Annotated in this window: 45 protein-coding genes and 1 riboswitch; of the genes, 21 read left to right on the top strand and 24 right to left on the bottom strand. The window is 67.9% G+C overall.

Annotated elements, in window-relative coordinates; genetic code table 11:
- Nucleotides 1-51: 51 nt before the first annotated feature.
- From ACOQFS_RS07375 to ACOQFS_RS07355, 5 genes are all read right to left on the bottom strand, one after another.
- The gene (locus tag ACOQFS_RS07375; protein ID WP_421562252.1) at nt 52-1,257 is read right to left on the bottom strand and encodes an ABC transporter substrate-binding protein; all 1,206 of its coding nucleotides are present in this window, start codon (nt 1,255-1,257) and stop codon (nt 52-54) included.
- Nucleotides 1,258-1,389: 132 nt separating this feature from the next.
- Nucleotides 1,390-1,974 (bottom strand): amino acid synthesis family protein, encoded by a 585-nt coding sequence (locus ACOQFS_RS07370; RefSeq protein ID WP_421562251.1) that lies wholly within the window; start codon nt 1,972-1,974, stop codon nt 1,390-1,392.
- 59 nt (nt 1,975-2,033) lie between these two features.
- Nucleotides 2,034-2,675: an amino acid synthesis family protein gene (locus ACOQFS_RS07365; protein WP_421562250.1), complete on the bottom strand. Its 642-nt coding sequence runs from the start codon at nt 2,673-2,675 to the stop codon at nt 2,034-2,036.
- A 19-nt stretch (nt 2,676-2,694) separates the two neighbouring features.
- Nucleotides 2,695-3,651 carry a UPF0280 family protein gene (locus ACOQFS_RS07360; RefSeq protein ID WP_421562249.1) on the bottom strand — a complete coding sequence of 319 codons (957 nt, stop codon included), beginning with the start codon at nt 3,649-3,651 and terminating at the stop codon, nt 2,695-2,697.
- 13 nt (nt 3,652-3,664) lie between these two features.
- Nucleotides 3,665-5,302, bottom strand: a complete 1,638-nt coding sequence (locus ACOQFS_RS07355; RefSeq protein ID WP_421562248.1) for a 6-hydroxynicotinate reductase — start codon at nt 5,300-5,302, stop codon at nt 3,665-3,667.
- 406 nt (nt 5,303-5,708) lie between these two features.
- Here ACOQFS_RS07355 and ACOQFS_RS07350 point away from each other — a divergent pair, with 406 nt between their 5' ends.
- From ACOQFS_RS07350 to ACOQFS_RS07340, 3 genes are all read left to right on the top strand, one after another.
- A complete protein-coding gene (locus ACOQFS_RS07350) occupies nt 5,709-6,485 on the top strand; it encodes a ferredoxin--NADP reductase (RefSeq protein ID WP_421562247.1) in 777 nt (258 codons plus the stop codon).
- 48 nt (nt 6,486-6,533) lie between these two features.
- A complete protein-coding gene (locus tag ACOQFS_RS07345; protein WP_421562246.1) occupies nt 6,534-7,250 on the top strand; it encodes a TetR/AcrR family transcriptional regulator in 717 nt (238 codons plus the stop codon).
- 68 nt (nt 7,251-7,318) lie between these two features.
- Entirely contained in the window at nt 7,319-8,509 is a 1,191-nt protein-coding gene (locus ACOQFS_RS07340) for an amidohydrolase family protein (RefSeq protein WP_421562245.1), read from the top strand.
- A gap of 27 nt (nt 8,510-8,536) precedes the next feature.
- Here ACOQFS_RS07340 and ACOQFS_RS07335 read toward each other — a convergent pair whose 3' ends face one another.
- Both ACOQFS_RS07335 and ACOQFS_RS07330 read right to left on the bottom strand, forming a co-directional pair.
- Entirely contained in the window at nt 8,537-9,349 is an 813-nt protein-coding gene (locus ACOQFS_RS07335; RefSeq protein WP_421562244.1) for a glycine zipper 2TM domain-containing protein, read from the bottom strand.
- 137 nt (nt 9,350-9,486) lie between these two features.
- Complete coding sequence (locus tag ACOQFS_RS07330; protein ID WP_421562243.1) at nt 9,487-10,443, bottom strand: YihY/virulence factor BrkB family protein; 957 nt, start codon at nt 10,441-10,443, stop codon at nt 9,487-9,489.
- Between the two features lie 225 nt (nt 10,444-10,668).
- Here ACOQFS_RS07330 and ACOQFS_RS07325 point away from each other — a divergent pair, with 225 nt between their 5' ends.
- From ACOQFS_RS07325 to ACOQFS_RS07315, 3 genes are all read left to right on the top strand, one after another.
- Nucleotides 10,669-11,499 carry an IclR family transcriptional regulator gene (locus ACOQFS_RS07325; protein ID WP_421562242.1) on the top strand — a complete coding sequence of 277 codons (831 nt, stop codon included), beginning with the start codon at nt 10,669-10,671 and terminating at the stop codon, nt 11,497-11,499.
- 106 nt (nt 11,500-11,605) lie between these two features.
- Nucleotides 11,606-12,379, top strand: a complete 774-nt coding sequence (locus ACOQFS_RS07320) for an SDR family oxidoreductase (RefSeq protein ID WP_421562241.1) — start codon at nt 11,606-11,608, stop codon at nt 12,377-12,379.
- A 149-nt stretch (nt 12,380-12,528) separates the two neighbouring features.
- The gene (locus ACOQFS_RS07315) at nt 12,529-14,205 is read left to right on the top strand and encodes a long-chain fatty acid--CoA ligase (RefSeq protein ID WP_421562240.1); all 1,677 of its coding nucleotides are present in this window, start codon (nt 12,529-12,531) and stop codon (nt 14,203-14,205) included.
- 212 nt (nt 14,206-14,417) lie between these two features.
- Here ACOQFS_RS07315 and ACOQFS_RS07310 read toward each other — a convergent pair whose 3' ends face one another.
- The 5 genes from ACOQFS_RS07310 to ACOQFS_RS07290 form a co-directional block, all read right to left on the bottom strand.
- On the bottom strand, nt 14,418-15,590 hold the full coding sequence (locus ACOQFS_RS07310; protein WP_421562254.1) for an ABC transporter substrate-binding protein: 1,173 nt from the start codon (nt 15,588-15,590) through the stop codon (nt 14,418-14,420).
- Nucleotides 15,591-15,717: 127 nt separating this feature from the next.
- Nucleotides 15,718-16,425, bottom strand: coding sequence for an ABC transporter ATP-binding protein (locus ACOQFS_RS07305; RefSeq protein ID WP_421562239.1), 708 nt, complete (start codon nt 16,423-16,425; stop codon nt 15,718-15,720).
- A complete protein-coding gene (locus ACOQFS_RS07300; protein ID WP_421562238.1) occupies nt 16,412-17,176 on the bottom strand; it encodes an ABC transporter ATP-binding protein in 765 nt (254 codons plus the stop codon). Before ACOQFS_RS07300 ends, ACOQFS_RS07305 begins: the two co-directional genes overlap by 14 nt.
- The gene (locus tag ACOQFS_RS07295; protein ID WP_421562237.1) at nt 17,169-18,218 is read right to left on the bottom strand and encodes a branched-chain amino acid ABC transporter permease; all 1,050 of its coding nucleotides are present in this window, start codon (nt 18,216-18,218) and stop codon (nt 17,169-17,171) included. The genes ACOQFS_RS07300 and ACOQFS_RS07295 overlap by 8 nt, the downstream gene beginning before the upstream one ends.
- 2 nt (nt 18,219-18,220) lie before the next feature.
- Nucleotides 18,221-19,084: a branched-chain amino acid ABC transporter permease gene (locus ACOQFS_RS07290; RefSeq protein ID WP_421562236.1), complete on the bottom strand. Its 864-nt coding sequence runs from the start codon at nt 19,082-19,084 to the stop codon at nt 18,221-18,223.
- Between the two features lie 471 nt (nt 19,085-19,555).
- Between ACOQFS_RS07290 and ACOQFS_RS07285 the strand changes: the two genes are divergently transcribed.
- Nucleotides 19,556-20,719 carry a serine hydrolase domain-containing protein gene (locus ACOQFS_RS07285; RefSeq protein WP_421562235.1) on the top strand — a complete coding sequence of 388 codons (1,164 nt, stop codon included), beginning with the start codon at nt 19,556-19,558 and terminating at the stop codon, nt 20,717-20,719.
- A 168-nt stretch (nt 20,720-20,887) separates the two neighbouring features.
- Nucleotides 20,888-21,448 (top strand): shikimate kinase, encoded by a 561-nt coding sequence (locus tag ACOQFS_RS07280; protein ID WP_421562234.1) that lies wholly within the window; start codon nt 20,888-20,890, stop codon nt 21,446-21,448.
- Nucleotides 21,449-21,490: 42 nt separating this feature from the next.
- Here ACOQFS_RS07280 and ACOQFS_RS07275 read toward each other — a convergent pair whose 3' ends face one another.
- The gene (locus tag ACOQFS_RS07275; RefSeq protein ID WP_421562233.1) at nt 21,491-22,678 is read right to left on the bottom strand and encodes an AAA family ATPase; all 1,188 of its coding nucleotides are present in this window, start codon (nt 22,676-22,678) and stop codon (nt 21,491-21,493) included.
- A 182-nt stretch (nt 22,679-22,860) separates the two neighbouring features.
- On the opposite strand from ACOQFS_RS07275, the gene ACOQFS_RS07270 reads away from it, so the two are divergent.
- Nucleotides 22,861-23,343, top strand: a complete 483-nt coding sequence (locus ACOQFS_RS07270; protein ID WP_421562232.1) for a VOC family protein — start codon at nt 22,861-22,863, stop codon at nt 23,341-23,343.
- Between the two features lie 33 nt (nt 23,344-23,376).
- On the opposite strand, the gene ACOQFS_RS07265 is transcribed toward ACOQFS_RS07270, so the two are convergent.
- Together ACOQFS_RS07265 and ACOQFS_RS07260 are read right to left on the bottom strand one after the other, a co-directional pair.
- Nucleotides 23,377-23,778: a hypothetical protein gene (locus ACOQFS_RS07265; RefSeq protein WP_421562231.1), complete on the bottom strand. Its 402-nt coding sequence runs from the start codon at nt 23,776-23,778 to the stop codon at nt 23,377-23,379.
- A gap of 50 nt (nt 23,779-23,828) precedes the next feature.
- Nucleotides 23,829-24,758 (bottom strand): LysR family transcriptional regulator, encoded by a 930-nt coding sequence (locus ACOQFS_RS07260; RefSeq protein ID WP_421562253.1) that lies wholly within the window; start codon nt 24,756-24,758, stop codon nt 23,829-23,831.
- Between the two features lie 173 nt (nt 24,759-24,931).
- Between ACOQFS_RS07260 and ACOQFS_RS07255 the strand changes: the two genes are divergently transcribed.
- Complete coding sequence (locus ACOQFS_RS07255) at nt 24,932-25,345, top strand: RidA family protein (RefSeq protein ID WP_421562230.1); 414 nt, start codon at nt 24,932-24,934, stop codon at nt 25,343-25,345.
- 101 nt (nt 25,346-25,446) lie between these two features.
- On the opposite strand, the gene ACOQFS_RS07250 is transcribed toward ACOQFS_RS07255, so the two are convergent.
- Together ACOQFS_RS07250 and metH are read right to left on the bottom strand one after the other, a co-directional pair.
- Entirely contained in the window at nt 25,447-28,992 is a 3,546-nt protein-coding gene (locus tag ACOQFS_RS07250) for a putative Ig domain-containing protein (RefSeq protein ID WP_421562229.1), read from the bottom strand.
- 327 nt (nt 28,993-29,319) lie between these two features.
- Nucleotides 29,320-32,088 carry a methionine synthase gene (gene metH / locus ACOQFS_RS07245; RefSeq protein ID WP_421562228.1) on the bottom strand — a complete coding sequence of 923 codons (2,769 nt, stop codon included), beginning with the start codon at nt 32,086-32,088 and terminating at the stop codon, nt 29,320-29,322.
- A riboswitch (S-adenosyl-L-homocysteine riboswitch) is annotated at nt 32,088-32,193 on the bottom strand. (Overlaps the previous gene by 1 nt.)
- Nucleotides 32,194-32,374: 181 nt before the next feature.
- Between metH and ACOQFS_RS07240 the strand changes: the two genes are divergently transcribed.
- Nucleotides 32,375-32,761: a hypothetical protein gene (locus ACOQFS_RS07240; RefSeq protein ID WP_421562227.1), complete on the top strand. Its 387-nt coding sequence runs from the start codon at nt 32,375-32,377 to the stop codon at nt 32,759-32,761.
- A 56-nt stretch (nt 32,762-32,817) separates the two neighbouring features.
- Here ACOQFS_RS07240 and ACOQFS_RS07235 read toward each other — a convergent pair whose 3' ends face one another.
- Entirely contained in the window at nt 32,818-33,273 is a 456-nt protein-coding gene (locus ACOQFS_RS07235) for a PACE efflux transporter (RefSeq protein WP_421562226.1), read from the bottom strand.
- 77 nt (nt 33,274-33,350) lie between these two features.
- Between ACOQFS_RS07235 and ACOQFS_RS07230 the strand changes: the two genes are divergently transcribed.
- The 4 genes from ACOQFS_RS07230 to ACOQFS_RS07215 all read left to right on the top strand — a co-directional run bounded on the left by ACOQFS_RS07230 (nt 33,351) and on the right by ACOQFS_RS07215 (nt 38,805).
- Nucleotides 33,351-34,295 (top strand): LysR family transcriptional regulator, encoded by a 945-nt coding sequence (locus tag ACOQFS_RS07230; RefSeq protein WP_421562225.1) that lies wholly within the window; start codon nt 33,351-33,353, stop codon nt 34,293-34,295.
- 249 nt (nt 34,296-34,544) lie between these two features.
- Nucleotides 34,545-35,390, top strand: coding sequence for a PPK2 family polyphosphate kinase (locus tag ACOQFS_RS07225; RefSeq protein WP_421562224.1), 846 nt, complete (start codon nt 34,545-34,547; stop codon nt 35,388-35,390).
- A gap of 217 nt (nt 35,391-35,607) precedes the next feature.
- On the top strand, nt 35,608-36,927 hold the full coding sequence (locus tag ACOQFS_RS07220; protein WP_421562223.1) for a Glu/Leu/Phe/Val family dehydrogenase: 1,320 nt from the start codon (nt 35,608-35,610) through the stop codon (nt 36,925-36,927).
- Between the two features lie 228 nt (nt 36,928-37,155).
- Nucleotides 37,156-38,805 carry a class I adenylate-forming enzyme family protein gene (locus ACOQFS_RS07215; protein WP_421562222.1) on the top strand — a complete coding sequence of 550 codons (1,650 nt, stop codon included), beginning with the start codon at nt 37,156-37,158 and terminating at the stop codon, nt 38,803-38,805.
- 55 nt (nt 38,806-38,860) lie between these two features.
- Here the strand turns inward: ACOQFS_RS07215 and ACOQFS_RS07210 are convergent, their stop codons facing one another.
- The 6 genes from ACOQFS_RS07210 to ACOQFS_RS07185 all read right to left on the bottom strand — a co-directional run bounded on the left by ACOQFS_RS07210 (nt 38,861) and on the right by ACOQFS_RS07185 (nt 45,208).
- Nucleotides 38,861-40,012 (bottom strand): hypothetical protein, encoded by a 1,152-nt coding sequence (locus ACOQFS_RS07210; protein WP_421562221.1) that lies wholly within the window; start codon nt 40,010-40,012, stop codon nt 38,861-38,863.
- Nucleotides 40,013-40,270: 258 nt separating this feature from the next.
- A complete protein-coding gene (gene yegQ, locus ACOQFS_RS07205) occupies nt 40,271-41,713 on the bottom strand; it encodes a tRNA 5-hydroxyuridine modification protein YegQ (protein WP_421562220.1) in 1,443 nt (480 codons plus the stop codon).
- A 163-nt stretch (nt 41,714-41,876) separates the two neighbouring features.
- Nucleotides 41,877-42,824, bottom strand: a complete 948-nt coding sequence (gene ttcA / locus ACOQFS_RS07200) for a tRNA 2-thiocytidine(32) synthetase TtcA (protein WP_421562219.1) — start codon at nt 42,822-42,824, stop codon at nt 41,877-41,879.
- A 174-nt stretch (nt 42,825-42,998) separates the two neighbouring features.
- Nucleotides 42,999-44,063: a homocysteine S-methyltransferase family protein gene (locus ACOQFS_RS07195; RefSeq protein WP_421562218.1), complete on the bottom strand. Its 1,065-nt coding sequence runs from the start codon at nt 44,061-44,063 to the stop codon at nt 42,999-43,001.
- A gap of 99 nt (nt 44,064-44,162) precedes the next feature.
- On the bottom strand, nt 44,163-44,759 hold the full coding sequence (locus ACOQFS_RS07190; RefSeq protein WP_421562217.1) for a GNAT family N-acetyltransferase: 597 nt from the start codon (nt 44,757-44,759) through the stop codon (nt 44,163-44,165).
- Entirely contained in the window at nt 44,747-45,208 is a 462-nt protein-coding gene (locus tag ACOQFS_RS07185; RefSeq protein ID WP_421562216.1) for a rhodanese-like domain-containing protein, read from the bottom strand. Before ACOQFS_RS07185 ends, ACOQFS_RS07190 begins: the two co-directional genes overlap by 13 nt.
- Before the next feature lie 127 nt (nt 45,209-45,335).
- Between ACOQFS_RS07185 and ACOQFS_RS07180 the strand changes: the two genes are divergently transcribed.
- From ACOQFS_RS07180 to ACOQFS_RS07155, 6 genes are all read left to right on the top strand, one after another.
- Entirely contained in the window at nt 45,336-46,814 is a 1,479-nt protein-coding gene (locus ACOQFS_RS07180; protein WP_421562215.1) for a PLP-dependent aminotransferase family protein, read from the top strand.
- A gap of 8 nt (nt 46,815-46,822) precedes the next feature.
- On the top strand, nt 46,823-48,718 hold the full coding sequence (recQ, locus tag ACOQFS_RS07175) for a DNA helicase RecQ (protein ID WP_421562214.1): 1,896 nt from the start codon (nt 46,823-46,825) through the stop codon (nt 48,716-48,718).
- Nucleotides 48,719-48,886: 168 nt separating this feature from the next.
- Nucleotides 48,887-50,086, top strand: coding sequence for a threonine ammonia-lyase (locus ACOQFS_RS07170; RefSeq protein ID WP_421562213.1), 1,200 nt, complete (start codon nt 48,887-48,889; stop codon nt 50,084-50,086).
- Nucleotides 50,087-50,155: 69 nt separating this feature from the next.
- A complete protein-coding gene (locus ACOQFS_RS07165; protein ID WP_421562212.1) occupies nt 50,156-50,302 on the top strand; it encodes a hypothetical protein in 147 nt (48 codons plus the stop codon).
- Nucleotides 50,303-50,459: 157 nt separating this feature from the next.
- The gene (gene queC, locus ACOQFS_RS07160) at nt 50,460-51,167 is read left to right on the top strand and encodes a 7-cyano-7-deazaguanine synthase QueC (RefSeq protein WP_421562211.1); all 708 of its coding nucleotides are present in this window, start codon (nt 50,460-50,462) and stop codon (nt 51,165-51,167) included.
- Between the two features lie 265 nt (nt 51,168-51,432).
- Nucleotides 51,433-53,295, top strand: coding sequence for a phosphoenolpyruvate carboxykinase (GTP) (locus ACOQFS_RS07155; protein WP_421562210.1), 1,863 nt, complete (start codon nt 51,433-51,435; stop codon nt 53,293-53,295).
- Nucleotides 53,296-53,365: the final 70 nt, after the last annotated feature.

Raw genomic sequence — 53,365 nt, 5'->3', positions numbered from 1 at the left:
CAGCCATTCGAGAGAAGGGGGAAGCGGCGAAGCCGCTCAGGGGGTTGTCACTCAATCAGCCGCGCGCAGCTTCTTGACCTCGTCCGCCGAAGGCTGCACCTTGGCGCCGTCCACATAGCGGTAGTTCACCATCACGCCCTTGCCGCCTTCGTTCTTGGTGCGACCCACGTAGCCGCCCATGGTGGACTGGTTGTCTTCAGGCCGGTAGACGATGGGGCCGAAGGGCGTGGACACCTGCAGGCCCTTGAAGGCGGCCACGAGCTTTTCGGTGTCGGTGGAGCCGGCCTTCTTCATGCCGTCGGCCAGCGACTTGATGGCGCTGTAGCCCACCACGGAACCGAGGCGCGGGTAGTCGTTGAACTTGGCCTGGTAGGCGGTCTGGAAGGCCTTGTGCTCCGGCGTCTGGATGCCGTACCAGGGGTAGCCGGTGACGATCCAGCCGTTGGGCGCCTCGTCCTTGAGCGGGTCCATGTACTCGGGCTCGCCGGTCAGCAGGCTGACCACTTCGCGGTCCTTGAACAGGCCGCGGGTGTTGCCCTCGCGCACGAACTTGGACAGGTCGGCACCGAACAGCACGTTGAAGATCGCATCGGGCTTTGCGTCGGCCAGGGCCTGCACCACGCTGCCCGCATCGACCTTGCCCAGGGGCGGTGCCTGCTCGGCGACAAACTCCACATCGGGCTGTGCCGCCTTGAGCAGCTGCTTGAAGGTGGCCACGGCCGACTGGCCGTATTCGTAGTTGGGATAGACCAGCGCCCAGCGCTTCTTCTTGAGCGCTGCTGCATCGGGCACCATCATCGACACCTGCATGTAGGTGGAGGGGCGCAGCCGGTAGGTGTAGCGGTTGCCGTTCTGCCAGACGATCTTGTCGGTGAGCGGCTCGCCCGCCAGGAAGAAGAATTTCTTTTGCTTGGCAAAGTCGGTGAGCGCGAGACCGATGTGCGAAAGGAAGGAACCGGTGAGCACATCCACCTTTTCGCGCGAGACGAGCTCTTCGGCCGCGCGCACGGCATCGCCGGGGTTGGCGTTGTCGTCGCGGATCACGAGCTGCAGCTTCTTGCCCAGCACGCCGCCCGATCCATTGATTTCGTCCACCGCCAGTTCCATGCCCTTCTTGTAGGGTTCGAGGAAGGCGGGCTGGGCCTTGTAGCTGTTGATCTCGCCAATCTTGATCATGTCCTGGGCGAAAGCGGGCGCCAGGCTGAAGCACACAGCGGCTGCGGCCGTGGCGCGCATGAGGTTTCGTCGCATCGTCATGGGGAAGCTCCTGAAGAAGGGTTGGGAGAGAGATCGAACAAGAACAGCAACTACAACTGAAACTGAAACTACAACAGATCGAACGGGGCCGGAGAGCCGCCGGGGCGCTCTGAACGCACCGAATCGCCAAGCCTATCGCAGGCCGTCCACGCCCTGGATGTCAGAGGCTTGCAGGCCTCCGATGCGCGGCAGCGGCCGCCCCCCATCGGTGACCACAACGGCCACCACGATTTCGGTGGCGCGCGGCGCATCCGACACGCGGGCCTCCATGGCGTCGAAGTGGCTGCGCACATAGGCGGCGTCCTTGTGGCCCAGGGGCACGTCGATGGCCGTGCCCAGCCCGCCGCGCTTTTTGCTTGACGGCACGAGGGCCGCGCCTTTTTCGACCGCCGCCCGCAGCGGTGCGCCCAGCTTGGGGTGCAGGATCGCGGCGGCATGCTCCAGCTCACCCGCCTCGCCCACGATGGCGGCCTTGCCGTAGCTGTGCGCCTGGCCGGGCTCAATGCCCAGTGCCGCCACACAGCGCGCACCCAGCAGGCCGCCCAGCTCTTCGCCCATGGCCACCAGTTCGTCAAGGTTGTCGGCATAGCGGCCTGCAAAAGGGTTGTCGATGACGGCCATGGCCAGCGCCTTGCGCACGGGGGGCACGACCTCGCGTCCCATCTCCATGCGAACCTCGTCGGTCTGGACAATGATCTTGCGAATCTTGGCGGGCATGTGGAGGCTCCTCGTTTTTTATGGATTGTTGCGGTGGGTGCGGATGCGGCGGCAGCAGCTCAGCGCAGCCCGTTCCATTGGCTGATGTCGGCGGCCTTGAGCCCCCCGACGCGTGCGTGCACGCGGGGCCCCGTGGTCATGGCCAGGATGTAGACCACCTCGTCGGCCAGCGGCGCACCGGGAACGCGCACCTCCATCGCATCGAAATGGCTGCGCACGTAGCTGGCATTGATGTGGGTGAGCGGCACGTCAAGCGCCGTGCCGGGGCCACCCACCTTCTTGGTGGATGGAACGATGGACAGCGCATTGCCCGGCTGCCCGCTCTTTTCTTCGGCCTGCCCCTTGGCATAGGCGTTGCGGTCGCCCTTCCAGCCCAGCAGCTCGCGCATGGCATAGCCACCGGGCACATGCCACAGCGCGCCGTGCTCCAGCTCGCCGGCGGCACCTACCACGGCCCCCTTGCCATAGGTCTCTATGCGGTCCGCGGGCACCGCCATCGCCTGCAGCAGCCTGCGGGCCATGTCGAGCCCCACTTCCTGCAGCGCGTCCATCATGGGAAGAATGTCGGCCTCATAGCGGCCCGCGTAGGGGTTGGTCAGCACGGCGCCGATCGCACCCCGCAGCAGCGGCACCTCGGCCACGGGGCCGAACTCGTGCCGGATGTCTTCGAGATGGGTGAAAACGCGTCGTATCTGGATCATGGGGCAACCCTGCCATTCGTTAAGCAAATACCGAACCAACTTGCGCAGATGCCGCGGCTGCAGCCGCATCGCGTGCACCGGCATCCAAGGCGCCCGCACCGGCACCCGCAGCACGCGCCGTGGGCGTGGCGGCATAGTGCCCCTGGCAGGCCAGCAGCGCAAACCACAGCAGTCCCTGCGACTGGAGCGCCTGCGCCTTGTGCAGGCCGCGCTGCAGCGCCGACTGCACCTGCGCCAGGGGCAGCGGCGGCACATCCACCGTGACCTGCATGCCCCCGAGGTCGCTGTCGTCCCGCACCAGCCAGGCCGGCATGCGCGTGATGCGCGCATCCTGCACATTCACCGCATTGGCTACCACGGTGGCCGCGGCGTCTGCCTGCGCAGCGGTGCGGGCCAGCACCGTGACGCTGTCGGCAATGCCCAGCGAAAGGCTGCGCCCGCGCCAGCCACTGGTTGCCACGCCGCGCACGGGCATGCTGCTGTCGATGTGCATGGTCCCGTCCAGCGGCGTTGCCCGCTGCTGCAGCAAGGCCCGGTGCGTCCCGGCGAGGTCTGCGACCACGCCCACGTCGGCCCCCTGCCCGGGCGCCAGGTGCAGCGCGATGTCGCCCCCGTTGTTGACCCAGGCCCGGTCCACGCCGTCGCGCACATAGCACGCGAGGATCTCCTCGGCCACCGCACCGGCCACGGCCGCCATCGCGGTGATGAAACCTTCACGGTACGGCGCGCACGCGGTCCACATGCGGCGCGCCACCACGCCCTGCACAGGGCACTGTTGGCCCACGGGGCTGCGCAATGCGGGCAGCTCATCCACCAGCTCCTGCAGCACGGTCTGGAACCGCACGAATGCGTCCTCGTGCGCATGGACCACCGTGGCCGCGTCACCCTCTGCGCGAATGACGAGATCGATGGGGCCGTGCTGAAAGTGCCAGCGGCCGTCGGGCAGCCAGTTGCGGCTTGCGTGGGATGAAGTCATGCCGTGCACCCCATCAGCCCAGCAGAGGCGGACGGCCCAGCGGCCAGGGGTTGGACGGCGGCAGCACCTGCCACTGCAGCGACTGCGGCGCGCCGTCGTTGTGCCACGCGCCGTGGGCCAGCACATCGCGCAGGCTGCGCACCTGCGCCGCGTGGCCGCCCAGGGCCACATAGTCGTCACGGCGCATGCTGAATTCGATGGGCGCGACGATGGCCGGCGTGGGCACGGTGCCGAAGCTGTTGTCGGGCATGCGCAGCACATCGGCCATCACCGTGATGCCGCCGCCGGGCCAGACATAGGCCGGAGCGCCACCGCAAGTCACGTTGACCAGCGCATTCTTGATGGACCGCGTGAGCAGCACCGGATTTTCGGTGACCCCCGCGCGCAGGCTGCCGCCAGCGCCGCCGAGGAAAAGCACGGAGGCGAGCGACGGTTCGCAGTTCTCGCCGATGCGGTCCACGATGCGGCGCACCTCTTCGGGCATCGGCGACTCGACGGGCTGCAACTGCTCGTTGAGCACGTACCAGCTGGCGTGCTCGCCCGTGGTGGAGGTCATCAGCAGCCGCAGTCCCGGCCGTGCCACCTCCGGGTCCCAGCCCTCGATGATGGACAGCGGGTCGGCGATGTCGGTGCCGCCCCATCCGGTGCCCGGGTTGGCCACCTGGAAGTAGCGCCCCGGCGTGGACTTGCGCCCGCGCATCTGGATGCCCGAGGCCGCCATGTCGAGGCAGCGCCCGGCCTGGTGCTCCGTGAGCACGCCGGTGATGTGGTCGTCGACCACCACCACCTCGTCCGCGTGCCCGTAGAACTGCCGCGCGAAGATGCCGATGGCGGCCGAACCGCAGCCCACACGCATGCGCTGCTCGGCCACGCCGTTGACGATGGGCGCTTTGCCAGCCTGGATGACGAGCTGCGAGCCGCCGTCGATGGTGAACTCCACAGCCTGCTTGTTGCCCAGCTGCTGCATCATTTCGGCGGTGATGCGGCCTTCCTTCTTGGTGCCGCCCGTGAGGTGGTGCACCCCGCCAAGCGACAGCATCTGCGATCCGTATTCCGCCGTGGTCACATGGCCCACCACTTCGCCCTTGCAGCGCACGTTGGCCTGCTCAGACCCCAGAAACCGGTCGGTGTCGATCTTCACCTTGAAGCTGCAGTAGCTGAAGATGCCTTCGGTGACCACCGTGACCATGTCCACGCCATCGACCTGGGAGCCCACGATGAACGGCGCGGGCTTGTAGTCGGGGTAGGTGGTGGACGAGCCGACACCCGTCACGAACACCTCCTGGCTGTGCAACAGATCGCCGTTCCACGGAGGCGCCGCTGCAGCCCCGGGCCCGGCTTCTTCGTCAGGGACTGGATCCGCCTCGTCGACCGGACGGCCCGCGAAAGGCACCAGCGCGGGCGATGGCGCGTCAAGCGCCTTGCGCAGCACCACCACCGGGTCGAGGCGCACCAGCACGCCGGCCTGGTTGGCATAGCGGTCGCAGGCGCCCGCGCGGCCCTCGGAAATCTGGCACAGCACCGGGCACGCATTGCATTCCACCTTGCCCGCATTCATGCGCTCGTTGCGCGGCCTGGCGCGCTCCAGCACCTGCGGCAGGCCGGGTGAGTCCATGCCCGGCAGCCCGTCGGTCTTGGTGTGTTCGGTCATTCGTGGGCCCATTCATCGCATCGCTGGCGATGCTTGTACGTGCGGTTTGTTTTGTGTAGCATTCACTTAACTTAAATGTTGTGATCACTACATTTGCAATCAATGTAGCGCAATCAAACTCACTTCGCAATGGTGTTTTTCGCAGCCCCCGATTCGGTGCACGAGGCGCCCCAGAATGACGCACGCGGCGGCCGATTCCTGCATTCGGTGCATGCGCGCGGCCGTGTTCTGGCCTTCGCGCAATCACCCCGCCGCAGGCGGCTTTGCCAGATGCGGAACAATGGAGGGTTGCGAGCCACCCGCTTTCAGGCCCGGACCTTGCGCTGCAGGGCGCCAAGGGCGCTGGATTCCAAGCCAGCTTCAGCCAGATTCCTTATTTGCTTCCAACTTTTCCTTCTAACGCACCATGAGCGCCTTTCTTGAAGAACGCGTCCTTTCCGTCCACCACTGGACGGACCGCCTTTTCTCCTTCACCACCACACGCGACACCGCCCTGCGCTTCTCCAACGGCCATTTCACGATGATCGGCCTGCGCGGCGAGAACGGCAAACCCCTGCTGCGCGCCTACAGCATTGCCAGCGCCAACTACGAAGAGCACCTGGAGTTCCTCTCCATCAAGGTGCCGGACGGTCCCCTGACCTCGCGCCTGCAGCACATCCAGGTGGGCGACACCATCGTGGTGGGCAAGAAGCCCACGGGCACGCTGCTGATCGACTACCTGCTGCCCGCCAAGCGCCTGTACATGCTGTCGACCGGCACGGGCCTGGCGCCGTTCCTGAGCCTCATGCGCGACCCAGAGACCTACGAAAAATTCGAGGAAGTCATCCTGGTGCACGGTGTGCGCCAAGTCAACGAACTGGCTTACCACGACTACATCACCGAAGAACTGCCCAAGCATGAGTTCCTGGGCGAGATCGTGAGCAAGCAGCTCAAGTACTACCCCACGGTGACGCGCGAGCCCTACAAGAACCAGGGCCGCGTGACCACCGTGATCGAGAACGGCCAGCTCGCCCGCGACCTGGGCCTGCCCGCGCTGAACCCGGCGGAAGACCGCGTGATGATCTGCGGCAGCCCCGAGATGCTGCGCGACCTGAAGCACATGATGGAAGAGCGCGGCTTCAAGGAAGGCAACACCACGAAGCCGGGCGACTTCGTGATCGAACGCGCGTTCGCCGAGCAGTGACCCCCGGCGGGCCCGTGTGTGGGCCCGCCTCTTGCACCAAGACCCGCCATGCCCGCCACTCCCTCCAAGACCCGGACCACGGCCACGCGCGCCGCTTCCACCCGCAGAACGGGCGTGCGCGAGCAGGCAGCGCAGACAACGCGCGACAACATCCTGAAGGCGGCGACCAAGGTGTTCGCCCGTTACGGCTACGAGGGCGGCAGCGTGGAGAAGATCTCCAAGGCCGCCAAGTCCTTCGACCGGATGATCTACTACTACTTCGGCAGCAAGGAGGGGCTGTTCATCGAGGTGCTGGAAGAAACCTACCGGCGCATGAACGAGGCCGAGTCCAAGCTTGACCTGGATGCCGCCCGGCCCGTGGAGGCGCTGCAGGCCGTGATCCGCTTCGTGGTGGGCTACTACCGCAAGAACCCCGAATTCATCACGCTGCTCAACACCGAGAACCTGCACAAGGGCAAGCACATTTCCAAGTCGATGCGCGCCCGCGAGTACTCATCGCCCGCGATCGAGGTGATCCGCCGCGTGCTGGAAAGCGGCCAGGCGAAGGGCGTGTTCCGCAAGGATGTCTCGGCGCGCGACGTGTACCTGCTGATCGCGGCCACCGGCTATTTCTACATGTCCAACCGGCACACGCTGTCGGCCTTTCTGGGCGAAGACCTGGAAAGCCCCGAGGCCCTCGCGCACTGGGAGTCGTTCGTCATCGACACCGTGCTGCGCACCGTGGCGCCGGGCCCGAACCTCCCCAAGGGCAAGGCCGCGGGCTGATTGGATCGCGCGATGTTTTCCTGCGGGGTGCCGCGTGGCACCCCCTCAACACCCCACGAGGAGAATCCATGGCAGAAGCAGCAGCAGCGGGCGGCAAGTCGGGCAAGGTCGTCATCCGGAACATCGGTCTTTTGCTCTCGGGCGACCTGGACCGCCCCATCCTCGACGCCGACACCATCGTGGTGAACGATGGCCTCATCGTGGCCGTGGGCCGCGAGAAGGACTGCGACACCGACCATGCCAACACCGTGATCGATGCACGCCAGACCTGCGTGGCGCCGGGCCTGATCGACAGCCACGTGCACCCCGTGTTCGGCGACTGGACCCCGCGCCAGAACCAGATCGGCTGGATCGACTCGACCATGAACGGCGGCGTGACCACCATGATCTCGGCGGGCGAGGTGCACCTGCCCGGCCGGCCCAAGGACATCGTGGGCCTGAAGGCGCTGGCCATCACCGCGCAGCGTGCGTTCGACAACTTCCGCCCCGGCGGCGTGAAGGTGATTGCGGGCGCGCCGGTGATCGAAAAGGGCATGACCGAGCAGGACTTCAAGGACATGGCCGACGCCGGGGTGACGCTGCTGGGCGAGGTGGGCCTGGGCTCCGTCAAGGCGGGCTACGAGGCCCAGCAGATGGTGGCCTGGGCGCGCAAGCACGGCATCCAGAGCACCATCCACACCGGCGGCCCGTCCATCCCGGGGTCGGGCCTGATCGACAAGGACGTGGTGCTGGAGGCCGATGCCGACGTGATCGGCCACATCAACGGCGGCCACACCTCGCTGCCCTGGAAGCACGTGTGCGAGCTGTGCGAAAAGTCCTCGCGCGCCATCGAGTTGGTGCACAACGGCAACGAGAAAATCGCCATCCAGGCGGCGCGCGCGGCCATGGAACTCAAGTGCCCGCACCGCGTGATCCTGGGTACCGACGGCCCCGCAGGCTCGGGCGTGCAGCCGCTGGGCATGCTGCGCATGATCGCGCTCTTGTCGAGTTTTGCCGACATTCCCGCCGAGCTGGTGTTCTGCTTCGCCACGGGCAACACGGCGCGCATCCGCAACCTCAACTGCGGCCTGATCGAAGTGGGCCGCGCCGCCGATTTCGTCTTCATGGACCGCGCGCAGCACACCGCCGGCGCCACGCTGCTCGAAAGCGTGCAACTGGGCGATATTCCCGGCATCGGCATGGTGATGATCGACGGCCTGGTGCGCTGCGGGCGCAGCCGCAACACGCCGCCTGCCACGGAGATCCCTGTGGTGTTGTGATCCGGTGAGAGGCCGGTTTCTCAGGCTCTAGTACGAATCAGCCACGCGCACCGTGCCGGGCTGGGCGCGGGGGTAGGGTTCAGCGGCGCGGGTGGCGCCGTCGTCCACCCGAAAGCCATTGCCCTGCAGCACCACGGGCGTGCCCACGGCCGGGGGCTGGGCGCGCGTGAAGCGGCGCAGCGAACCGTCTTCCATGCGCACGGCCACCTGGTAGACGGTGTGCGTGCGCGCGCGCTCTTCCACCTTGTGGCCCACATAGCCGCCGCCCACGGCGCCCAGCACCGTGGCCGCGGTGCGGCCCGAACCCTTGCCCACCTGGTTGCCCACCACGGCGCCGAGCACGCCGCCCGCCACGGCCCCCACCCCTGTGGCGGGCGCCGCCTGCTGCACGGCCTGCACCGACTCCACACGGCCGCAGCTGCGGCACACGGGCGTCGCACGGTCGGCGGCGTACTGCACCGGTGCGGGGCGCGCCGCCCGCACGGGGGGTGCAGCTGACGCAATGGGCGTCACGGGCGCTGGCGATGGCGCATTTGCTATGTTTATTGCAGCAACATTTCCTTTACCAGAAAGCGCTAAAGGCGATTTTTCATCAATGATTTCGCTCTCCGGCGTGCGCGGAGTGGACGAGGGAGCTGCAGCGGCGGCCTGCGCCGCCGGGGCCCCGCCCGCCGGCGGACGTGTCTGGGCCCAGAGCGCCGCCGCCAGGGCGAGCACGCACAGCCCGAGTGCCGCCATCGCAGCCCACATCCAGCGCATGGACGCGGTGTGCGGAGCGACGGGTGCGGCGCCCATGGGTGCGTGGGGCGTGATCGAACGGGATGGAATGACAAGGGGCATGGGGCTCTCCTCAGGGGCCCGCAGGCCCGGTGATTGACTGCACGGCAGCGTACCTGCCCTCCGGGCCCTGGCCGCTTTCTGGCGTGTAAAGGGAGTAAGCGCCTGTGAAACACCCTGCGCGCGAGGGACGCTTGCCGTCAGGGGTTGCGCTCGCGCACCTCCTGGAAGGCGCGCGCGCAGCTGGCAGAAAACAGCAGCACCGCCGACGAGAAGAAGATCCACATCAGCAGCACCACCAGCGAGCCAGCGGCGCCATAGGCAGACACCACGGCGGCCGTGGACAGATACCACGCGAGCAGCTGCTTGCCCACCGTGAACAGGGTCGCCCCCACCACCGCCCCTCCCACGATGCAGCGCAGGGGCGGCTTGGGGCCCACGCCGATGCGCATGAGCCCCACGAACAGCGCCACCGCAAAGCCAAAGGCCACGGCTTCGTTCACCACTTGCAGGGCGGGCGCCAGGGGCAGGATGGCCAGGTGCGAACCGGCCCAGCTGGCCAGCAGGTTGATGACCGTCGACATGGCCAGCGACACCAGCAGCAGGAACCCCAGCGCCAGGACGTACGCGAGCCCCCTGAGCCGCAGCGACGCCATGCGCCACCACGCCGCGCGCTGCTGCACGGGCCCGTCGCCACGCCAGAGCTGGGACAGCGCAGACTGCAGCTCCACGAACACGCCGGTGGCACCCGACATCAGCACGACAAACCCCACCAGCGACGCCAGCCGGCCCTCCGAAGGCTCCTGCGCGCTGACCAGCGCCTGGCGCACCACGTCGGCCACCTGCTGGCCCATCACCGACTGCACCTGCGCGATCAGGCTGGTCTCCAGATAGCTGCGGTCCATCCACCAGCCCAGCACCCCCACCAGCAAGAGCAGCAAGGGGGCGAGGCTGAGCATGCCGTAGAAGGACATCGCAGCGCTCATGCGCAGGCCTTCGGCGTCCAGCCACAGTTGAACGGCGCGCCCGAAGGGCACGAGCGGGCGCCAGACCGGTTCCAGCCACCGCAGTGCGCGGCCAAGGGCCGTGGTGGGTGGCGGGGGCTGTGTGGCGGGCGCCGCATGCGGGGGCGCTGTGCGGGAGGAAGGAGCTGTCATGCAGCCAGCTTAGCGAAAGCGGGACCGGGCGCCCAGCCCCGGGTGACGGCTGTGCGGGTAGGCGGCGTCCCACACCGTAAAGCGCTGTTTGCGCTGGGGACACCGGGCATGAACCCTGCCCCCTCACCCCCTCACCCCCTCACCCCCTCACCGGCCGCAGGCGCTTGCGAGGACCAGACCCTGATGCGACAGCGCGCGCCAGAGGGGCCTCGACATAATGCGCGCATGCCCACCCAGCCCGCAGCCCCGCCCCGCCGCAGTGCCCGTGGTGCGGCGGCGAACGCATCGGCCAGCCCGGCGGACCGCCACTTCGTGACCGCGCTGGCGCGGGGCCTGGACGTGCTGGCGTGCTTTCGCAGCGGCGACGCGCTGCTGGGCAACCAGGAGATCGCCCAGCGCTGCGGCCTGCCCAAGTCCACCGTGTCGCGCCTCACGGCCACGCTCACGCGCATGGGCTATCTGATTCACCTGCGGGAAAGCAGCAAGTACCGGCTGGGCACGGCCACGCTGTCGCTGGGCAGCGCCATGCTGGCGCGCATGGACGTGCGCCAGGTGGCCCGGCCGCTGATGCAGGAGCTGGCCGACTTCGCCCGCGCCGAGGTCTCGCTGGGCACGCGGGACCGCCTGTCGATGATCTATGTCGAAAACTGCCGCTGCAAGACCACGCCTGCGCTGAGCCTGGACGTGGGCTCGCGCATCTCGCTCGTCACATCCGCCATGGGCCGGGCCTGGCTGGCCGCAGCGCCCGCACCGGAGCGCGGCGAGCTGCTGGCCCAGCTGGAGCAGCGCAACGACGCGCGCTGGCCCGCCCTGCAGCAGGGGCTGGACCGGGCGCTGCAGGACTACCGCAGCCTGGGCGTGACGACCTCGTTTGGCGAATGGCAAAAGAAGGTCAATGCCATTGCGCGCAGCTTTCAGCCCGGCGGCGGCTTGCCCCCCATGGCCATCAATTGCGGCGGCCCCGCATTCCAGGTGTCGCAAGAACGCCTGCTCGGCGAGGTGCGCCCCCGCCTCATCAAGATCGCGGCGCGCATCGAGACGGCGCTGTACCGCTGACTCCCACTGCATGCGTTCGAGCGCACGTGTGCGCAGAGTGTCCAACGTGACAGCCTGCAGCGCGCGCGCCCGCTAGCATGCCCGCTCACAGGAGGCAACCGACATCATGAGCGTGCGACAACTTTTTGACCTGACGGGCCAGGTGGCCCTGGTGACCGGCGGCTCGCGCGGCCTGGGCCTGCAGATGGCCGAAGCCCTGGGCGAGATGGGCGCCAAACTGGCGATCTCGGCGCGCAAGGCCGACGAGCTGGCCGATGCGAAGCAGCATCTGGAAGGCCTGGGCTACGAGGTGCTCACCGTCGTCAACGATCTGCAAAAGACAGAGGACATTCCGGGCCTGGTGGACCAGGTGCTGGAGCGCTTCGGCACCATCGACATCCTGGTGAACAACGCGGGCGCCACCTGGGGCGCCAAGGCCGAGGAATACCCCGACGCCGCCTGGCACAAGGTGATGGACCTGAACGTGAGCGCGCCGTTCTTCCTCTCGCGCGAGGTGGGCCGCCGCTGCATGATCCCGCGCGGCCAGGGCAGCATCATCGTCACGGCCTCGGTGGCCGGCCTCAAGGGCACGCCGCCAGGCATGAACACCATTGCCTACAACACGTCCAAGGCCGCGGCCATCCACTTTGCGCGCACGCTGGCGTCCGAATGGGGGCACTACGGCATCCGCGTGAACGCGATCTGCCCCGGCTTCTTCCCCAGCAAAATGGCCAGCGGGCTGATCGACAAGCTGGGCCCGGCGATGGTGGAGCGCACGCCCTTGCGCCGCATCGGCGGGGACGAGGACCTGAAGGGCGCGGTGGTCTTCCTGGCCTCCAACGCCTCTCGCCACATCACGGGGCAGAGCATTGTGGTGGATGGGGGAGCCAGTTTGATCTGAAGCCCCCCTGAGGCGCTGCGCGCCGCCCCCCGGCGGGGGGACGACGCCCTCGCGGCGGGGCGGCCCTTGCTTGGCGTCCAGCGCCTGGGCCGCGCCAGTTGCACCGCGCTGTGCCCCTATCGACCCACTGAGAAGAGAGTCCCATCTCCATGTCCGACCGCCACCTCGCCCATTGGCCCCCCGGCCTGTCGCGCCACCTCACGCTGCCGCAGACGAACCTGTTCCACAACGCCGAGGTGTCGGCCGCGCGGTATCCGGACAAGCCTTTCCTGGTGTTCTACGACACGCTGGTGACGTTCCGGCAGTTCCGCGAGCAGGCCGAGCACATTGCGGGCTTTTTGCAGCAGGTGTGCGGCGTGAAGGCGGGCGACCGGGTGCTGCTGTACATGCAGAACAGCCCGCAATGGATCCTCGCGTTCTACGGCATCCTGCGCGCCAATGCGGTGGTGGTGCCGGTGAACCCCATGAACCTGACCGATGAACTGCGCCACTACGTGCAGGACAGCGGTGCCCGCGTGGCCTTTGTGCCGCAGGACCTGCATGCGCAGGCGCAGCCGCTGGTAGACACTGCCGGCGGACCCGACACGCTGCAGCACCTCATCGTGGCCGCCTACAGCGACTACCTGCAGGTGCCCACCGACCTGCCGGTGCCGGCGTTCGTGAGCGCACCGCGCGAGGCCATCGATGCGCCGGGTGTCACGCTGTGGAGCGACATGCTGGCGCAGCGGCGCGCGCCCGGTCCGCTCACGGCGGGTCCGGACGACCTGTGCGTGATGCCTTACACCTCGGGCACCACGGGCCACCCCAAGGGCTGCATGCACACGCACCGCAGCGTGATGAGCACGCTGGTCGGCGGGGTGCAGTGGTTTGCGCGCACGCAGGACGCCACCTACCTCGCGGTGCTGCCGCTGTTCCACGTCACGGGCCTGTCGGGCAGCATGAATGGGCCGCTGTTCATCGGCGCCACCGTGGTGGTGCTGCCGCGCTGGGACCGCGACGCCGCCGCCCTGCTGATGCAGCGCTACCGCGTCAGCATCTGGCAGGCCATCTCGACCATGGTGGTCGACTTTCTGGCCAACCCGCGCATTGCCGACTACGACATCAGCAGCCTGCAGGCGATCCGCGGCGGCGGCGCGGCCATGCCCAAGGCGGTGGCGCAGCGCCTGAAAGACCTGACCGGGCTTACCTATGTAGAGGGCTATGGCATGTCAGAAACCATGGCCGCCACGCACATCAACCCGCCGCACCGACCCAAGCCGCAGTGCCTGGGCATCCCCGTGTTCGACGTGGACGCACGCGTGGTGGACCCGGCCACTTTCACCGAGCTACCTGCGGGCGAGATCGGCGAGATCGTGGTGCACGGCCCGCAGGTGATGCTGGGCTACTGGAACAACCCCGCCGGCACGGCCGAGAGCTTTGTCATGCTGGACGGCAAGCGCTTTCTGCGCACCGGCGACCTGGCGCAGGTGGACGAGGACGGCTACTTCTTCATGGTGGACCGCCTGAAGCGCATGATCAACGCCTCGGGCTACAAGGTGTGGCCGGCCGAGGTGGAGGCCATGATGTACGCCCACCCCGCGATCCAGGAGGTGTGCGTGATCGCCGCGCACGACGCGCGCCGGGGCGAGACCGTGAAGGCCGTGGTGGTGCTGCGGGACGCGTTCAAAGGCCAGGTCAGCGAGCAAGCCATCATCGACTGGAGCCATGAACACATGGCCGCCTACAAAAGCCCGCGCATCGTGCAGTTCGTGGACCAGCTGCCCAAGTCGGGCACGGGCAAGGTGCAATGGCGAGAGCTGCAGGATCGGGAGCGCGGCAGGCCTTGAGTGACCGTGCGACGAGACTCAGTTGCTCTTATTTTGATAGCTGTCAGCGCTTACCAGACAAGCGCTAGAGCACATTTTTGCTGAAATTTTTGCTTTGCAAAGATGTCGGGTGGCGCCCTGCGGGCTGATCCGACACGCGAGATGCCACCTGCGCCCGATCGCAAAAGGAAGCCCGCAGGGATGTACCCGGCGGGCTGGGTGCTGTGAGAGGCTTACTTGGCCATATCCGCCAGCTTCATTTCCTTCACCTTGCCGCCGTCCACCACGGCCACGCGGGTGTTGGCGGTGGAGCCGCCGCGCTCGTCCACGCCATTCAGTTCGTGCGGGTTGTTCTCGCTGGGCAGCGCCTTGAAGGCCTTGTCCAGCTGCGCGCGGATGGCCGTGGCGTCGGTGGTGCTGCCGGCCAGCTTCATCGCCATCGCGGTGGCGTGCACGGCCGTGTAGTTTAGGGACACCTCGCTGCTCGGGTCGCGGCCCGGGTGGGCCTTGCGGAAGCGCTCCACAAAGGCCTTGGTGACGGGCGAGCTGTCTTCCACCACCGGCAGCACGCCGATGGAGCCTTCCAGCGGGCCGTAGCCGCCGGTGATCTTGCCGATCTCGTCCATCTTGGCCTGGTCGATGATCACGAAGCCGCCCTTGAAGCCCAGCTCGCGCGCCTGCTTGACGACCAGGCCCGTGGGCTCGGACGCACCGCCGATGAAGAGCACGTCGGGCTTGGAGGCCAGCACCCGGCTCACGCCGCTGTAGAAGTCGGTGGCGCGGTTGTACGACATGGGGTTCTCGGCCACCACCTTGCCGCCAGCGGCTTCCCACGCGGGCTTGAAGGCCGCTGTCCAGGCCTTGGCGTAGTCGTGGTCGGCATTCGCGATGGCCACGTTCTTGCCGTACTTGCCCATGGCATGGTTCACGAAGGGCTTGATGTACGAGGTGAACTCCGGCGGGATGCGCAGCGTGAGCTTGTTGTTGCGCTCGGTGATCTGCGGCACGCTGGTGTAAGACAGCAGCAGCACCTTCTGCGCCTCGTTGGTCGCCATCACCGCAAAGCTGCCGCCGGAATGCGGCACCAGCACCACGGGCGCCTTGTGCTCCTGCACCAGGCGCTGGGTGTTGATCGCGCTTTCGCTGGGGTTGTACTTGTCGTCCAGCGCGACGACCTCCAGCTTGACCTTCTGGCCGCCCACCTCCAGGCCCTTGGCGTTGATTTCCTGCACGGCCATCTCCATGCCGCTGAGCACGTTCTTGCCGTACAGCGCGGCGCCGCCGCTCAAGGGGCCGGAGTAGCCGATCTTGACGACCTGCTGCGCCAAGGCGCTGTGGCTGACGCCCAGCAGCGCAGCCACGGCGAAGGCGCTGGCACCGAGGCGAAGAAGGGTCTTGCGTTTCATGGTCATGCTGTCTGTCTCCTTGGGTTTCTGAAAAAGCAGCTCTTGCGAGCCAGGGTCGTCAACGAGTGGCGTTGCAGGCGCCCGCACGGCCCCAGTGAGCGGCGCAACCGCTCAGGGGCATACGTGCCTATGCACCGATGTATGCGCGGCGCACTTCCTCGTTGTTCATGAGGGATTCCGGGTCGCCCTCCATCACGATGCGGCCGCTTTCGATGACGTAGGCGCGGTGCGCGATCTTGAGCGCCGCAAACGCGTTCTGCTCGGCCAGCAGCACCGTGGTGCCGGCCTGGTTGATGCGCTGGATGACCTCGAAGGTCTGCTTGATGACCAGGGGCGCGAGGCCGAGCGACGGTTCGTCCAGCAACAGCACCTTGGGCCGGCCCATCATGGCGCGGCCAATGGCCACCATCTGCTGCTGCCCGCCGCTGAGCGAGCCGGCCGGGTCGTCCTTCTTGTCGGCCAGGATGGGGAACAGCGCAAAGACTTCGTCCAGCACCTTCTTGCTGCCTGCCGCGTCGCCGCGGTGCACGTAGGCGCCCAGCATCAGGTTCTTCTGCACCGACATGCCCGGAAACAGCTTGCGCCCCTCGGGGCACTGCACCACGCCCTGCTGCACGATCTGCGAGGGCTTCATGCCCGCCAGTTCCTTGTCGCCATAGCGCACGCTGCCACCGGCCGCGCGGTGGATGCCGCTGATGGTGAGGAAGATGGAGCTCTTGCCCGCGCCGTTGGCGCCCAGCAGCACCACCAGCTCGCCTTGCTTGGCGTGCAGGCTCACGCCGTTCAGCGCCTGGAAGCTGCCGTAGTGCAGCGAGAGGTTCTCAAGCCGCAGCATGCTCGCTCCCCAGGTAGGCGTCGATGACGGCCGGGTTGGCGCGGATCTCGGCAGGCGTGCCCTCGGCGATCTTCTCGCCATAGTTCAGCACCATGATCTTGTCGGCCAGGCTCATGATCATGTTCATCTTGTGTTCGATCAGGCACACGGTGAGGCCGCTGGCCACCATCTTGCGAATGAGGTTGGCCAGGCCCTCGGTTTCATCGGGGTTCACGCCGCCGGCGGGTTCGTCCAGCAGCAGCAGGGTGGGCCCGGTGGACAGCGCCAGCGCAAAGGCCACACGCTTGCGCTCTTCCTGCGAGATGTCGCCGGCCATGCGGTGGGACAGGTGCGACAGGCCCACAAAGTCGAGCGCGTCGCGCGCCTTTTCGCGGCAGATGCGCTCTTCCTCGCGCAGGCGGCGCGAGTTGCACAGCACGTCGAGCAGGCCCGAGCGCGTGCGCAGCCGGTGGCCCACGATGAGGTTGTCCAGCACCGTGGCCATGTCGAACAGCGCCGTGGTCTGGAAGGTGCGGGCCACGCCCAGGCGCGCCACCTCGTCGGTGCGCAGCGCGGTCACGTCGCGCCCTTGCAGCGTGATGGTGCCGGAGCTGGGCCGGTGCACGCCGCTGATGAGGTTGAAGAAGGTGGTCTTGCCCGCGCCGTTGGGGCCGATGATGGCGTTGATCTTGCCGGGCTCGATGGTGGTGCTGACGTCGTTCACCGCCGCCAGGCCGCCAAAGGTCTTGGTCAGGTGGTCGATCTTAAGCACGCTCGCCTCCTGCAGCGGGGGCCAAGGGCGCCGCATGGGCACCGTGGCCCTGCGGTGGAGGCGCCACCGCGGCAGGCGGCTGGAGAGGCGCCTGCTGCTGCGCCGCGCGGCGCGCACGCCAGCCCAGCCAGGTGCCCACGATGCCGTGGGGCAAAAAGATCACGAGCAGCACCAGGATGGGACCGAACACCAGGAAGCGGTACTCCTGCAGGAACTGCAGGTACTGCGTGAGCCACGGCATCGCCAGCGCCCCCAGCAGCGGCCCCAGCAGCGTGCCCAGGCCGCCGATGAGCATGTACATGGTCATGTCGAAGGTGTGCTCCACCCCCGCCACGCCGGGGCCGATGAAGCGCACATAGCCCGCATACAGCCCCCCGGCCAGCCCGGCATAGAACACCGACAGCATGAACGCCAGCACCTTGTTGCGCATGAGGTTGATGCCCAGCGATTCGGCGAGCTCGTCGCCGTTGCGGATGGCCATGAAGGTGCGGCCCAGCAGCGAGTTCACGATGCGCCGCATGGCCCACAGGCCCACCGCCAGCCAGAAGAACGCCAGGTAGTACAGCGCCAGCGGCGTGTCGAACGTGATACCGCCAATCGGGGCGGGCGCGGGAATGCCGATGATGCCCACCGTGCCGTGGGTGAGGCTCTCCCACTTCTCGATCACCAAAAACATGATGTAGCCCACGCACAGCGTGAAGATCGAGAAGTAGTGCCCCTTGAGCCGGAGCGACAAGATGCCGATGAAGAACCCCAGCACCGTGGTGACCACACCCGACAGTGCAAACGCGATCCAGAACGGCACCTGGTGGTCCACCGTGAGGATGCCCACGGTGTAGGCCCCCACGGCCATGAAGCCGCTGTGCGCCAGGTTGAACTGGCCCGTGTAGCCGGTGATCAGGTTCAGGCCGATGGTGGCGATGGCGAAGATGTAGGCCGTGCCCATCACCGTGAGGTGGTAGTCATTGCCCGCGAGCAGCGGAAACGCCAGCCCGGCCGCAAACAGCAGGGCCCAGCCCCACTTGCCTTCGAGGTATGCCATGGTCAGTGCGCCCCCTTGGTGAACAGGCCCTGGGGCCGCACCGACAGGATGGCCACCAGCAGCACGAACGCGATGATGTCCTTGTAGTCGGTGGAGATGTAGAAGGCGCCGAAGCTTTCGGCAAAGCCGATGATGAGCCCGCCGATGATGGCCCCGGGCACCCTGCCCATGCCGCCCAGGATGATGATGACGAAGGCCTTGGTGATGACCAGGTGCCCCATGGCCGGGTACACCAGGTTGATGGGCGCATACAGCGTGGCCGCCACCGCCGCCAGCACACCCGAGATGGCGAACGTGAGCATGGCCACGCGGTTGGCGTCGATGCCCACCAGCGATGCACCGTCGCGGTTCTGCGCCATGGCGATGATGGTGGAGCCCGTGACGGTGCGCGTGAGGAACAGGTGCAGCACCACCATCAGCACCAGCGCGGCCGCAATGATCAGAAGCCGCTGCACCGGCGCCGTGACGCCAGCCAGGTCGATGATGCCGGTGTACGGCGTCTGCATGCGGTGGAAGTCCGCGCCCCAGAGGGCCTGCGCGCCGGCCTCCAGGAACAGCAGCACGCCGATGGCCGCGATCATGGGGTGCAGGCCCGAGGCCTTGCGCAGCGGGTGGAACACCAGCCGCTCGGCCAACACGCTGAGCAGCGCCACCGCAGCCGCCGAACCCGCCATGGCCACCCAGTAGTTGAAGCCCCACGCGGCCATCAGGTGCCAGGACACAAAGGCCCCGGCCATGTAGAACGCGCCGTGCGCAAAATTGGGCACGTGCAGGATGCCGTACACCAGCGTCAGGCCCAGGGCCACCAGGCTGTAGATGCCGCCCAGCGTGAAGCCGTTGAGCACCTGCTGCAGGAACAGGTCCATCAGGCGCTCCCTTCCGCTCGCAGCGCGCAGCGCTGGCCCGGGCTGCAGCGCTGGCCCGGTCGGCAGCGGTGGGCCGCGCCACGCCACGGCGCGGCGGGTTGCAGCGGGGTGCCAGGGGCGTTCCCCGGGGGGCGTCTGTCCATCGTCCTGCTCCTCAATGTTTGCAATGTCGTGCCGTGCGCCGGGGCATGCCTGGCGCGCCCTTTTGCGCGATGCCACTGTGTACAACGGGCCTGCTTTCAGCTTAATTTCGATGGCCGCACAGCCCAACCGGCAGTTCTGCAGTGCAGAACAATTCAGGGTAATCACCCAGCGATTGGCCGACCGCCCAGTCATCTGCGCGACTGCAACGCGCGCTGCGCGGCCCCCGGTCTGCACACGCCCCGTGCAGGCTGGTACAAACACACCCTCCACCTGCACCCACGCCTGCCCCTGCTTGCCGCCTCTCCGGCCCACCACCCTCATCCCACCATGCACACCCCTGCCCTCACCCGATTGCGCCTTGCCCTGCAAACCCTGGTCGACCAGCGCGTGCTGCCCGGCGCCGTGGCCCTGGTGCACCACCGGGGCCGCACCGTGCTGCACGAGGCCGTGGGCGCACTGCGCCCGGGCGCGGACGGCGCGCCCGGCCCCGCCATGGCGCCCGACAGCCTGTTCCGCATCTATTCGATGACCAAGCCCGTGGCCTCGCTCGTTGCGCTGATGCTGATGGAAGAAGGCCGGCTGCTGCTGTCGCACCCGGTGGCGCACTACCTGCCGGCCTTTGCCGGGCAGCAGGTGCGCGACCCGGCCACGGGCAGCCTGCGCCCCGTGCGGCGCGAGGCCACCGTGCACGACCTGCTGCGCCACACCGCAGGCCTGAGCTATGCCTGGGGCGAAGGCCCGGTGGACGAGGCCTACCGCAGCGCACGCATCGGTTCGCGCAAGCACGACAACGCCGCGCTGGCGGCGGCCCTGGGCCCGATGCCGCTGGTGCACGAACCCGGCACCACCTGGGAATACAGCCGTGCCACCGACGTGCTGGGCGCCGTGCTGGAGGTGGTGGAGGGTGCGCCCCTGTCCACCATCCTGCAGCGCCGCGTGTTCGAGCCGCTGGGCATGCGGGACACCGGCTTTCATGTGCCGCCGCAGCAGCTACCCCGCCTGGCCGAAGCCTTTGCCCGCGACCCGCAGACCGGCGCCGACGTGGCGCTGATCGACGTGTCGGCCGCGCCCACCTTCGAATCCGCCGGGGGCGGGCTGGTGTCCACGGCCAGCGACTACGCCCGCTTCCTGGAGCTGATGCTGGGGCGCGGCACCGCGCCCGGCCCCGACGTTCCGCAAAACACCGTGCGCCTGGCCAGCCGCTCCACCGTGGACTTCATGACCGCCGACCACCTGGGCGCGCACATCGGCACGGCGGGCGACATCCTGCCCCCGGGCTACGGCTTCGGCCTGGGTGTGGCCGTGCGCCGGGCCGCCGGGGTGGCCACCAGCCCCGCCAGCGCCGGCACCTACAGCTGGAGCGGCTTGGGCGGCACCTTCTTCTTCGTCGACCCCGCCGAAGACCTGTTTGCCATCTTGCTCACCCAGGCACCCGGCCAGCTCATGCAGCTGACCGAGCTGTACCCCGCACTGGTGTACGCCGCGCTGTAGGCTGTGCACCCCCTGAGCGGCGGCGGCCGCTGGCCTGGGCCGCGACAGTTGCAGCCGACCGGCCCTCGCCCCCCTGCGGCTTACACTCGGCGTCCAGCTGCGGGGCGCATGCAGCACGCCTGCTGCGCCACTCGCGGCCGTCCATCAGACCCCTTTTCTTCCATCGCTATGCAGATCCGCTGCGCACTGGTCGGCATGCCCGGCTCGGGCAAATCCACCATCGGCCGCCAGCTGGCGCACCGCGCCGGCGTCCCTTTCATCGACGTGGACCACCGCCTGGAACAGCACCTGGGCATGAGCATCCGCCAGTTCTTCGAGGCCGAGGGCGAGGCCCGCTTTCGTGACGAGGAAGCCGCCCTGCTCGCGCACCTGGCGCAGCAGCCCGGCGGCAGGGTGCTGTCCACCGGCGGCGGCGCCGTGCTGCGCCCGGACAACCGCAGCGTGCTGCGCCGCTTCGGCCACGTGCTGTACCTGCGCGCCTCGGCCGAAGAGATCTACAAGCGCATCAAGCACGACCGCAGCCGCCCGCTGCTGCAGGTCGGCAACCCGCTGGACAAGCTGCGCGAGCTGTACGCCCAGCGCGACCCGCTGTACCGCGAGACGGCGCACTTCGTGATCGAGACCGGGCGACCCACGGTGAGCACGCTGGTGAACATGATCCTGATGCAGTTGGAGATGGCGGGTGGGGCGGGGGATGGGCCGGGTAGCGACGCCCACGTGGCCCCATGATCGTCACCGTGCCCAGACGGCCAGATTCGCCATAGGGCGGGCTCACTCATCGTCTGGCAACAAACGGCCCTGCCGCGAGCGCGGTGGCCATGTGCCAGCACCCACGCGCATCTGAAACCAGCGGTGCATGGCAGCGTCCTCCACGGCGTATTCGCCGCGCGCCGATTTCCACACCACGGCGGGCGTGCGCTGCCGCAGCGATTCCAGCGCCTTTTGCGCTTGCTGCACGCTGACCGGCCTGCCCAGCTTCTCCCGGTAGAACCGCAAAGCCTCTGCGTCGTAGGGGCGAAAGCGCGGTCCCAGGTCCAGCATGCGCCACAGGACCAGTTGCTCTACCGGCTTGAGCCCCAGGTAGTCGGACTCCATCTGCGCTTCGTCCTGCGCCTGCTGGTCCAGCGCAGCCTGTTGCAAGGCCGGCTCGAACCGTCCGCTGTGGCCTGACAAGGGGCTCAGCACAGCGCCCATCGCCGCCATGAAAAACTGCGGCCTGTGCCCGAACGCGGCAAACGCCTCCTGCAGCGCTGCCCGGTCCACCGGCACCAGGTCCGGCCGCTGGGCCTCCACCAGCCCGGCAACATGGGCAATGAAATCCGTGTCTAGCGGTGGCAAGGCCTGGATCTGCGACCCATAAAACGGTGCGCCCGCGCTCACCACCAAGCGCAGCAGCTTGTCGCGGTCGGAGCCCGACATCACCAGCATGAGGTTCACCTGACCGGGCCGATTCATCTGGTCGCGCGCTGATTTCAACGCCGTCATCGCGACCTCGCCAGCCTCGCTGGTCAAGGCGTGCTGGGCCTCGTCAACGATCAGCGCCACGGGCCGGTCGGCGGCCTCGCGCAGGCTGCGCAACGCATCGACCAAGGTCAGGCCATCCAGCTGGCCGATCTTGCTGGTGTCGATGTCCAGCGCACCTGCCACTTTGACGCTTTTGACGCCGGCCTTGCGGGCAGCGCGCGCCACCACCCCCAGGTGGGCTTGCAGGGCCTGGCCGATGGCCTCCGCAATCAGCGCCCCAGGATCCCTGCGCGTATCGGCCCACAGGTCCACATACACCACGACCACCCCCGCCTCCCGCAAGGCAGGGGCAAGGTCTCCCTGCAGAAAGGTGCTTTTGCCGGTGCGGCGGGGCGCGGCCAGAAACAGGCCGTTGTGCGCGTCACCCAACAGCAGCCGACCTTGCAAGGCCTGAACCAGCTGCTTTGCCAGCGCTGTGCGGTGGAATGCGATCATGCAATTACCTACGTTTATTCCATTTTGGATATTTTATCTTCCCATGGATATAAAAAGATAGTTTCCTCGGCCATCCCATCAAGGCACCATGGGACCAGGTTGCCGTCCCCCCAGCGAAGCGAGAAAGACTCCATCGGACGAGTACCACCCGTTCCCCCGTTTTCACTGCGGAGATCCATCCCATGTCCCCCAAAAACACCATCTGCCTCTGGTTCAACGGCACCGCGCTGGAGGCCGCCAGGTTCTACGCCGCCACCTTCCCCAACAGCGCCGTGGGCCGCGTCATGCATGCGCCGGGCGACTACCCCGTGGGCCAACAGGGCGACGGGTTGACCGTGGAATTCACCGTACTGGGCATCCCGTGCCTGGGGCTGAACGGCGGCCCCACCTTTCCGCAGACCGAAGCGTTTTCATTTCAGGTGGCCACGGACGACCAGGCCGAGACCGACCGGTTGTGGAATGCCATCGTAGGCAACGGTGGACAGGAGAGCGCCTGCGGCTGGTGCAAGGACCGCTGGGGAGTCTCGTGGCAAATCACGCCCCGGGTGCTGACCGAAGCCATCCAGGGGCCCGACCGCGCTGCGGCCAAGCGGGCCTTTGACGCGATGATGACCATGCGCAAGATTGACATCGCGGCGATTGAGGCAGCGGTGCGGAGTGCCTAGCGCGGCCGGGCACCCACCAGGTAAGCCATCACTTCAGCAAATGCTTCCGCCGATGCTCTTGCCGGTTTTCAGGTCGAAGCCGAAGTAGCAGCTGTGGTTGCTCGCTGAGTAGCGGATGCATTCCAGTTGGTCCCTCCTGCGGACCCGGGTGGTGGCGTCGGCTCCGCACACGTCTTTCGCGTCCGGGCCCATACGATCGAACAGCTCCCGTGCGGCAGCGCCCTGCACGTGGAAGGACACCTTGGCCTCTTGCCCCGTGGGCGGGGCCGGATCGCCCAGGCCGCCGGAATACACGGCCATATGCGCCTGGATGGGCCGATAGCCGAAGGCCCAGTCGGCGGCGATGGCAAACATGCCGGTGCCCGCCGCCAGCAGCAGCACCGCCGCGGCGGCCGCAGGGCGACACACCTTGGACTGCGTCATTGTCTTGTTCATTTCTTGCATACCCGGGATTCTGAACCCGCATGGCGGCCACACCGATGCGCTCAGGGCCGCGCGCCATGCCCCTGCACAGGCGCATGCACCGCCATCAGCCCCACCACCCAGTCAATGAACACGCGCACCTTGGCACTGACGTGGCGATGGGGTGGGTAGGCCACGTACAGGGGCATGGGGTCCAGCGTCCAGCCCTGCAGCAGCGGGACGAGCTCACCGGCCGCCACGTGGGGCCGGGCCATGTAGTCGGGCAGCCAGAGCACGCCCAGGCCGGCCAGACCCGCGGCCAGGTAGGCGTTGCCGTCGTCCACGGCGCAGATGTCGTGGCCCTGGGCCTGCACACGTTCGGGGCCGCGGCGCATGTCAAACGGCAGGGACCGGCCGGTGCGCGCCCACAGGAACCCCACGGTGCGGTGGTGTGGGCCTTGCAGCGCGCTGGGGTGGTCGGGCGTGCCTGCGCGTTGCAGGTAGCTGGGGGCGGCGTACACGCGCAGTTCCAGGTCGCCCACATGGCGCGCGACCAGGGCGGGGTTGGTCAGGGCGCCGCCGCGCACCACGCAGTCCACGTTGTCGCCGATTAGATCCACCGGGCGGTCGCTCACGCCCAGGTGCAGCAGGATCTCGGGGTACTGGGCATGGAACGCGGGCAGCGCGGGGATGAGGACCAGGCGCGCCAGCGGGCTGGGCACGTCCACCCTCCGGCGCCCCCGGGGTGCGGCCGATGCGCTGGAAAGGCTGGTCTCCGCGTCGTCCAGCTCGGCCAGCAGGCGCACCACGCGTTCGTAGTAGGCGGCACCGTCGGCCGTGACCTGCACGCGCCGGGTGGTGCGGTGCAAGAGCTTGACGCGCAGGCGGGCTTCGAGCTGCTGCACCAGCTGCGTGGCGGTGGTGCGACTCATGTGCAGCGTCAGCGCGGCTTTGGTGAAGCTGCCGGTCTCCACCACACGGGCAAATGCCAGCATGGCATCAAAGCGGTCGATGGCGGGCCCCGGTTGGTCGTTGAAGGATTGTTTGGATTTTAAGAACAGTGGTGCGTGCAGTTGCGTGTTTATCGGCGTGGCGGGCGCTTCTACAGTTCCTTCATCGCATCCGATCAGCGATTCATCCATTCATCGATCCATCCGTCGATGAACCATGCAACCAGGAGCTTTTCATGACCCAGCGTGATGTTGTTTTCCCCTCCGGCCGCCAGGCCCTGTACGAGCGCCACCGGTATTCGCCGGCTGTCCGCGCCAACGGATTTTTGTTTGTCTCGGGCCAGGTGGGCAGCCGCGAGGATGGCTCGCCAGAGCCGGAGTTCGAGGCCCAGGTGCGGCGGGCCTTCGACAACCTGAAGGCGACCTTGCAGGCCGCCGGCTGCGGGCTGGACGACATCGTGGATGTGACCACCTTCAGCACCGACCCCGAGCACCAGTTCGAGACGCTGCTGGCTGTGAAGGACGAGGTGTTTCCCCGCGCGCCCTACCCCAACTGGACGGCGCTGGGCGTGAATTGGCTGGCCGGGTTTGACTTCGAAATCAAGGTCATCGCAAAACTGCCCGACGGCGCTGCACCCGCACGGCCGTGAAGTACCGGTCTGAGCTTGGATATTTTTGAATGAAAACAGGCTCCAGCGCTTGATGGTCGAGCGCTGTCAGCTACCAAAATAGTAGCATCAAAGCCCTTGCACTAGCGCCGGCCGCGCGCTGCACGGCCGCGCTGCCAGGCAGCGGCGCCCAGCACGGCCAGCGTCAGCCACAGCGGCAGCCCGTCTCCCACGGGCACGCCGATGGTCCCGCTGCCGGCGCCAAAGCCCGCGCCCCCCGCATCCACCACGGTGCCGTTGGCGGCCAGGTCGTCGTCGCCCAGGCCGCCGTCGGCGATGCTGAAACTGATCGCTGCGCCCGCCACGGTGGAGGGCACGGTGTACCAGTGCGGTGTGGCGTTGCCTGCGGTGGGCCCGTACTTCCAGTATTGCGCTGCGCCGGGCAGCGCGCTGGGGTAGGTCACGGTGAACTGCAGCGTGCTGCCGGGCGTGCAGCCCGTGGTGGCAAAGTCGAACAGCCCGTGCAGAAACTGCACACCCTGCGGTGCCGAGCCCGCTGGCGGGCTGGCCGCATGCCCGGCCAGCGGGATGAACTGCGCGCTGGCGAACACGCAGGCCGCGCCCCCGCCGGTGAAGCTGGCGGTGATGGCGCCGCCGCCTGCGGGCGATGCGCCGGTGTAGGTGCGGCTGGCCACGACCTGCAGCGTGTAGGCCTGGCTGCCGGTATACGTGTTGCCGCTGTGGTCGGTGGCGGTCACGGTGAAGCTGTGGCTGCCCGCGCCGCCAGGTGTGCCGCTGAGCACGCCCGCCGCGCTGAGTGTCAGGCCGGGCGGCAGCGCCCCGGCGGTGACGGCAAAGCTGTGGGGCGCAATGCCGCCGGTGGCGGCAAGGGCCTGGCTGTAGGCGGTGTGGGCGGGCGCATCGGGCAGTGTGACCGGGGTGATGGCGACGGTGGGCGCGGCCACCGTGAGCGCCACGTTGGCGCCGCCGCTGAAGGGGCCGGTGCCGGTGCTGCTGTCGGTGGCCGACAAGGCCAGGTTGAACACCCCTGCTGTGGTGGGCGTGCCTGACACCGTGGCGGTGGTGGCCGTCGTGGCGGTCACCGACAGGCCCACGGGCAGGTTGAGCACCTGCATGCCGGTGTAGGGCGCGGCGCCGCCGCTCCACGTGTAGGTGCGGCTGAACGCGGTGCCCACCGTGGCGGTGTCGGCCCCGGCGGGTGTGGCGACGATGGTGGGCGCGCTGACGGTGATGCTGACCGTGGCGGGGGCCGAGGTGCCTGCGCCGTTGGTGGCGGTGTAGGCAAAGCTGTCGGGCCCGGCGTAGCCCGCGTGGGGTGTGTAGGTGATGGTGGTGCCACTGACCGTGGCCGTGCCGTGCACGGCCGGGGTGGTGATGGCCAGCGCGCTGGGCGGGCCGCCGCTCAGGCTCAGCGGCACGGTGTTGGCCGACGAGTTGTGGGCCACCGTGTGGGCCGAATTGCTCGCCACCGGCGTGGCCTCGGCCACGGCCACGGTGTAGGCGGTGGTGGTGGTGTAGGGCCCGGTGCCGGTGCTGCTGTCGGTGGCGGTGATGCTGAAGTTGAAGCTGCCCGCCACCGTGGGCGTGCCCGTGAGCGCGCCGCCCCCGCTGAGCGCGAGGCCGCCCGGCAGGCTGCCCGCCGTGACCGCGTAGCTGTACGGCGCGGTGCCGCCCGAGGCCGCCAGCGTGGCGCTGTAAGCCACGGTGCGCGTGCCGCCGGGCAGGCTGGCAGGCGCCAGGCCGAGCGTGGGCGGCCCCACCAGCAGGGTGTAGGCCTGGCTGCCCGTGTAGGGGCCGGGCGCGGCGCTGGTGTCGGTGGCCGTGATGGTGAAGTGGAAGGTGCCGCCCGCCGTGGGCGTGCCGCTGAGCAGGCCGCCGGGCGCCAACGTGAGGCCCGCCGGCAGACTGCCGGCCGTGACGGCAAAGGTGTAGCTGCCCGAACCGCCGCTGCCGGACACGGCTTGGCTGTAGGCGGCGGCCACGGCAGCGCCAGGCAACCCACCCGGGCTGACCGAGACGGGGACATCGTCGTTGGTGATGGTGCCGACGCCCTGGTTGTCGGCCATGGTGGCGTTGGTGGCGCCGCTCAGGTTGACGAAGAAGGTTTCATTGGCCTCGGGCTGGGTGTCGCCATTCACCAGCACGGTGATGGTGAGCGCCGTCTGCCCCGGGGTGAAGGTGAGCGTGCCGCTGGCGGCGGTGTAGTCGCCCGGCTGGGCGGCCGTGCCATTGGCCGTGGCGTAGTTCACCGTGACGGTCTCGCCGCTGGCGGGGCTGAGCGTGACGGTGAACACGGCGGCGGTGGTGCCCGCGTTGCCTTCGACCACGCTCACATCGTTGATGGACAGGCTGGGCAGCGGGTCGTCGTTGACGATGGTGCCCATGCCCTGGCCATCGGCCACGATGGCGCCGGAGACGTTGGTGACGTTGACGAAGAAGGTCTCGTTCGGCTCGCGCAGGGTGTCGCCCTGCACCTGCACGGTGAATATGTAGCTGCTGCTGCCGGCCGCTATGGTCTGGCCGGTGAGGCTCCGGGCCACGTAGTCCACGCCCGCCACCGCCGTGCCGTCGGCGGTGGCAATGTCGAAGCTCACACCACCGGCGCCAGCAGGCGCGCTCAGATTGACCGTGAAGACGAAGTTGGTGGTGCCAGCGTTGCCTTCGTTGGCTGACACATCGGTGATGCTGAGGGTGGGCAACGTGCTCACCGTGAGGGTGTAGTTTTCCAGCTCGAAGTACACGCCCGGCCCGGCGCTGGAGTCCGTCACGCGCAGCGTGACCGGGTAATTGCCCGGGGCGGCCGCCGTGGTGCCGCTGACCACGCCGCTGCCCGACAGGGAGATGCCGGCCGGAAGGCTCCCCGTCTCTATTTGGTAAATGTAAGGAGCCACCCCGCCCGATGTGGCCAGCGTTTGCGAAAACGGCACACCTTGCCCCGCCGTACCGCTGGGCGTGGTCAGGGTCAGCGTGGGGTTGGCCACGGTGCCGGTGTAGCCTTTGTCGGTGTGCTGGGGCGTGGGTGTGGTGGCGTCGGTGGAGCGCACGCTGAACGAGTAGCCGCCGCGCTGGGTGGGTGTTCCGCTGAGAACGCCGCCCGCGCTCAGGCTCAGGCCCACAGGCAGCACGCCACTTTGCAGCGCATAGGTGTAGGGTGCAAGTCCGCCGGACGAAGACAGGGATTGCGAGAACGCCGTTCCCGCTTTCAGCGCTGGCAGGGTGCCCGGCGTGACCGTGATGGGCGAGGCCGACGCGGTGATGGTGATCGTGACCCGCACGTCCCCGTCGCCGTAGTAGGACCCATCCGAGAACTCGAACACATCGGTGCCGCCAATGCCGCTGGTGCCGTTGTGGCTGTAGTCCAGAAACCACTGCCCGCCGGTGATGCGCAGCGTTCCGGTGCCGTGGTCCTCAAAGTCCGGCGGGCCATAAGAACCACCATCCACCAGACCGCTGCCAGCAAACCCGATGTTGTAGGCGCAGTCCGAAATGTTGATCGTGACCGAGCCACCGCTGGTGACCGTCGCCGTCTGGGGCGGGCACTCGGTCGACGTGTGCTGGGCTGCGGCCCGCCCCGACCAGCCCAAGGCCAGCGCAAGCGCCATGAACGCACCCACGCGCGCAGCCCAAAGGCTGAATCCGCGCCCCGAAAGCCCAGGAAGTCGCAGCATGGAAATGTGGGTGCCCCGTCGTGATGTGTATGGGAAGGCATCGGCGCCACAGGCCACCCGATGCCGCAGTTGCCGCCTCCGCACGCGGTGCCAATGCGCGAGCCGCAGAGGCGCAGGCACGGCCAAAGCCTTGCAGAGGCGGCAGCCATTACATGCCAGCCGCGCCCAAAATCCATCCCTACGACGGTGGGGTGCACAACGGCCGACGACCGTGCTTGGAAAGCGGCGCCCCCAGCAGAACGGCCCCTGCATGCAGGGGCCGTTTGATGAATGAAAATTGCCCTTAGCGCTTATCCATCAAGCGCTGAGAGCTATCATTTTTATAGTTCACAGATTCGGTGCCAGCAGCCGCGCCAGCAGCGTCTCCTCCATGCCCCGGCGCTGGGCCATGTCGTGCAGCTGGTCCTCGCCGATCTTGCCGACGTTGAAGTACACGGCGTCGGGGTGGCCGATGTAGAAGCCGCTCACGCTGGCGGCGGGGGTCATGGCCAGGCTCTCGGTCAGGCCCATGCCGATCTCTTCGCACTGCAGCACGCGGAACAGCTCCTGCTTGGCGCTGTGGTCGGGGCAGGCGGGGTAGCCAGGCGCAGGGCGGATGCCCTGGTACTTCTCGGCAATCATCTCGTCGTTGCTGAGTTGCTCACCGGCGGCGTAGCCCCACAGGTCGGTGCGCACGCGCTGGTGCAGGCATTCGGCAAAGGCTTCGGCCAGGCGGTCGGCCAGGCTCTTGAGCATGATGGCGCTGTAGTCGTCCAGCGCATCCACAAAGGCCTGCTCCTTCTTCTCCACGCCCAGGCCGGCCGTGACGGCGAACAGGCCTGCGTAGTCGGCGATGCCGCTGTCCTTGGGCGCCACGAAGTCGGCCAGGCACCGGCTGGGGCGGGTCACGCCATCGATGACCTGCTTTTCGGTCTGCTGGCGCAGGCCGTACCAGGTCATCAGCACCTCGGTGCGTGTCTCGTCGGTGTAGAACTCGATGTCGTCGCCCACGCTGTTGGCGGGGTAGAGCGCCAGCACGCCACTGGCGCTGAGCCAGCGGCCTTCGATGAGTTTCTTCAGCATGGCCTGGCCGTCGGCCAACACGCGCTGCGCCTGCTCGCCCACGATCTCATCGGTGAGGATGGCGGGGTAAGGACCGGCCAGGTCCCAGGTCTGGAAGAACGGGCCCCAGTCGATGTATTTGGCCAGCTCGGTGAGGTCGAAATTCTTGAACACGCGGCGGCCCAGCAGGCGCGGCGTGGGCGGCACATAAGTGCTGAAGTTGACGGGCGTGCGGTTGGCGCGGGCCTTGGCCAGCGGCCACAGGGGCGTCTGCTTCTTGTTGGCGTGCTGGGTGCGCACCTTGTCGTAGTCGGCGTTCAGTTCATCCACATAGCTCTGCGCGCCGTCGCCCAGCAGGCTCTGGGCCACGCTCACGCTGCGCGAGGCGTCGGGCACGTAGACCACGGGGCCTTCATAATGCGGCGCGATCTTGACGGCCGTGTGCACGCGGCTGGTGGTGGCGCCGCCAATCAGCAGCGGGATCTTCTTGATGCGGAAGTGGTCGTCCTTCTGCATCTCGCCCGCCACGTACTGCATTTCTTCGAGGCTGGGGGTGATCAGGCCCGACAGGCCCACGATGTCGGCCCCCTCGACCTTGGCGCGCGCCAGGATCTCGTGGCAGGGCACCATCACGCCCATGTTCACCACCTCGAAGTTGTTGCACTGCAGGACCACGGTGACGATGTTCTTGCCGATGTCGTGCACATCGCCCTTCACGGTGGCGATGATGATCTTGCCCTTGCTGCGCACATCGCGCCCGGCCAGCTCGTCCTGGCGCTTTTCTTCCTCGATGTAGGGAATGAGGTGGGCCACGGCGCTTTTCATCACGCGCGCGCTTTTCACCACCTGAGGCAAAAACATCTTGCCCGCGCCGAACAGGTCGCCCACCACATTCATGCCGTCCATGAGCGGGCCTTCGATCACATGCAGCGGGCGCCCGCCCTTGGCCAGAATGGCGCGGTAGGCCTCTTCGGTGTCTTCGACGATGAAGTCGGTGATGCCGTGCACCAGCGCGTGGGACAGGCGCTCACCCACGGTCTTGGGGTGCTCGGGCGTGCCGCGCCATTCGAGCTTCTTGCTCTCGTCCTTGGCGCCGCTCTTCGCGGTCTCGGCGATCTCGACCAGGCGCTCACCCGCGTCGGGGCGGCGGTTGAGTACCACGTCTTCCACGCGCTCGCGCAGCACGGGCTCCAGCTCGTCGTACACGCCCACCATGCCCGCGTTGACGATGCCCATGTCCATGCCCGCCTGGATGGCGTGGTACAGGAACACGGTGTGGATGGCCTCGCGCACCGGGTCGTTGCCGCGGAAGCTGAACGACACGTTGGACACGCCGCCCGACACCTTGGCGCCCGGCAGGTTCTGCTTGATCCAGCGCGTGGCTTCGATGAAATCGACCGCGTAGTTGTTGTGCTCTTCAATGCCGGTGGCCACGGCGAAGATGTTGGGGTCGAAGATGATGTCTTCGGGCGGAAAGCCCACCTCATCGACCAGCACGCGATAGGCACGTTCGCAGATCTCGATCTTGCGCGCGAAGGTGTCGGCCTGGCCCACTTCGTCGAACGCCATCACCACGGCGGCGGCGCCGTAGCGCTTGACGAGCCGCGCCTCCTGCTTGAACTTCTCCACGCCCTCTTTCATGCTGATGGAGTTGACGATGCCCTTGCCCTGGATGCAGCGCAGCCCGGCCTCGATCACGTCCCACTTGGAGCTGTCGACCATGATGGGCACACGCGCGATGTCGGGCTCGGACGCGATCAGCTGCAGAAAACGCACCATGGCCGCCTTGCTGTCGAGCATGGCCTCGTCCATGTTGATGTCGATGACCTGCGCGCCGTTCTCCACCTGCTGGCGCGCCACGGCCAGGGCCTCTTCGTACTGGCCGTTCAAAATCATGCGCGCAAACGCCTTGGAGCCGGTGACGTTGGTGCGCTCGCCGATGTTGACGAACAAGGTGCCCTCGCCAATGGAGACGGGCTCCAGGCCGGACAGCTTCATGGGGGGCAGGGTTACAGCGGAAGACATAGGACTCACCTGTGCAGGGGCAGCGGACATACAGGTGAGCGTCGTTGCGGTGGGGCTTGAATAGCTTTTGGAGTGCCCAAGCCTGACGGCTTTTTTCACCATGGCGGTGAGGCCGCTGCAACGCTCCTTGGGCAAGGGCGGGATTTTACGTGGTGGCGCAGCCGCCACGCCACCGCGCTCCGAGGCCGTGCGCGCCTCTTGGCACAGCGCGCCCAGGGCGTAGGCCAAGCGGGGCAACGATCACGCCCCTTGGGCCCGTCCCGCCAGGCGCCCGGCGGTAAGATCGCCCTGCGTCTTGCGCCCCACTTTGCACACCATGAAACACCCTGTCGATACCGCCCACTACGTGGCCACCCAGCAGCCGGGCCAGCGCTTCGAGGCCAGCCTGCAGGAGGGCTGGGGCGTGTGGGTGACCTTGCTGGGCGAGGAGTTTCTCAAGGCGGCGTTCACGCGCCGGTCGGACGCCGATGGCTTTTGCTCGCAACAAACGCATGGGGGCCAACGCGGCACCGTGCGCCGCATGTGGCTGCTCAAGAACGAATCCAACGGCGAGGCCTACATGCTGGACGGCGACAGCAACCAGGCCGTGCGCGGCGTCGACCTGGACTTCAGCCACCGCACGCAGCTGGACAAGCTGCGCGCCGATGCCCTGTCGCGCCTGAGCGAAGCCGAACTGCAGGTGCTCGGGCTCAAGCGCACCTGACGCCCTGCCGGGCGTTCAACGCCTGCGCATACCGCCCACGGGCACAGGGGAGAGGTTCAGGCCGCCATTGCCGACGCCGGCAACCCAAACAGGTGGTCGAACGCCCAGTTGAAGACAAACGTGTAGCACAGAAAAAACACGATCAGCCCCAGGTCCATCACAAACGCGTGCCACAGGCTCACGCCAAACCACCAGGCGAACAGCGGCACCAGCGTGAAGACCAGCCCGCCTTCGAACCCGATGGCGTGCGCCACACGGCGCGCCACGCTGCGCCCGCGCACGGGCTGGCGCGCTTCCCAGCGCTCGAAGGCCCAGTTGAAGACGATGTTCCACACGATGGCGACGGCCGAAGCCGCCACCGCCACCACGCTGGAGTGCCCCGCGCCCTGGCCGGTGAGCAGCGCCAGGCCCACCGTGGCGGCGCCAATGGCAATCAGTTCGTACAGGGTGACGTAAATCAGGCGGCGCCGGGCGCCTTGCAGTCCAAACAGCACAGGTTTCGAGGAGTCCATGGGCCCGGACTTTATATTTGTGTGCCTGACACTTAAAGTCAGCTTGTTTCAGATTTTCTGATAGATCGGCGCCCGCCATGGCTTTCCATTCCGATAGCGTCCAGGTGTTTTTGGCCGTGCTGGACCACGGCTCGTTCTCTGCGGCCGCGCGTGCACTCTCGCGCGTGCCCTCGGCGGTGAGCATGACCATCGCCCACCTGGAGGCGGAGCTGGACGTGCAGCTGTTTGACCGCAGCGGGCGCGAGCCGCGCCCCACGGCCGCCGCCCGCGCGCTGGAGCCCCAGGCCCGACTGCTGGCCGGGCAGCTGCAGCAGCTCAACGCCCAGGCGCTGGCGCTGACCCAGGGCCTGGAAGAGCGCCTTACGTTGGCGATTGCGCCCGAACTGCTGGCTGCGCGCTGGACGGGGCCCCTGGCCGCGCTGGCGCAGGACTATCCCTTGCTGCAGGTGGAGGTGCTGGCCGCGCCGCAGGTGGATGCGCTGGCGCTGCTGCACAGCGGGCGCGCGCAGCTGGCGCTGGTGTTCGAGCGGCCCAGCATCGACGGGCGCGAGGGCTTTCAGGAAGTGGGCACCGAAACCCTGGTGGCGGTGATGGCGCCACAGCACCCGGTGCTGGTCGCCGCCCGCGCCGCCGCCACGGCACGCGGCGAGCCACCGGGCAGCGCCCGCCTGCGCGAGGAGCACCTGACCACCACGCGCCAGATCGTGGTGGCCAGCCGCGACCTGGGCCAGACCGACCCACGCTTCGTGTTTGCCCGCCACCAGTGGCGCACCGACAACCACCTGGCCGCGCTGGGCCTGATCGAGGCGGGCCTGGGCTGGGGCTGGCAGCCGCGCGCGCTGGTGCAGCCGCGCATTGACGCCGGTTCGCTGGTGGAGATGCCGTTCGAGAACCTCAGCAACGGCACGGCGCTGTGGGTGGACGTGGTGTGGTCCAAGGAACGGCCGCTGGGGCTGGGCGCGGCGCGCTTTGTGGCGCTGATGCGCGAACCAGCGGCACCGCAGGGCGCCGGCCTGGCCTGAATATTGAATGAAAAGTGCCGCCAGCGCTTTACTGCAAAGCGCTGATAGCTATGTTTTGTATAGCACCCTGTGCCGGCCCTTCAGCAGCTGGCGCCCGCCGTGCCTGCGAGGCCGCGGCGACCCACCGCCAGATCGGCCGCACCCTGACCCCGCCCACGACCCCGCCCTCAGCCACTGCGTGTATCGTCGAGTACGTGTTTGCGCGTTCAACCCCCGCGGCGCACGGCGCCGCTTCCCCGGAGACTGCCCATGCCGCCATCGTTTGCCGCCACCCCGCCCGACCTGGCCCAGCGCCTCGCGCCCTGGCAGCCGCCGGGCCAGAACATGTCGCTGGACGACATCGACCCCGGCGCCAAGCCGTTCTCGGTGGGCGACAAGGCCCGGGACAAGGCGGCGGTGGAAGAGCTGGCGGTGGAGCTGGATGCGCTGCAGAACCTGTTCTACGCCGACAAGCGCTACAAGCTGCTGGTGGTGCTGCAGGGCACCGACACCTCGGGCAAGGACGGCACGATCCGCGGTGTGTTCGGGCGCATGAGCGCGCTGGGCGTGAAGGCCGTGGGCTGGAAGGCGCCCACCGAAACGGAGCGGGCGCACGACTACCTTTGGCGCATCCACCAGCAGGTGCCGCAGGCGGGCGACATCACGGTGTTCAACCGCAGCCACTACGAGGACGTGCTGGTGCCCGTGGTCAACGGCTGGATCACGCCCGAGCAGCAGCAGCAGCGGCTGGCGCACATCAACGACTTCGAGCGCATGCTCAGCGAGACCGGCACCATCGTGCTCAAGTTCTTGCTGCACATCAGCGCCGATGAACAGCGCGAGCGCCTGCAGGAGCGGCTGGACGACCCGGCCAAGCACTGGAAGTTCAGCATGGGCGACATCGAGGTGCGCAAGCAGTGGGCCGCCTACCGCCGCGCCTACAACACGCTGCTGGGTGCCACGCACACGCCCTGGGCGCCCTGGACCATCGTGCCCGCCGACTCCAAGACGCACCGCAACCTGATGATCGCCACCGTGCTGCGCAGCGTGCTGCAGAGCCTGGATCTGCGCTACCCCACGGGCGACCCGGCGCTCACGCATTTCACGGTTGAATAGGGCTCGATGGCGCCCTGCGCCAGGGTGGCCTCGGCGCGGCCTGCAGACCGTGCCGAGGCCGCACCGAGGCGGCCACCCGATGCTGCAATGCCGCATGAACAGGCGCTTTCCGGTGGTTATGCATCGTTTGCATAACACCCAAACACTCCGGCCTTGGACAGCCTGCGGGCACAGGCATAAGCTTCGCGGCCTGATCTGATCCCACAAGGAATCCACCATGTCGTCATCCTCTGGCGCAGCCGCCGCCACCCCCGCGGGCGCCGTCCACACCCTGCCCTCCTACCTGCAGGCCGACAACCTCGGCCCCTGGGGCATCTATCTGCAGCAGGTCGATCGCGTCACGCCGTACCTGGGCGACCTGGCGCGCTGGGTCGAGACGCTCAAGCGCCCCAAGCGCGCGCTGATCGTGGACGTGCCCATCGAGCTGGACAACGGCACCATCGCCCACTTCGAGGGCTACCGCGTGCAGCACAACACCAGCCGCGGCCCGGGCAAGGGCGGCGTGCGTTTTCACCAGGACGTGACGCTGTCCGAAGTGATGGCCCTGTCGGCCTGGATGAGCATCAAGAACGCGGCCGTGAACGTGCCCTACGGCGGGGCCAAGGGCGGCATCCGCGTGGACCCCAAGACGCTGTCGATGGGTGAGCTGGAGCGCCTCACGCGCCGCTACACCAGCGAGATCGGCATCATCATCGGCCCCTCCAAGGACATCCCCGCGCCCGACGTGAACACCAACGGCCAGGTCATGGCCTGGATGATGGACACGTATTCGATGAACGTGGGCGCCACCGCCACCGGCGTGGTCACCGGCAAGCCGGTGGACCTGGGCGGGTCGCTGGGCCGCGTGGAAGCCACGGGCCGCGGCGTGTTCACCGTGGGCATCGAGGCGGCCAAGCTGACCGGTCTGCAGGTGGAAGGCGCCCGTGTGGCGGTGCAGGGATTCGGCAACGTGGGCGGCATTGCGGGCAAGCTGTTTGCCGAAGCCGGCGCCCAAGTGGTGGCGGTGCAGGACCACACCGGCACCATCTTCAACAGCAAGGGCCTGGACGTGCCCGCCCTGCTAGCGCACGTGAAGGCGAAAGGCGGCGTGGGAGGCTTCAAGGGCGCCGACACGATGAAGCCCGAGGAGTTCTGGAGCGTGGACTGCGAGATCCTCATCCCCGCCGCGCTCGAAGGCCAGATCACCCAGCACAACGCGGGCAAGATCAAGGCCAAGCTGGTGATCGAGGGCGCCAACGGACCCACCACGCCCGAGGCCGACGACATCCTGAACGACAAGGGCGTGCTGGTGCTGCCCGACGTGATCGCCAATGCTGGCGGCGTGACGGTGAGCTATTTCGAATGGGTGCAGGACTTCTCCAGCTTTTTCTGGAGCGAGGACGAGATCAACGCCCGCCTGGTGCGCATCATGCAAGAGGCCTTTGCCGGCGTGTGGCAGGTGGCGCAAGAACACAAGGTGAGCCTGCGCACCGCCACCTTCATCGTGGCCTGCCAGCGCATCCTGCACGCGCGGCAAATGCGCGGGCTGTATCCGTAAGCCCGTTGAACCGCAGCGGGGTCACCGTCCCGCACCTGGGACGGGTCTCGCCCATCCCCCCAAGCCGCCAGCCGCATTCCGGCCCTGGCGGCTTTTTTATTGACCGGGTCCGGGGCACCGCCGAAACACATAGATACGTTCACATACAAATGGTCATGTCTTGACACCCGGGTGCGTGAAAGACTGCGGGGACTTCTGCTTTCCACACGCCTGTCCTGGGAGAAATCGATGGCCTTTCCGTCCTTGCGCGGCCTGCTGGCGCGCCTTGTGCTCAACCGGCTGCGCACCGCGCGCTCGGTGGCACGCCTGGCCTACCGCCGCCATGCCCGCAAACCTGCGCTGATAGACCGGCGGGGCACCATGACCTATGCCCAGCTGCAAGACCGCGTGTACCGCTTGCAGGCCTGGATGCACGCGCAGGGCGTGAAGAAGGGCGACGTCGTCTTCACCTGGCTGCCCGAAACCGGCGAGCAGTACGAGATCCGTCTCGCCACCTATGAAAACGGCGCCATCTTCGCCAGCTTCCACAAGCACCTGCCCGCCGATGCGGCGCTCACCACCATCGCTCGCATCGGGCCCACGGTGTTCATCCACGACCCGCTGCTGAGCGCCTCCATCCTGCAGGCCGTGCGCGACCGGCTGCCGGGCCTGCGCACGCTGGCCCTGGGCGCCGAGTACGAGCAGGCCCTGGCGCAGCACGCCCCAGCAGCCGGCACGGCCGACATTCACGAAGACGACGTGTTTGCGCTGCACATGACCTCGGGCACCACCGGCCTGCCCAAGGCCATCGGCTACAGCAACCGCAAGTACCTCGACAGCGTGCGCCTGATCTCGCGCGCCATCGACTTCCAGCCTCCCCGCGGCGGCCCGGATGTGAACATGCTCGGCGTGCCGCTCACAGGCCCCGGGTCAGGCCTGGTGCTGCCCACCTTGCTGTCGGGTGCAGCCCTGCTCATGCCCGAGGATTTCCGGGCAGCCACGCTGGCCGGCCTGATCCAGAAGCACCGCGTGTCGCGCGCCTTCCTGTCACCCTCGGCCATCATCGACCTGCTGGACGAGCCCACGCTGGACCAGTACGACCTGTCTTCGCTGCGCCACGTGCCCTATGGCTCGGAGATGATGCCCGCACCCAAGATTGCCGAGGCCATCCGCCGCTTCGGGCCGATCTTCCAGCAGGGCTATGGCTGCCTGGAGGCCCTGCCCCCCATCACCTGGCTGCTGCCCCACGAGCACGTGGATGCGCAGGGCACGCCGCGGGGCAACGACATCCTCAGCACCGTGGGCCGCGTGATGCCCGGGGTGGAGGTGGTGATCCGCGATGACGCATTTGCGCCGCTGCCCCAGGGCGAGATGGGGCTGATCACGGTGATGACGCCCGTGCGGTTCGAGGGCTACTGGCTCGACCCCGAGAAGACCCGCGAAACCCTGCGCGACGGCTGGGTGGTGATGGGCGACCTGGGCTACTTCGACGCGGCCGGCTATCTGCACGTGCTGGGCCGCAACGCCGACCGCGTGGCCCGCCACGGCCAGCTGCTCAACCCGCGCGAGGTGGAGGAGGTGGTGCACACGCACCCGGCGGTCAAGGAAGCCTGCCTGGTGCAGCACGGCCCCCAGGCCGCGCTGGTGCTGAGCCTGCGGCGCCGCTGGCGCACCGGCCACGACCGGCCCGCACTGGAGCGCGAGGTGGCGCAGTACCTGGCGCACCACCTGCCGCCGCCGCTGCGGCCCGACGCCGTGCACATCGTGGAGGAAATCCCGCGCAGCTTTCTGAACAAGATGCTGCGCCGCGAGGTGCGGCTCCTGCTGGAGGCCGCCGCGCCACAGTCCGTGCCGGCCGGCGCACCCCCGGCGTCCATCGTGCCGAGTCCGGCGGCCTGAGGCAGGCACGGCCACGCGCCAGCGGGCCCCCACAGCCCGGGGAGGCAAAGCCGCGCTAAGCGCCCGGCGCAGTGCCCACAGTGGGGCGCACCGCGGGGCCCACAGGATCGGGCGGCAGCACGCCGCGAAGCGCCACGCAAAAGGGCTGCGCGCATTCGGCCCGCGCTGCATAGGGGCAGCCCACGGTTTCGCACAGGCCCGAGGCGCCGTTGCGCGCGCGGTCCTCGTCGCGCGGCACCTGGCCGCTGGCCTGCAGCACGGCCATCTGCGTCCACGGGTCGAGGCGGCCAGAGGTCGCCTGCTGCAGCATGTCGCGGCCGTACACGGTGGCCGCGACCTGGGGCTGCATGTCCAGCACCAGCAGCGCACTGGTGCGGGGCGCGGCGGCGTCCATGCCCTGCAGCACCAGCGCCATCACGCCCGACTGCAAGGCCGGCCCCCCGCCCGCAAACGGCGCCTGCAGCGACGCAGCGGCGAGCGCGCCGGGTGGCACCGCCTGCGCAGACGCCGGGGCAGCCGCCGCCTGCGCCGCGAGCCAGGGCACCGGCACCCGCAGCGTGAGCGCAAAGCCGCGCGGCCCTTCCGCCGTCTGCGCTGTGCCCTGGCGCACCAGCCAGGTCTGCAGCGGCGGCTGGTCGGCGTCGAGCGTGCCGGCCTCCAGCGCCTGCGCCAGGCCCACGGGCCAGGGCTGGGCCGACACCACGCGCTGCGCCGCGCCCGCCTGCGCCGTAACCTGCGCCACCAGCGCGCTCACCAAGCGCATCAGCGGCGCACCCAGGCCCGATGCCGGCCACGCCGCTGCCGAGGCCCCGGCCACCGGGGCTGCCGCCACGGAAGGGGCACCAAGGGCGGGCAGCGGCTGCGGCTGCGACCGCTGCCCGCCGCCCGCGCGGGCCGCACCGGCGGCGCCAGAGTCCGCCCCCGCACGCCGCGCGTCAAAACCGGCGCCCAGCTGCTCCCGCGCCTGCGCCGAGATGCTGGCGCGGTCCGCCGGGGCGGGCGTCGGCAGCGGCAAGCCGCCAGGGGGCGGTGACACAGAAGGTGGTGACGGTGGTCCCGCCGCATCCGCCCCGGGCCGCGCAGGCTGCGGCAGGGCGGCCTTGTCCTGCCCCAGCAGGGCCGCCTGCCGCTGCAGCGCCGCCTCGGCCAGGAACTGGGCGACGGGCGGCAGCTGCGCGCTGCGCGGGGAATCGATGGGGCCAGCCATGGAACACAAGACAACGGGGGATGCCCGATTCTGGAGCCATTTGGCAAGCGTGACCAGCGTGCATTGCGGGCGCCACGCAGACGCCATGAACTATCGTTTTAATAGCATCAAATGCTTATCCAGTAAGCGCTGAAGCCTATTTTTGATCCATTTTCTCGGCAGCGACACGTTGGATAGACACACGCGGCTGCCGATGCTCGGGGCCACGCCCAGACGGGCGCAAGGCGGGTGGGTTACTGGGCAGGGTGCCTGCCGCGCTCACACCGCCAGCGCAGGCTCGGGCGCGCCGGCTGGCGGCTGCGACTCCACCACCCGCGCCAGCAGCGCACCCGCATAGCGCGCGGGCAGCGGAATCCACACCCGCACCGGGTTGCCCTGCGCGACCTGCACGGGCTGGCCTTCGGCGTTGCGCATCTGCTCCAGCCGCACGGTGGCATTGCCGCCGGGGTGCACCACCTCCAGCAGGTCGCCCACGGCGAAGTGGTTCTTGGTTTCGACCTGCACCCAATCCCCTTGCAGGCCCGCGTCGGCCTGGCCCTGGGTGCCCAGCACCTCACCCACATACTGGCTGCGCTGCGTGGCCGAGTGGCCGTTGATGTAGTTCTGATAGTCGTTGCTGGGGCGGCGCTCCAGCAGGCCGCCGGTGTAGCCGCGGTTGGACAGGCCTTCCAGCTCGATGAGCAGCTCGGGGTTGAAGGGGCGGCCGGCCACGGCGTCGTCGATGGCGCGGCGGTACACCTGCGCCGTGCGGGCCACGTAGTACAGGCTCTTGGTGCGGCCTTCGATCTTGAGCGAATCGACGCCGATCTGCGCCAGGCGCGCCACGTGCTCCACCGCGCGCAGGTCCTTGCTGTTCATGATGTAGGTGCCGTGCTCGTCTTCCATGATGGGCATGAGCTGGCCGGGGCGGCCGACGTCTTCGATCAGGTAGACCTGGTCGGCCTTGGGGTGGCGCTGGCCGTTGCCGGTGGTGGAGGCAAAGGCCTGCTCGGCCTTCTGCTGCGCGGCCTCGAAGTTGAAGTCGCCTTCCATCTTCTGCGCGATGGCTTCGCCCGTGGTGGGGTCGGTGTCGGCGCCGTGCGTGGCGTAGTTCCAGCGGCAGGCGTTGGTGCAGGTGCCCTGGTTGGGGTCGCGGTGGTTGAAGTAGCCACTGAGCAGGCAGCGGCCCGAGTACGCGATGCACAGCGCGCCGTGCACGAACACCTCCAGCTCCATGTCGGGGCATTCCTGGCGGATCTTCTCAATCTCGTCCAGGCTGAGTTCGCGCGAGAGGATGATGCGCTCCACACCCATCTTCTGCCAGAACTTCACGGCCGCCCAATTGGTGGTGTTGGCCTGCACCGAGAGGTGCACCACCTGCTCGGGCCACTTTTCCTTGACCATCATGATCAGGCCCGCGTCGGCCATGATGAGCGCGTCGGGTTGGCAGTCGATCACGGGCTCGATGTCGCGCAGGTAGGTGCGGATCTTGTCGTTGTGCGCAATCAGGTTGCTGGTCACAAAGAACTTCTTGCCACGCGCGTGGGCCTCGTCGATGCCTTGCTTGATCTGCTCCAGGCGGAACTCGTTGTTGCGCGCGCGCAGCGAGTAGCGGGGCTGGCCCGCGTACACCGCGTCGGCGCCAAAGTCGTAGGCGGCGCGCATCTTGTCGAGCGAGCCGGCGGGCAGGAGCAGTTCGGGGGCTTTGAGGAGGGTGGTCATGGGGTGCCTCTGGATCGGGAATGAACGAGACATGAATCAGCCCCATCCGTTCGGCCTGAGCTTGTCGAAGGCTGGTACCCGGCTTCGACAAGCTCAGCCTGAACGGTTGGGGGGATGGAAACGCGGTCAGTAAAACCATGGCAATCGGGTGAGCCAGAACCCGTCAGCGCGGCATCACCGACAGGCCCGCGAGGGTACCCACGGCCTGCGCCGGAAACTCTTGCGGGTCAAACGCCTTGTCGCCATCAGCGTCCTGCACCCTATTGGGCACCAGGCCCTTGAAGTCGAACTGGCGCGGGTCCATGAAGTGCGAAGGCACCAGGTTGCGCAGCGCCACGGCCATGTTCTCGATGCGGCCGGGGTACAGCTGCTGCCAGTCGCGCAGCATCTGGCCGATCTGCTTGCGCTGCAGGTTCTCCTGGCTGCCACACAGGGTGCAGGGGATGATGGGGAACTGCTGAATCTGCGCCCAGCGCGCGAGGTCGTCCTCGGCCACATAGGCCAGGGGGCGGATGATGAGGTGGTCGCCCCGGTCGCTCTGCACTTTGGGCGGCATGCCCTTGAGCTTGCCGCCGAAGAACATGTTCAAGAAGAAGGTCTGCAGCATGTCGTCGCGGTGGTGGCCCAGGGCAATTTTGGTGCAGCCCAGCTCGTCGGCCACGCGGTAGAGGATGCCCCGGCGCAGGCGGCTGCACAGGCTGCACATGGTCTTGCCTTCGGGGATGTGCTCTTTGACGACGCTGTAGGTGTCTTGCGTCTCAATGTGGAAGGGCACGCCCACCTGGGTCAGATATTCAGGCAGCACATGGGCCGGAAAGCCCGGCTGCTTCTGATCGAGGTTGACGGCGATCAGCTCGAACTTGTGGCCGTTGCGCTGCTGCAGCAAACGCAGCACGTCGAGCATGCCGTAGCTGTCCTTGCCGCCCGACACGCACACCATGACCTTGTCGCCGTCTTCGATGAGGCCAAAGTCGGTGATGGCCTGCGCCACCTGGCGCACCAGGCGCTTTTCGAGCTTGAGCGCGGCGTGGGCGGCGGCCTTGGCGGCCGCGGCGGCAACGTCGTCCCCTTCAACGGTGGAGGGAGCGGGCGGGGTGGCGGTATCGAGCATGGGGGAACGCGCGGGAGCGAAAACAGGGAGGCACAAAGACGAAGCGTGCAAGGTTGCCGCAGAGGGCGCCGCCCTGCAACGGGTTGCCGCACTGCACCCGTGCGGAATTTGCTCTTATTTTTATAGCTATCAGCGCTTTACAGATAAGCGCTGACGGCCATTTTTACTCAAAATTCACGCTTCAGCGGGGTAAAACATCTTGCGCGTGGGCACACTTTCCACCGCCTTGGCAATCGCGCCGATGTGGTCCGGCGTGGTGCCGCAGCAGCCGCCCAGAATGTTGACCAGCCCCTCGGCCGCGAACTCGTGCACCAGGCGGCTGGTGATCTCGGGTGTTTCGTCGAACCCGGTGTCGCTCATCGGGTTGGGCAGGCCCGCGTTGGGGTAGCAGCTGATGAAGGTGTCCTCGGCCACACGGTTCAGCTCCTGGATGTAGGGGCGCATCAGCGTGGCGCCCAGCGCGCAGTTGAGGCCGATGGCCAGCGGGCGGGCGTGGCGCACGCTGTGCCAGAAGGCCGTGACGGTCTGGCCCGAGAGGATGCGGCCCGAGGCGTCGGTGACGGTGCCGCTGATGATGAGCGGCAGGCGCTCGCCGCTTTTTTCAAAGAACTCGTCGATGGCGAACAGCGCGGCCTTGGCGTTCAGCGTGTCGAAGATGGTCTCGACCAGCAGCACGTCGCTGCCACCCTCGACCAGCGCCTCGGTCTGCTCGTAGTAGGCGGCACGCAGCTGCTCAAAATCCACATTGCGCGCGCCGGGGTCGTTCACGTCGGGACTGATGCTGGCCGTCTTGGGCGTGGGGCCCAGGGCGCCGGCCACAAAGCGGGGCTTGTCGGGTGTCGAATACTTGTCGCAGGCGGCGCGGGCCAGTTGCGCCGAGCGCAGGTTCATCTCGCGCGCCAGGTCGGCCATGTGGTAATCCTCCTGCGCAATGGTGGTCGCGCCGAAGGTGTTGGTTTCGATCAGGTCGGCGCCCGCAGCCAGGTAGCGCTCGTGGATGTCGGTGATCACGTCGGGCCGGGTCAGCGACAGCAGTTCGTTGTTGCCCTTGACGTCGTATGCAAAGTCCTTGAACCGGTCGCCCGCACTGCCCGGGCCGCTGTAGCCCTCGCCCCGGTACTGCGCCTCGCCCAGCTTGAAGCGCTGGATCATGGTGCCCATGGCACCGTCGAGGATGGCGATGCGTTGGGCGAGGATGTCGGGCAGTTGCGCGGCGCGCGTGTAGGCAGGCGTTTTCATCCCCCGATTGTAGAAACCCATGCAGCAGCCCCGCCTGCCAGGAGGCTGAGCGGTAAAAAGCATCGGAGCGAAGCGCCCGAGAACCGAGGCGAGACCGGTTTATCGTGCGTTGCAGCCGATGCTCCTTGTGCCGCGCAGACTGCCAGGGCTTTGGCCTGGATTCACCGCCAGGGTGTATCGCTGCTTGGGCAACCGGGTGGCGCCCAGCCGGTCGTAGAAGCGGATGGCCCCTTCGTTCCAGTCCGGGGTCTGCCACTGGAGCTGATCGCATCCCAGGGCCCGCGCCCTGCGCAGGGCTGCGTTCACCAGCAGACGGCCCAGCCCGAGCCCGCGCGCCACCGGCTCCAGATACAGGCAGTCCAGGTGCAGAAAGGGACGTGCCGTGAGCGTGGCGTAGTCGATGGTGGCACTGGCGTAGCCAACGGCACCCCCGTGCAGAAAGCCCAACCAGGCGTGGAGCCGACCGGCCGCCATGCCGTGCGCCAGCCGCTGCGCGTGGCCATCGCCGCAGTGCGGAATGCGCTCGTATGCCGCATGCGCCGCGCACAGCCGGGCCAGCGCGGCGGCATCGCCCACCCGCGCCGGGCGCAAGGCCCAGCCGGCGGGTGGCGCATCGGGCACTGGGGCTGCCAATGTGGCGGTGGTGGCCATGTTGGCGGCGACGATGGCGGTGCCGCCCCGGGTCAGCATGCGCATTCGATGGCGGGCCGGGCCGTGGGCATGGTGCCGCGTTCGGTGCCGGTCGCCACGGGCTGGCCGTCGCGGATCCAGAAGTCCAGACCTCCGAGCATCTCCTTGACCGTGAAGCCCAGCCGCGCAAGCTTGTACGCACCCCGCGTCGAACCGTTGCAGCCGATGCCGTCGCAGTAGGTGATGTAGACCTTGCCGGGGTCCAGTTGCTGGGTGCTGCGCTCGTCCATGGTGTGGTGCGGAAAGCTCAGCGCACCGGGCACATGGCCCTGCCGGTAGTGGTCCGGCGAGCGCGTGTCGATCACCACGATGGCGTCGACGCCATTGCGCAGGTCTTCGGCCACGTCCCAGGCGTCGGCGTGAAAGCTGAGCTTGGCGGCCATGAACTCGCACGACTGGGCCGGGGTGGGTGCGGGAAAGGACAAAACGGTGGATGCGGGCGCGGGATGGGTCACAGGGGGCTCCTTGGGGTGTTGCATCAGGGGACGGTGAAGGTTTGTGAACAGCGAATCTGCAGTGTGCGCCTGATTGGCCTTATAAATAAGGCCAATTTCTTTGGCCACACCAGACCCATTCATCACCATGACGACGATCAAACCGCGGCTCGTGCTGTCGCTGATGGAAACCCAGGCCAACGGCGGACGGCGTGCGCGCCTGTGTGCCGCGTTGCGCGAAGCGGTGCGCACGGGCCAGGCGGCATGGGGCGAGCGGCTGCCGTCCAGCCGCCAGCTGGCGCAGGACCTGGGGCTGTCGCGCGTGACGGTGGAGGCGGCCTATGCGCAGCTGGAAACCGAGGGCTACCTGCACAGGCGCGTGGGCCAGGGCAGCTTTGTGGCGATCGACATGGGCAGCGCAGCGGCTGCGCGCTGGGCCGGCGGCACGCCGAGCCCTTCGGGCGCGGCGGCTGCGGCGCAATGGCTGTCTGCCCGGGGCCAGCGCATGGTGGACACCGGAGGCTGCCGCGAACCCGAGCGGCCCCGCGCCTTCGTGGCGGGCAGCCCGGACCTGAAGGCGTTTCCCTTGGACACGTGGCGCCAGCTGCTGCAGCGGCGTTTGCGGCAAGCCGACGCGACCGACCTGCTTTTCTACGGCGACCCCCAGGGCCTGCCCGCGTTGCGGGAGGCCATCGCGCGCTACGTCGGCCAGTCGCGGGGGGTGCGCTGCCACGCGGGCCAGGTTCTGGTGCTGACGAGCTCGCAGCAGGCGCTGCAGCTCTTGTCCGCCACGCTGCTCGATGAGGGCGACGCTGTATGGATGGAAGACCCGGGCTATGCGGGTGCCCGCACTGCATTCAGCGCCAGCGGTGCCCATCTGGTGGACATGCCGCTGGACGATGAAGGTGCCACGCTGGACGCGGCACGGCCCGCCCCCCGGCTGATTTACCTGACCCCTTCCCACCAGTTCCCGACGGGCCGCGCGATGTCGCTGTCACGGCGGCTGGCCTTCATCGAACACGCCCGCTCCATCGGGGGCTGGCTGATCGAGGACGACTACGACAGCGAATTTCTCTACGACCACCCGCCCGCGCCCGCGCTGCAGGGGCTGGACGACCGGGGCCAGGTGGTCTACATCGGCACATTTTCCAAGTCGCTGTTTCCGTCGGTGCGGCTGGCCTACATGGTGTTGCCCGAGTCGCTGGTTGCGCCGCTGGTGACGGCGCGCACCATTTACGACGGCCACCCGGCGCAGCCTGTGCAGGCCGTGGCAGCAGACTTCATGGACCAGGGGCATTTCGCGGCCCACCTGCGGCTGATGCGGCAGCTCTACCGCAGCCGCCGGGACGCATTGCTGCAGGCACTGCACTGCCATCTGCCCTGGGCCGCCCCGATGGACAGCCGGGGCGGACTGCAGATGGCGGTGCGCCTGCCCGACGGGCAGGAGGCGCTGTACACACGCCAAGCAGCGTCGCTGGGCATTGCTACGCCAAGCCTGGGCGAGCTGTACCGCACCGCCCCCCGCACCGCTGGCTGGAGGCTGGGCTTTGCGGCGATGGCACCTGAAGCGATCGAAGCCGCCGTGCGGACGCTGGCGCGCATCAGCGCTCATGGACAATACGCGTGATGACTGTGATGGAAATATCTTCCCCGGGCGAGACCCTGTCGGCCTGCTCTGCCGTTTTGCACGAAGTCTTTGGCTACCAGGCCTTCCGGGGAGCGCAGGAAGAGATCATCACGCACGTTTGCAACGGCGGCGATGCGCTGGTGCTGATGCCCACGGGCGGCGGCAAGAGCCTGTGCTACCAGGTGCCGGCCATCGTGCGCCAGCAGCAGGGGCGGGGCGTGACCATCGTGATCTCGCCGCTGATTGCGCTGATGCACGACCAGGTGGGTGCGCTGCACGAGGCGGGGGTGGAGGCGGCGTTTCTCAACTCGACCCTGAGCTACGACGAGACGCAGGACGTGGAGCTGCGTCTGCAGACGGGCGACATCACGCTGCTGTATGCGGCGCCCGAGCGGCTGAACACGCCGCGCTTTCTGGGGCTGCTGGACAGCCTGCACGAGGGCGGGCACCTCAGCCTGTTTGCGATTGACGAGGCGCACTGCGTGAGCCAGTGGGGCCACGACTTCCGCCCCGAGTACCGCGCGCTCACCGTGCTGCACGAGCGCTACCCCGGCGTGCCGCGCATCGCGCTCACGGCCACGGCCGACGCTCTCACGCGGGCCGACATCGTGGAGCGGCTGCAGCTGGAGGGTGCGAAGCACTTCGTCAGCAGCTTCGACCGGCCCAACATCCGCTACCGCATTGAGGAGAAGAAGGAGCCTTTGGCGCAGCTGCTGCGCTTCATCGAGCGCGAGCACGCCGGCGAAGCGGGCGTGGTGTACTGTCAGTCGCGCAAGCGCGTGGAGGAGATGGCCCAGGCGCTGTGCGACGCGGGCCTGAACGCCCTGCCCTACCACGCAGGCCTGCCCGCCGAGGTGCGCCAGCGCAACCAGGACCGCTTTCTGCGCGAGGAAGGCATCGTGATGGTGGCCACCATCGCCTTCGGCATGGGCATCGACAAGCCCGACGTGCGTTTTGTGGCGCATGTGGACATGCCCAAGAACATCGAGGGCTACTACCAGGAGACCGGCCGCGCCGGCCGCGATGGACTGAACGCCGATGCCTGGATGGCCTATGGCCTGCAGGACGTGGTGAACCAGCGCCGCATGATCGACGAGAGCCCCGCCAGCGAGGAATTCAAGCAGGTGATGCGCGGCAAGCTCGACGCGCTGCTGGCCCTGGCCGAGGCGACCGATTGCCGCCGCGTGCGGCTGCTGGGCTACTTTAGCGAACAGTCCACGCCCTGCGGCAACTGCGACAACTGCATCAACCCACCGGCGGTGTGGGACGGCACGGACGCCGCGCGCAAGCTGCTGTCCACCATCTACCGCGTGCAGCAGGCCAGCGGCCTGAGCTTCGGCACGGGCCACATCATGGACATCGTGCGCGGCAAGGACACCGACAAGGTGAAGCAGTTTGGCCACGACAAGCTGTCCACCTTTGGAGTGGGCAAGGAATATGCCGAGCCCCAGCTGCGCGGCGTGCTGCGCCAGCTGCTGGCCACCGGTGCCGTGGGCCTGCACAAGGTGATGCTGGAAAGCGGCCACAGCTTTGACACGCTGAGCCTGACCGACGGTTCGCGCCCCGTGCTGCGCGGCGAGGTGCCGGTGCTGCTGCGCGAATCCACCGCCGCCGCGCCGACCAAGCGCGCACGCACCCGCAAGGGCACAGGCAGTGCGCCGCCCGCCGCAGCCGCCAACCTGGGGCCGGACGCGCAGGTTCGCTTCATCAACCTCAAGGCCTGGCGCGCCGAGGTGGCCCGCGAACACAACCTGCCCGCCTATGTGATCTTTCACGACGCCACGCTGGCCGCCATCGCCGAGCGCAACCCCGGCAATTTGGACGACCTGCAGGGCATCAGCGGCATGGGGGCGAAGAAGCTGGAAGCGTATGGGGCTGAGGTGTTGCGGGTGTGCACGCAGTAAGAGGCAATCCGCCGTTGCAACCTGCCTGCACGGACGGGCACACTCGCCACCGCATTCCAGCCTTTTCGCTTTTATTTTGATAGCATCAAGCAGAGCATTGGCGAGCGATAGATGGCATTTTGGCTCTGAAACCGAGCCGCGCATCCAGCGCTGCGCCACAATGGCGCGATGCTGACCCTCCAAGACATCCGCGACGCCGCCACCCGCCTACAAGGCCAGGTGCTGGACACCCCTTGTGTCGAATCCAAGACGCTCTCGCAGATCGTGGGCGCGCAGGTGTTCCTCAAGTTCGAGAACCTGCAGTTCACCGCCTCGTTCAAGGAGCGCGGCGCCTGCAACCGGCTCACGCTGCTGTCCGACGAGGAGCGCGCGCGGGGTGTGGTGGCCATGAGCGCGGGCAACCATGCGCAGGGCGTCGCCTACCACGCGCAGCGCCTGGGCCTGCGCGCGGTCATCGTGATGCCGCGCTTCACCCCGGCCGTGAAGGTAGAGCGCACCCGCGGCTTTGGCGCCGAGGTGGTGTTGCACGGCGACACGCTGGAGGAGGCCCGCCAGCACGCCTATGCCCTGGCCGACGCGCAGGGCCTGACCTTTGTGCACCCCTACGACGACGAGGGCGTGGCGGCCGGCCAGGGCACGCTGGGCCTGGAGATGCTGCAGGCCGTGCCCGACCTGGACACGCTGGTGATCGCCGTGGGCGGCGGCGGCCTGATTGCCGGTGTGGCCACGGCGGCCAAGGCCCTCCAACCGGGCATCGAGATCGTGGGCGTGCAGACCACGCGCTTTCCGGCCATGGTGAATGCGGTGAAGGGCACGCACCATCCGCTGGGCACGTCCACCATCGCCGAGGGCATTGCCGTGGGCACGCCGGGCAAGATCACGCAGGAAGTGGTCCGGCGCCTGGTGGACGACCTGGTGCTGGTGGACGAAGGCGATATCGAGCAGGCCGTGCTGATGCTGCTGGAGATCGAGAAGACGCTGGTGGAAGGCGCGGGCGCGGCGGGCCTCGCCGCCCTGGTGCGCTACCCCGAGAGATTCAGGGGCAAGCGCGTGGGCCTGGTGCTGTGCGGCGGCAACATCGACCCGCTGCTGCTGGCGGCGATCATCGAGCGCGGCATGGTGCGCTCGGGGCGGCTGGCGCGCATCAAGGTGAGCGCGCGCGACGTGCCCGGGGTGCTGGCCCGCATCACGGCCACCGTGGCGGACGCGGGGGCCAACATCGGCGAGGTGCACCACCAGCGCGCCTTCACCATGCTGGCCGCGCAGAACGTGGAGATCGAGCTGGTGCTGCAGACCCGCAGCAAGGCCCATGTGGACGAGGTGCTGCAGCGGCTTCGCGCGGCCGGCATGGAGGCCGCGCTGATCTGAGGCCATTTGGCGGGACAAGGCATGGCGGCTAGAATCGCGCCAGTATCAAGAGCCCCTGGAGCCCGCCCCATGTCTGACCACAGCACCCCACACGCCACTGAAAACCACGCAGCCGACGCCGTGGAAAACGTGGTGCCCCTCATGCCCATCGTGCTGCCCGTGGTGGGCGGCATCATGATGTTCCTGCTGGCCTTCATTGCCGTCACGATGGCCTGACCGGCCCTTCGAGCGGCCTTCCCCGGCGCGCCGAGCCCCTGACGAAGCCCCGCACTGCGGGGCTTTTTCATTGCAGCGGCTTTGCACCCGGGTTCCGCCATCCTCCCCTCCCCCGTTCACTTCCCTGTTCACTCCCTTTCTTCCAAGGACTTCCCCCATGCGATCCGGCCATGCCCTCGTCCTTTTCTCCGGTGGCCAGGACTCCACCACCTGCCTCGCCTGGGCGCTGAGCCACTTTGCCCATGTGGAAACTGTCGGCTTCGACTACGGCCAGCGGCACCATATCGAGCTGCAGGCGCGCGACACGGTTCTGGCCTCGGTGCGCCAGCAGTTCCCTGCGTGGGCCGAGCGCCTGGGCCCCGACCACCTGCTGGACCTGGGCGTGCTGGGCCGCATCAGCGACACCGCCCTGACCAGCGACACGCAGATCCAGATGACGGCGGCCGGGCTGCCCAACACCTTTGTGCCGGGGCGCAACCTGCTGTTCTTTCAGCTGGCCGCCGCAGTGGGCTACCGTCGGGGCCTGCACACGCTGGTGGGCGGCATGTGCGAAACCGATTTTTCGGGCTACCCCGACTGCCGCGACGACACGCTCAAGGCGCTGCAGGTGGCCGTGTCGCTGGGCATGGGGCAACGCTTCACCTTCGAGACGCCGCTGATGTGGCTGGACAAGGCCGCCACGTGGGAGATGGCGCGCAGCCTGGGCGGCGAGGCGCTGGTGGAGCTGATCGTGCGCGACACGCACACCTGCTACCACGGCGTGCGCGAGGCCCTGCACCCCTGGGGCCATGGCTGCGGACACTGCCCGGCCTGCGAGCTGCGCCGGGCCGGATACGAGCGCTGGACAGGCTCAGGCAACGCATAAAGTCATGCTTTGTTTGCATAGTTTTTGCCCCCGTCTGACAGACAAGCGGGCACCGGATTCATAAAATCGACATCCCAGCCGACCCGCGGAACCCGTGGAGCTAGCCCTCCACCCGTGGGCTGAAACACGCGTCCGCCCGCCGACTGAGCACGAAAGCCGTTTTTTCAAAGGCAGCGCTCAGCACCGCAACTGCGCCAGGCCTTGCCGCGTTCCGCCCGGTCCGCTTCCTTTGAAAAGACTGTTTTTCAACTTAGGAAGCTCCCCGATGAACGCACCCACCATGCAGGGCCTGAACCTCAACGCCCCCGCTTACGTCAAAAACGCCCGGCTGCTCGCCTGGGTGGCCGACATGGCCGCCCTGTGCAAGCCAGACAGCATCTTCTGGTGCGACGGCAGCCAGGAAGAGTACGACCGCCTGTGCCAGCAGCTGGTCGACGCCGGCACCTTCAAGAAGCTCAACCCCGCCAAGCGCCCCGGCAGCTACCTGGCCTGGTCCGACCCGTCGGACGTGGCGCGCGTGGAAGACCGCACCTACATCTGCTCGGCCGCCAAGGAAGACGCCGGCCCCACCAACAACTGGATGGCCCCGGCCGAGATGCGCGCCACGCTGCAGCCCCTGTTTGACGGCTGCATGAAGGGCCGCACCATGTACGTGGTGCCCTTCAGCATGGGCCCGCTGGGCTCGCCCATCGCCCACATCGGCATCGAGCTGTCTGACAGCCCTTACGTGGCCGTCAACATGAAGATCATGACCCGCATGGGCAAGGCGGTGTACGACGTGCTGGGCGTGGAAGGCGAGTTCGTGCCCTGCGTGCACACCGTGGGCGCGCCCCTGGCGGCGGGCGAGAAGGATGTGTCCTGGCCCTGCAACAAGACCAAGTACATCGTGCACTACCCCGAGACGCGCGAGATCTGGTCGTATGGCTCGGGCTACGGCGGCAACGCGCTGCTGGGCAAGAAGTGCTTCGCGCTGCGCATCGCCTCGACCATGGGCCGTGACCAGGGCTGGCTGGCCGAGCACATGCTGATCCTGGGCGTGACCAACCCCGAAGGCAAGAAGTACCACGTCGCGGCCGCCTTCCCCAGCGCCTGCGGCAAGACCAACTTCTCGATGCTGGTGCCGCCCGATGCCTTCAACGGCTGGAAGGTCACGACCATCGGCGACGACATCGCCTGGATCAAGCCCCAGGCCGACGGCAGCCTGCGCGCCATCAACCCCGAGGCCGGCTACTTCGGCGTGGCGCCCGGCACCAACACGCTCACCAACCCCAACTGCATGGCCAGCCTGGACAAGAACGTGATCTTCACCAACGTGGCCCTGACCGATGACGGCGACGTGTGGTGGGAAGGCATGGAGAAGGACACCGGCGGCCTGCCCGCGCACCTGATCGACTGGCAAGGCAAGGACTGGACGCCCGAGATCGCCAAGCAGACCGGTGCCAAGGCCGCCCACCCGAACGCCCGTTTCACCGTGGCCGCCACCAACAACCCCGCCCTCGACGCCGCCTGGGACGACCCCAAGGGCGTGAAGATCGACGCCTTCATCTTTGGCGGCCGCCGCTCCACCACCGTGCCGCTGGTGACCGAAGCCCGCAGCTGGACCGAAGGCGTCTACATGGCCGCCACCATGGGTTCCGAAACCACGGCCGCTGCCTTCGGCCAGCAGGGCGTGGTGCGCCGCGACCCGTTCGCCATGTTGCCCTTCATGGGCTACAACATGAGCGACTACTTCCAGCACTGGCTCACCCTGGGCGAGAAGCTGGCCGCCTCGGGTGCCACCCTGCCGCGCATCTACACGACCAACTGGTTCCGCAAGGACGAGGCCGGCAAGTTTGTCTGGCCTGGCTACGGCGAGAACATGCGCGTGCTCAAGTGGATGATCGACCGCATCGAAGGCAAGGCTGCGGGCGAGGAGACCATGTTCGGCGTTGCGCCCCAATATGCAGAAATCAACTGGACGGGCCTGGACTTCAGCGCCCAGCAGTTCAAGGCCGTGACCAGCATCGACAAGGCCGCCTGGGCCGAGGAGTTCAAGCTGCACGATGCGCACTTCGAGCAGCTGGCCTACCACCTGCCCCAGGCGCTGCTGGACACCAAGGCCCAGCTGCAAGCCCGCCTGGCAGGCTGATTTCCGATTCGGTGGCGACCCCTGCGGGGGACGCAACGTAAAAAAAAGCCGTGGCATGCCACGGCTTTTT

Origin of the sequence: Paracidovorax sp. MALMAid1276, from assembly GCF_049198005.1 — a bacterium.
GTDB lineage: Bacteria > Pseudomonadota > Gammaproteobacteria > Burkholderiales > Burkholderiaceae_C > Acidovorax.
The sequence above is the reverse complement of the archived record's forward strand: the minus strand, read 5'-3'. Positions and strand labels throughout refer to the sequence as shown.

What these genes read in the sequence shown, in the direction of transcription:
- ACOQFS_RS07310 (WP_421562254.1), bottom strand. Translation starts at nt 15,590, where the DNA reads ATGAAACGCAAGACCCTTCTTCGCCTCGGTGCCAGCGCCTTCGCCGTG.
- ACOQFS_RS07235 (WP_421562226.1), bottom strand. Translation starts at nt 33,273, where the DNA reads ATGGACTCCTCGAAACCTGTGCTGTTTGGACTGCAAGGCGCCCGGCGC.
- ACOQFS_RS07375 (WP_421562252.1), bottom strand. Translation starts at nt 1,257, where the DNA reads ATGACGATGCGACGAAACCTCATGCGCGCCACGGCCGCAGCCGCTGTG.
- yegQ (WP_421562220.1), bottom strand. Translation starts at nt 41,713, where the DNA reads ATGACCACCCTCCTCAAAGCCCCCGAACTGCTCCTGCCCGCCGGCTCG.
- ACOQFS_RS07305 (WP_421562239.1), bottom strand. Translation starts at nt 16,425, where the DNA reads ATGCTGCGGCTTGAGAACCTCTCGCTGCACTACGGCAGCTTCCAGGCG.
- ACOQFS_RS07275 (WP_421562233.1), bottom strand. Translation starts at nt 22,678, where the DNA reads ATGATCGCATTCCACCGCACAGCGCTGGCAAAGCAGCTGGTTCAGGCC.
- ACOQFS_RS07355 (WP_421562248.1), bottom strand. Translation starts at nt 5,302, where the DNA reads ATGACCGAACACACCAAGACCGACGGGCTGCCGGGCATGGACTCACCC.
- ACOQFS_RS07240 (WP_421562227.1), top strand. Translation starts at nt 32,375, where the DNA reads ATGAAACACCCTGTCGATACCGCCCACTACGTGGCCACCCAGCAGCCG.
- ttcA (WP_421562219.1), bottom strand. Translation starts at nt 42,824, where the DNA reads ATGCTCGATACCGCCACCCCGCCCGCTCCCTCCACCGTTGAAGGGGAC.
- ACOQFS_RS07330 (WP_421562243.1), bottom strand. Translation starts at nt 10,443, where the DNA reads ATGACAGCTCCTTCCTCCCGCACAGCGCCCCCGCATGCGGCGCCCGCC.
- ACOQFS_RS07345 (WP_421562246.1), top strand. Translation starts at nt 6,534, where the DNA reads ATGCCCGCCACTCCCTCCAAGACCCGGACCACGGCCACGCGCGCCGCT.
- ACOQFS_RS07370 (WP_421562251.1), bottom strand. Translation starts at nt 1,974, where the DNA reads ATGCCCGCCAAGATTCGCAAGATCATTGTCCAGACCGACGAGGTTCGC.
- ACOQFS_RS07365 (WP_421562250.1), bottom strand. Translation starts at nt 2,675, where the DNA reads ATGATCCAGATACGACGCGTTTTCACCCATCTCGAAGACATCCGGCAC.
- ACOQFS_RS07250 (WP_421562229.1), bottom strand. Translation starts at nt 28,992, where the DNA reads ATGCTGCGACTTCCTGGGCTTTCGGGGCGCGGATTCAGCCTTTGGGCT.
- ACOQFS_RS07350 (WP_421562247.1), top strand. Translation starts at nt 5,709, where the DNA reads ATGAGCGCCTTTCTTGAAGAACGCGTCCTTTCCGTCCACCACTGGACG.
- ACOQFS_RS07295 (WP_421562237.1), bottom strand. Translation starts at nt 18,218, where the DNA reads ATGGCATACCTCGAAGGCAAGTGGGGCTGGGCCCTGCTGTTTGCGGCC.
- ACOQFS_RS07210 (WP_421562221.1), bottom strand. Translation starts at nt 40,012, where the DNA reads ATGGCTGGCCCCATCGATTCCCCGCGCAGCGCGCAGCTGCCGCCCGTC.
- recQ (WP_421562214.1), top strand. Translation starts at nt 46,823, where the DNA reads ATGGAAATATCTTCCCCGGGCGAGACCCTGTCGGCCTGCTCTGCCGTT.
- ACOQFS_RS07155 (WP_421562210.1), top strand. Translation starts at nt 51,433, where the DNA reads ATGAACGCACCCACCATGCAGGGCCTGAACCTCAACGCCCCCGCTTAC.
- ACOQFS_RS07340 (WP_421562245.1), top strand. Translation starts at nt 7,319, where the DNA reads ATGGCAGAAGCAGCAGCAGCGGGCGGCAAGTCGGGCAAGGTCGTCATC.
- ACOQFS_RS07265 (WP_421562231.1), bottom strand. Translation starts at nt 23,778, where the DNA reads ATGAACAAGACAATGACGCAGTCCAAGGTGTGTCGCCCTGCGGCCGCC.
- ACOQFS_RS07180 (WP_421562215.1), top strand. Translation starts at nt 45,336, where the DNA reads ATGACGACGATCAAACCGCGGCTCGTGCTGTCGCTGATGGAAACCCAG.
- ACOQFS_RS07255 (WP_421562230.1), top strand. Translation starts at nt 24,932, where the DNA reads ATGACCCAGCGTGATGTTGTTTTCCCCTCCGGCCGCCAGGCCCTGTAC.
- ACOQFS_RS07220 (WP_421562223.1), top strand. Translation starts at nt 35,608, where the DNA reads ATGTCGTCATCCTCTGGCGCAGCCGCCGCCACCCCCGCGGGCGCCGTC.
- ACOQFS_RS07290 (WP_421562236.1), bottom strand. Translation starts at nt 19,084, where the DNA reads ATGGACCTGTTCCTGCAGCAGGTGCTCAACGGCTTCACGCTGGGCGGC.
- ACOQFS_RS07230 (WP_421562225.1), top strand. Translation starts at nt 33,351, where the DNA reads ATGGCTTTCCATTCCGATAGCGTCCAGGTGTTTTTGGCCGTGCTGGAC.
- ACOQFS_RS07335 (WP_421562244.1), bottom strand. Translation starts at nt 9,349, where the DNA reads ATGCCCCTTGTCATTCCATCCCGTTCGATCACGCCCCACGCACCCATG.
- ACOQFS_RS07325 (WP_421562242.1), top strand. Translation starts at nt 10,669, where the DNA reads ATGCCCACCCAGCCCGCAGCCCCGCCCCGCCGCAGTGCCCGTGGTGCG.
- ACOQFS_RS07270 (WP_421562232.1), top strand. Translation starts at nt 22,861, where the DNA reads ATGTCCCCCAAAAACACCATCTGCCTCTGGTTCAACGGCACCGCGCTG.
- ACOQFS_RS07285 (WP_421562235.1), top strand. Translation starts at nt 19,556, where the DNA reads ATGCACACCCCTGCCCTCACCCGATTGCGCCTTGCCCTGCAAACCCTG.
- ACOQFS_RS07225 (WP_421562224.1), top strand. Translation starts at nt 34,545, where the DNA reads ATGCCGCCATCGTTTGCCGCCACCCCGCCCGACCTGGCCCAGCGCCTC.
- ACOQFS_RS07215 (WP_421562222.1), top strand. Translation starts at nt 37,156, where the DNA reads ATGGCCTTTCCGTCCTTGCGCGGCCTGCTGGCGCGCCTTGTGCTCAAC.
- ACOQFS_RS07315 (WP_421562240.1), top strand. Translation starts at nt 12,529, where the DNA reads ATGTCCGACCGCCACCTCGCCCATTGGCCCCCCGGCCTGTCGCGCCAC.
- ACOQFS_RS07280 (WP_421562234.1), top strand. Translation starts at nt 20,888, where the DNA reads ATGCAGATCCGCTGCGCACTGGTCGGCATGCCCGGCTCGGGCAAATCC.
- ACOQFS_RS07320 (WP_421562241.1), top strand. Translation starts at nt 11,606, where the DNA reads ATGAGCGTGCGACAACTTTTTGACCTGACGGGCCAGGTGGCCCTGGTG.
- ACOQFS_RS07165 (WP_421562212.1), top strand. Translation starts at nt 50,156, where the DNA reads ATGTCTGACCACAGCACCCCACACGCCACTGAAAACCACGCAGCCGAC.
- ACOQFS_RS07360 (WP_421562249.1), bottom strand. Translation starts at nt 3,651, where the DNA reads ATGACTTCATCCCACGCAAGCCGCAACTGGCTGCCCGACGGCCGCTGG.
- queC (WP_421562211.1), top strand. Translation starts at nt 50,460, where the DNA reads ATGCGATCCGGCCATGCCCTCGTCCTTTTCTCCGGTGGCCAGGACTCC.
- ACOQFS_RS07170 (WP_421562213.1), top strand. Translation starts at nt 48,887, where the DNA reads ATGCTGACCCTCCAAGACATCCGCGACGCCGCCACCCGCCTACAAGGC.
- ACOQFS_RS07190 (WP_421562217.1), bottom strand. Translation starts at nt 44,759, where the DNA reads ATGCGCATGCTGACCCGGGGCGGCACCGCCATCGTCGCCGCCAACATG.
- metH (WP_421562228.1), bottom strand. Translation starts at nt 32,088, where the DNA reads ATGTCCGCTGCCCCTGCACAGGTGAGTCCTATGTCTTCCGCTGTAACC.
- ACOQFS_RS07195 (WP_421562218.1), bottom strand. Translation starts at nt 44,063, where the DNA reads ATGAAAACGCCTGCCTACACGCGCGCCGCGCAACTGCCCGACATCCTC.